This window comes from Geobacillus thermodenitrificans subsp. thermodenitrificans DSM 465 (genome assembly GCF_000496575.1).
Lineage (GTDB): Bacteria > Bacillota > Bacilli > Bacillales > Anoxybacillaceae > Geobacillus > Geobacillus thermodenitrificans.
The window spans coordinates 57,672-114,080 of the sequence record NZ_AYKT01000011.1; the positions used below are offsets into that span (position 1 = coordinate 57,672).

Below are 56,409 nucleotides of genomic sequence, written 5' to 3' on the forward strand. Positions count from 1 at the left end.
CATGCTCGAACAAATACGCCGATGTTGCTTCATTGACGGCTGGAAACCCTCCCCAATAGCCGATGACCGTTACTTTCATTTCCTGTTCTCTCCCTTCATTCATTTTGTCTTCATCATACACAATTGTGTTCATTTTTTCATCTTTGTCGCCTTTTTGTTTTAAAACACATATTGACACATCGTTTTGTGTTATAGTACAATAAAGCTACCAAGACAACGGAGGGGATCGAAATGTTAGTAAAAGTGTTAGAATTTTTCAAAAACCTACCGCCCAAAAAATGCATGCACTGCGGTAAAGAAATGGATGAACAGCATGAATGTTACGGCAACATCTGTTCTGACTGCCTTGGCTCCGCTTACCGCCAATAGGTGAGCGGACGCTGCCCTTGCGTCACGTTTGCCGGCTGCCCCGCCGGCGATAGGCTGTTCCCCGATGCAGCCTGCCTTTTCCGTAATGCCTCCTTCCAAGGGGGCTTTTTTTTGACGCTAAGCCTGACGCACAGCTAACATCTCTCATTCATCTCATAATACCATAGCACCGCTGCGACAAAGAAACAACGGATTGCTGCTTTAAAAGGGAGGGAAATTCCTTTCCGAAACAATGAAAATCAAACAAAAGGGCTGATCTCAAAAGGACGTTTTACAACCTTTTGGGATCAACCCTTTGCTCATGAAATGACGCTCTTCAAGTCAAAACCAATCACGCTTCAACCGTTGTTTCAGTTTCTGTCCATACCGCATAGCGGCGGCGATAAAGAAGGCAGAAATACGCAAGTGTCCCTAAAGCAAAGACTGTCGCCACTATAGCCAATATCGCCGCCTCCTTCCACATTAACACGAAATCACCGCCCGAAATAACGGTCCGCAGCCCATGGATGGCATGGGTCATCGGCAACCACGGATGAAGCGATTGCAGTGCGTCCGGAATGAGCTCAAGTGGGTACGTGCCGGCGCTTCCTATAAGCTGGGCGATGAGCAGCAAAATGGCCAGGAACCGGCCCGGATTGTCAAACAAGGTGACGAGAAATTGGACAATCATCATAAATGCCATACTAATGATCCACGTAAACAGCAGGAAGCGCCAAACGCTTTGTACATGCAAGTCAAGCCCGTACAACACCCATGCATCGGCCAACAGTGTTTGTGCCGCCGACACAATAGCCAATACTCCCCATTTTCCAAAAAACCAAGCCACCCCGGACGACGGCCGTTCGACTGGTTCACGCAACGGAAAGACGATCGTCAATAGCAGAGCCCCAACAAACAAGCCAAGCGATAAAAAGTACGGAGCAAAGCCAGTTCCATAATTCGGCACGTGGTGGAGTGGCCGTTTGTCGTTTTGTACTGGATCTGCGATCATCTCGGATACACGCTCGTTCGCTTGAATACTATCTGCCTTTTCCGCTCCTTCGCTTAAGCGGTCAGCCAACTCACCCGCTCCTTGTTCAAGCCGTACGAGTCCGGTTGACAGCGATCGTCCACCGCGGAGAAGACTATCAAATCCTTGATGGAGCGAAGTCGCACCTTCAGCCACAGCAGAAACGCCGTCGGAAAGTTTGTTCGCCCCGTCCGCCAACTCACTTGTTCCGGAAACAAGCTGGCTGGAACCAGTAGCAAGTTGGTTGACTCCATCAGCCAGCTTGCTGCTGCCGACTGCGACTGTTTGTGCCCCTTGATAAGCGGCTTGAAGCTGGTTTTCAAGCTCCTTCGCACCATCGACCAGTGTTTGTTGGCCGGCCACTAAGCGATCAGCGCCATCGACAAGCTGCTGTTGTCCGTTAACGAGCTTTCCGATGCCTTCTTGCACTGCCTGCTGCCCCGAAGCGAACGCCGCTGCACCGTCAGCAAGCTGAGAAGCACCGTTTTTGATGCGTCCCGCTTGGTCAGCTAGCCCGCGAATGCCAGTTGCTACACTCTCGCTTCCCTTTACAAGCGGTTGAAGCTGCTCATAAAGCGTCTGCAAAGTTGCTTTTTGCTGCGGATCGTCCGTTTGCTCAATCAGCCTTTCAAGTTGAGCCGCATACTGCTGCAGCCCTATGTTCACTTCACTCGCTCCGTCAGCCGCCTCACCCGCCTTTTGTTGCCACGCTTGAATTCCTTCACCCAGCTCAGCCGCCCTGTCACGAAGCTCGTTCGCCCCACTAGTGAGAGATGGCAATTGTGATTGCAGTTCTTTCATACTATGAAGCGAAGTGTGCAATCCATTCGCGAGCGACGATGCCCCATTTTGAGCTTCTACAGCGCCAGAAGCAAGTTTTTGGCTGCCGACAGCCAATTTTCCAAGCCCATCCTGAAGTGCCGTCGCTCCAGTTTGTAGTTGTTTTGCCCCGTCACTCGCCTCTTGTAACCCGTTTTCAAACGTCAATGATTTCTCAGCTAACTCGGTTAAATAATGGGACAAATCAGACGCCCCGTCCTTGACTTTTTCCGCTCCAGCGGCCAAACTAGCGCTTCCTCGCTCCGCCGCTTCCATTCCGTCGGAAAGTGAACGGCTTCCTTGTCCCGCTGTTCGGAGCCCATCGTGCAGCTGATTTGCTCCTTGACTTGCCTTATCGAGCCCGTCGGCTGCTGCCTTCATGTTCGTCAACATTGTTTCTGCATACGTTTTTGTTACATTTTTCGAAATTTCTTCTTTTATTGCCTCAATGGCAGAATCGCCAATCTTTCCAGCTAAATAATTCGCCCCTTCATTTGGGATGTATACGAGTCTCAGCGGCTTTGGGTTGCCGCTTTGCACCGTTGTTGCGTTAGCAGAAAAATCACTGGGAATAATGACGGCCATGTAATACCTTTGGTTCTTCAAACCATCATCCACTTGCTTGCGACTGACGAACTGCCAATCAAACGTTCCATTTTCTTTCAGCCGCTTTACCACATCGTCGCCAAGGTTAATTTTCTTGCCGTCAAGCACCGCTCCCTTATCTTCATTGACGACCGCCACCGGCAGCTGATCTACATGGCCGTACGGATCCCAAAACGCCCATAAAAACGATCCGCTATAAAGAAGAGGAATGAGCAAAATCGCTAGAATCGGAATGAGCACTTTCGGGCGGAAGATAATCGTGCGCAGTTCTTTTATCAACATAGAGTGGCTCCCTCCTTTAAACAAATGACCAATTCGTTCATTTAGTCAAAAAGATCAAAAAAAGATAGGATTATCTACTTGGACAATCCTTGTAAAAAATAAAGCGCAAACAATTCGGCAATTTGTTCTTTTGTCAGCGGTTGATGATCTTTCTCCCAATCGACAATGAGAGCAATGTACATCTTTAGCATTAAAAACGCCGTTATTTCCGCATTGCATGGGCGGATTTCCCCTTTTTCCACCGCCGCCTCAATTTTTTGCCGAATAAACTCAACCATCGCCCGGTCGAACTTAGTCAGCACTTCCTGCACCGCTATCGTGCCAATACTGCGCATTTCTTGGAGCAGCTTCGCTGTCAGCTGGTGGCGCTGGCGGAATTCTAAAATACGGTACAGAGCTCGATGAACGTTTTCGGAAAACGGCAACGACGAATCCATCGCTTGCTCAGCTTCTACTTTGATTTCCGCGATCAAGGACGAAACGATTTCATCAAGCAACTCCTCTTTGCTTTTAAAAAACGTGTAAATCGTCCCTTTGCCGACGTTGGCGAGCTTGGCGATCTGTTCCATCGTCGTTGCCTTGTAGCCGAAAGCAGCAAACGATTGAGCTGCTGCTTCGATAATCTGCCGTTTACGATCGCTTGCCATTAGCCTCATCCTTTAATATGACTGAATGAACGATTTGGTCAATTCATTTTTATCCTATCATAGACCTGCCTCCGGCGTAAAGGGCAAAAATAATACACATCTTAAGACACAGTTGCGGCACCCTCTACCTAAAGAAACGACACCATTCATCCCCAGGCAAAGCATTGCCTGGGGGCTGATGAGTCGATGACTAAACGGCTTATTGAGCGCTGCTGTACACGGCTTCTGCCGATCGGTTTGATTCCCCTTGCCGCAAATAATCAAGCACATCACGGACCGCCTTCTCCCCTTGATCAATGCAATCAGGCAATCCGAGACCTTCATAGGAGCTGCCAGCTAAAAACACCCCTGGCAGCTCCGCCGCCATATGCTGCTTAATCGCCGCCAGCCGCTCTCGATGCCCGACTGTATATTGCGGCATCGCCCGCTTCCAACGGGAGATGACGGCAAATTCCGGATGGCCATCAATTTTCATCACTTTGTTTAAGTCATCAAGCACGATGCGGACGATCTCATCGTCCGGCTGATCAACGATGTCTTCATCCCCCGGTCGTCCGACATAGCCACGCAAAAGCGCTTTGCCAGGCGGTGTCGTATGCGGCCATTTTTTATGCGTCCACGTGCACGCCGTCATTGTGTAATCGCTGCGTCGCGAGACGACAAACCCAGTGCCATCAATATCTTGGCGGATCGCTTTCTCCGGAAAAGCAAGCGCCACCGTCGCCACCGATGTCAGCGGTACCGAACGAAATGGGGCGAAAAACGGATAATCAGCGAGCATGTCCGGTACAATGTGGTGCGGCACAGTGATGATCACGCTGTCCGCCTCCCATGTTTCACCAGTGCTCAATTGAAGACGGTACGCCGAACCAGCCCGGGTGATCCGCTCGACACGCGTCCCTTTGATGACACTGCCCGGTTCAAGCCGCTTTTCCACTTCTTCAACGAGCGACTGCAAGCCGGTTTTTAATGTCTGAAACGCTCCTTTTCGCTCTTTCTGTTCTTTTGGCGTCGTTCGTTTTGCTCCTCGAACGAGGCTGCCGTATTTTTGTTCGAGCTGAAAAAACTGTGGGAACGTCGCCATTAAACTCATTTCGTCAATGTCACCGGCATAAATGCCAGACAGCAGCGGTTCGATCAAATTGTCCACCACTTCGTCGCCTAAACGGCGGCGAAAAAATTGGCCGAGCGGCATGTCACCGTTTGTTTTCACCGGCGGCAACACGAAATCGAGTGCCGCTCGCAGCTTGCCGACTGGAGAAAACAGCCCAGTCGTTAAAAACGGGGCGATGCGCGTCGGAATGCCCATCACCGCTCCGCCTGGGATCGGATATAATTGGCCGTTTACTAAAATGTACGATTTCCCAGTCGCATTGTGGACGATTTCATGTTCAAGGCCAACTTCCTTTACAAGACGGAACGCGCTCGTTTTCCTTGCCAAAAAAGAGTCTGGGCCACGCTCAATGACATAGCCGTCACGGATGACCGTCTGCACTTTTCCACCGAGCCGGTGTGTTGCTTCGACAAGCTTACATGTCAGCGGCAGACGCTGTTCTTTGATCGCTTTTTGCAAGTAGTAGGCAGCAGTGAGACCAGTAATGCCACCGCCGATAATGACAACCGTCCGTTTCTCTTCACTCATGCTCATCGCCTTCTTTTGCAAGCCGTTTTAGCACGACCGTCGCCAACGCATCAATAAACAGTGGATCGGTGTTCGGCATTTCTGGCCGGTAATAGCGGGCGCCAATTTCTTCGGTCACTTGTTTACATTCAATATCATTATCATACAACACTTCTAAATGATCGGCGACAAAGCCGACCGGCGCATAAACAAACGATGTATAACCTTGTTCATCGTGCAACTGGCGCGTCAAATCTTGCACATCCGGGCCTAACCAAGGCTCCGGTGTATTTCCAGCACTTTGCCAACCGACGGCGTAATGAGTGACACCGGCTTGCTCGGCGATGCGCTTTGCCGTGTCTTCAAGTTGCGCCGGATACGGATCACCAGCTTGGATGATTTTTTCCGGCAGGCTGTGGGCTGATACGATGAGCACCGCCTGCTCCCGTTCACGTTCCGGCATGGCGTCGAAAATAGCTTTCACTTTTTCCGACCAATATTGCAAAAACTTTGGTTCGTCATACCATTGATCGATCGTGTAAATGACCGGGCCACCAAGCTTTTCCGCCGCCGCTTTTGCCCGCTCGTTGTACGAGCGGATGCTGAATGTGGAATAATGCGGCGCCAAAACGATTGCCACCGCCTCTTTCACACCGTCAGCATGCATGCGCTCGACCGCATCCTCGATAAATGGCTCGATATGTTTCAGCCCTAAATACATGCAAAACTCGACTTCATCCTGCATTTCGTTCAGCCGCTTCTCGAGCTGTTTCGCCTGCGCTTCCGTGATTTTAGCGAGCGGTGACAGCCCGCCGATCGCTCGGTAGCGCGCTTTTAAGTCGTCAATTTGTTCTTGTGGCGGCTTCCTTCCATGGCGGATATGCGTGTAATACCGTTCGATATCGTCTTCTTTATACGGGGTTCCATACGCCATAACAAGCAGTCCGACCGTTTTTTTCGCCATTGTGTTGCACCTCTTTTAGTTCGTTGAAGTATAGTCATGGATAAAGGCAGTCAGCCGTTTCAATGTCGCCGGTTGGACATCCGGGAAAATGCCATGACCTAAGTTGAAAATATAGCCCGGCTGCTCCATCCCTTCGTCCAAAATACGCTTCACCCGCTCCTCGATCACATCCCACGGCGCAAGCAGCACTGCTGGATCCAAGTTGCCTTGAATGGCTTTTGTAATGCCTCGACGGCGCGCCTCGCGAATCGATAACCGCCAATCAAGACCGATGACATCAAGCGGCAAGTCATTCCATTCGTGTGCCAAGTGGCTCGCACCGACGCCAAACATGATGAGCGGCGCTCCTTCTTCACGCAAGGCAGCAAAAATACGCGCCATCGCCGGCTTAATAAATGTCCGGTAATCGTCTGCATTGACAGCGCCAACCCAAGAGTCAAAAATTTGCACCGCGCTTGCCCCGGCTTGAATTTGTGCTTTCACGTAGCGGATCGTCATCTCAGCGAGCTTGTCCATTAAAGCGAACCACGCTTTCGGTTCGGCATACATAAACGCCTTTGTCTTATGATAGTTTTTGGATGGACCTCCTTCAATCATGTAGCTGGCCAACGTAAACGGCGCGCCGGCAAACCCGATGAGCGGCACATCGAGCTGTTCGTTGACTAGGAGCCGGATCGTCTCAAGCACGTACGGCACATCATGTTCTGGATCGATCTCCCCTAGCCGTTCAACATCATGGAGCGAGCGGATCGGGTTGGCGATCACCGGCCCGACGCCGCCGCGAATTTCTACATCCACACCGATCGCTGGCAGCGGGGTCATAATGTCTTTGTATAAAATAGCAGCATCAACACCATATTGCTCAACCGGAAGCCTCGTGACGTAAGCGCAAAGCTCCGGCTGGTGCGTAATCTCAAATAGTGAATATTTTTCTTTCAGCGCCCGATACTCCGGCTGCGACCGTCCAGCTTGCCTCATGTACCAGACCGGCACATAAGCCGTTTTTTCACCCCGGCAGGCACGCAAAAAGGTATCGTTGATTCGTCTTGTCATCTCCATCCGCCTTTCTTTCATCTATTCCAGACAACCGTTTTCTCATTTTTTGCACATTCACATTGCTTATCTCTTTTTCACTATACAGCTTTCGCTGTCCAATGTATAGAGAAGGAAACAAACTGTCAAAAAATCGCCCGATTTTTCAACACATGCTTATTATAACAAAAAAGCCGCCCCGGCCGCACGGGACAGCGTTTTCTTTAAATGAGAAACATGGCGACAACGGTCGTGACCGCTAAACCGACAGCGACTGGAATTAAGTTGCGGCGCGCCAATTCAAATGGGTCGACTCCGCAAATGGCAGCCGCCGGAATGAGCGCCCATGGAACGAGCGTGCCACCGCCGACCCAAATGGCGGCAATCTGGCCAAGTGCCGTTAACGTAGCCGCTCCGCCACCAATGGCAACTGCGAACAAATGGGCGACCGAACCGGCAAGCGAGATACCAGAAAACCCGGAGCCGTCAAGACCGGTAATGGCCCCGACGATTGTGAGCGTCACCGCTCCGATCTCATTGCTCAACGGCACTGCATGGGCTAAAGCCACCCCTAAATCGTTGACAATGCCCTGTGACGCCTGTGGCAAATAGTCACCGATAATTTTCGCGAACCCGGCATCGCCAAGATAGAAAAAGGCAGCAATGGGAATAACAGGGCCGAACACTTTAAACCCGAACTGGAATCCCTCGATAAAATAATTCGTCACTTCCTCAAAGCTTTCTTGTCGGTGAGCTAAAATAGAAATGAGAATTAAAATAAAAATCGCTGTGCCGCCAACTAGAGCCGTTGCCTCGCCGCCTTGCAAGTGCAAATAAAACATCGCAACAACATCAAGAGCAAACAGCACCGGAATCAAAAACGCCATCCATTTTTTGGTTGGCTCGGCCAGCAGCCCACCCGTTTTCTCGAGCGTCGAATCGGTGGCCGCAGCGATTTCTGCATCCCCACTCGTCAAGCGCCCTCGCTTCATGTCGCGGCGCAACAAATAAAATGCGGTGACAGTCGTGACCACCCCCATAACAAAAACGAGTGGTACACTAGCAGCAATTACCTCGCTAACCGGCAATCCGGCTGCATCAGCCGTCAGTTTCGGCGCCGCTTGAATGATAAAATCACCAGAAAGGGCGATACCGTGTCCGAACAAGTTCATCGCCATCGCCACCCCTAGCGCGGGCAGCCCGACGCGGACCGCCGCTGGCAATAGCACCGCCCCCATCAGGGCAACGGCCGGAGACGGCCAGAAAAACCAAGAAATCACCATCATCAACATCCCGATCGTCCAATACGCCCAAGCCGGCGTGCGAATAAAACGGACAAATGGCGACACCATCACATCGTTAATACCAGTCACCGACAGCACTTTGCTCATCGCGACAATAATCGAGATGACTAAAATCGTCGGCAACAGTTCGGTAATGGCGTAAATAAAGCTGTTAAACACCCCGCTCACTGCCGCGCTCAGTGAATGGGTGGCGACCGCCGCCAACAAAAAAATGCCGGCAATGCAAACGAGCGATGTATCTTTGCGGGCAACCATAAACCCAATAATGAGCACGATAAACAGCAAGTAAATCCAGTGCAGTGCCACAAGCTCTACACCCATAAACCAATCCCCTTTCTCCCCAACTTCCAGCCCGTCCCCCCGGACGTGCACCTAGGCCGGTGTACTACAGCATATGAAACGTGCTCAGAGGTGTGAGAACAAAGTGCAAACAACAGTCTGAAGCACAATCCGGGAACAGAGATGTGAGGAAGAAGCACAAGCAGAAGTGTGAGTGTGGACAAAGGTGTATAGTGCGGAGACATGTTCACCAAAAATAAAAAATGCCGGCGCCAACACAAAAAAGCGTTAGCGCCCGGCTTTTCGCTCGTGTCGCGGGCGTACATATCGTTTGGCCGTCCAAACGCCCCAAACGATTCCACCCACCCATGTGACAAGCCAAAGAAAGTGCGGGGAAACAGCAAACAACACAAGATGAAACACGGTATTTTGTCCGATAAGCAAGATAGAGAACAACCGAATGGCAGCAGCAGCTGGCTGCGTTCGCGGCAGCGGGTACAGTTGTGTCCATAGCAAATACCGATGGCGAGAAGGTAGTACCGATAACTGAATGGCGGTCGCATAAAGAAACAAAAACAAGATGGCTGCCTGTGCATATTCGTGATCGACCACAACGAGCAACACGCTCCCAATCATCGTCAAACGGATGTATAACCCCGCATACCCGCCAGCGCGAAGAAATGTGCGTACGTACAAGTAAAAAAAGGCGTTCCCTTGCCCGTACGGGATCAGACGAAGCAACGGGTCAAGCCAGCGTCGCCGCTTCGCTTCCTCCTTCCATTCGGGGACATCGGTAAACAAGTTCGCCAATCGATAAAACGCTCTTGCTGCGCGCTGCTCTTCGGCAATAAGCCGATCCCATTTCCACATTTTATCTTTCGTTAAACGTGCTAAGTAAATCGAAAGAGCCACCATCAGCGCAACAATCGTCACTAAAAACAGCCATGGCGCGTCTGCCAGCCAAAAATAAACGGCTAATGCGGCTAACCCAAAGCGGGCGAGCGCGCTTTGGCGGTGAAAAGACGGCTCGGCGATGTAACTTCCTTTCCAAGCGGCCCATAAATTCCAAAACTTTAAGCCGACGAGTCCAAGCAAAAAAAGCGGCCACGGCACCGAAGAAAACCGGGAGTGAAGCGGGCCGGCCAACAAAAGCAGCAAGCAGAGGCCGTATACATGCCACATGGCTGAGAAGAGAAATGCCCGGCGAATATACGGGCGCAGCTGCCATTCAGCAGCCAGCAAAAACACTGTATCCGCCTCACGAAACAACGTGCGCACCGTCCCCGCTGCAGCTGCCCAGCCGAACGCCACCGCAGCAATGGCCGCATATGGAAACGAGTCGGGAAGCGTCTCGACCCAACGCTTGTACGTGACCGCTACACCGCTAAGAACGATGATTAAACCAACGAGCAAGTGATCGTTCAACATATAGCGCAAATAGCGCGCCCTCTTTTTCCCCTCGGCTCGGAGACGCTGCCACCAAAGCTTACGGGCATCGATCATGGCGCATCGTCCTTTGTCAATTCGATATATACTTCATCGAGCGTCGCCGCTTTAAGCCCGAACTGGCGGCGAATATCGTCAAGTGTCCCTTTCGCTTTGACGCGTCCTTGATGCAAAATGATGAACGAATCACAATATCGCTCCGCTGTCGCTAAAATGTGTGTCGACAACAAGATGCCTGCCCCCTTCGCCTTTTGTTCATTCATCCGCTCCAGCAACGCATGTATGGCGAGCGGGTCAAGGCCGAGAAACGGCTCATCGATAACATAAAGCGGCGGCTCAAGCAAAAAAGCACAAACAATCATCACTTTTTGTTTCATCCCTTTGGAAAAGTGCGCTGGAAACGAGGAAAGCCGCCGCTCTAAGCGAAACTCACGAAGCAGTGGCGGAAGGCGGCGCTCATATTCCTCTTCACTAAGTCCGTACGCCATCGCCGCTAGCCGCAAGTGCTCTTCAAGCGTCAATTCTTCATACAACACCGGTGTTTCGGGAATAAAAGCAAATTGCTTCCGGTACGTTTCCGGCTTCGCAGCCAACGTATATCCGTTGACCGAAATCGTACCGCGACGCGGTTCCATCAGCCCGATAATATGTTTGATCGTCGTACTTTTGCCAGCACCATTTAAGCCGATTAATGCGACCATTTCTCCACGTTCAACTGTAAACGTCACATCCTCAAGCACGTTTTGCGACGTATATCCCCCGTATAAGTGCTCCACTTGCAAAAGCGTCATCGTTCGCTTCCTTTCCGTATCTTGAATCACGTTTGTCCCCATTTTACCAAAGAACGTCTATCGTTACCAAAAAAGTTCTTTTCGTCGTCCTGTATAAATGCTCTTATCCCGGGCATGATAAATAGCGAAGAGGGGATGGGGAATCACCAAATAAAAACCGATGAACAATCCATCTGAAATGGGGTGTTTGTCAAAGACACCTTTGTGAGCTGCAAGACGTTGTAACTGTTCATAAATAAAGACCATCTATTTGTTGCTCAAAAGCAACGAACCTGTCCAAAAGGGATGGTCACCTTGAACAAAGGAAGCGCTCACGTCTAAACGACTTTGTCGCAAATGGGGTGTTCATCAAACGCACATTTGAATGATCCTCTCCCCTTTTCATCGACCGGGATGTAATCGTTTCACGGGATTACATCCCGGTTTTTTTATGGTAAAATGAAGAAAACGAAAGGAAAGGGTGACCGTTTCCGTGAGCGATTGCATTTTTTGCAAAATTATTAAGGGCGAACTGCCGGCGGCGAAAGTGTACGAAGACGAGCACGTGCTCGCATTTTTAGACATCAGCCAAGTGACAAAAGGGCATACGCTTGTCATCCCGAAAGTACATACAGAAAACGTTTTTACCCTCACTCCTGATATGGCCAGCCGGCTGTTTAGCGTCGTACCGACGATCGCCAACGCATTGAATAAAGCGTTCTCACCAGCCGGGCTCAATTTGCTGAACAACAATGGCGAAGCAGCCGGGCAAACGGTGTTCCATTACCATCTCCACCTTATTCCGCGCTATGGCAAAGGTGACGGGTTCGGAGCTGTTTGGAAGTCACATGCAAGCGACTATACGCCTGCCGACTTGCAAGCGATCGCCGCCACAATCCGCGAACAGCTCAACTAAAAAACCGGAAGCAGGGGTTTCCTGCTCCCGGTTTTTATTGTTGCTCAAGCACATCTTGCAAATCTTTGTCTTTGATCTTGACATTAGCATCTTTCACAAGTTTGTCCACTTTCGACTGCATCGTTGACGGGTCGAGTTTGCTCCGTTTCACTTCAAACGTTATTTCTTCTTTCATTTTGTCAAACGTTTTTTTCTTTTCCTTATCCGTCACTTTAATGATATGGTAACCGTAATCCGTCTTGATCGGGTCGCTCACTTCGCCGACTTTCAGCTTGTAGGCAGCCTCTTCAAACTCTTTGACCATTTTCCCTGCGCCAAACCAGCCTAAGTCACCGCCGTTAGAAGCCGAGCCAGGATCTTGCGAGTATTCTTTCGCCAACTTGGCGAAGTCCTCGCCTTTGTCCAACTTCGCTTTCACTTCTTTCGCCGTTTTTTCATCTTCCACTAAAATATGGCTGGCGCGAACTTTCGGCTTGTAATTGTCATAATACTCTTTCAGCTCTTTATCCGTCACTTTAATGTCTTCAATAGCCGCTTTCGCCCGTAGCAGGTCGAGCTTGATCATCTCGCGGATCACTTTTTCTCCATTTTGCTGTACAGCCAGGTCGTACTGTGTGCCGTACGCTTCCTTAATCCGTTCGATTTCACGGTCAATTTCCTCATCAGTCACCTTGTACTTTTTGCTCAACACTTTTTCATCAATCAAGTCGCGTAGCACTGTCTTGCCGACACGCTCTTTCATCTCATTATAAAATTCATCTTTCGTAATAGCACCGTTTTTCGTTTCCACAACTGCTTCTGAATCGCCGTTATTGCAGGCCGACAAAGCCATAAGCGAAACAACGGCGGTAGCCATCATCCATTTTTTCATTTGTTTCACAACCCCTATATCTTTTTTCGTTTTTCCTTTTCCGCGAGGCCGGCTATTGATGTTCCGGCATCAAGCTTTTAGACCTGTTCAACATGTCAACGGCACGGGGAAACAAAACACCTGTCCGCCTAAACCACGACAATAACTATATCACATTTACAGCCAAAAAAAACCTCTTTCCATTTTAGTCATCTGCCCATCACATGTACGCTTGCCATACATATGATGGGGATGAAGCACTGTGCTGGTGTTCTCCTTGCCGAAAGGGGGTGTTACGATGAGCGCACCTTATAGCGGAGGGTTTTCGTTAATTGTCGTGCTGTTTATTTTGCTAATCATTGTCGGCTGTGCTTGTGTCATCTACTAAATGAAAGAGGGTGCTCCCACGCCGGGAGCACCCTTTTTCTTCATCGTCCCCATCTTCACCTGTGAGCAGGGCGGGCAGCTTTTTATGTAAACAATACTTCGAAATAGGAAGAAATCAATAAAATCGTAATAAGTACATTAATCGTGCGAAAAACGGCCGGCTGTTGCTCCTCCGGAATATCGCGCTGTGCACAGAGCGAGTGGGTGAGCTTGTTCACCAAAAACAAAATCATAACCGCCAGAGGGATAAAATAAAGCGCCAAAGCTGTTCCCCTCCTCCCCATCTTAGCCAAACGCCGCCCATGGCTTTAACTTTACATCGTTCATAGTGAGAAATCAATCTTTTTTTCTCTTCCGAGCATGGCGAACCGATTTTTTCTATTGGTTAATGTGAACAAATTCGGTAAAATATACGTAAAAGCCGTCATAATTTTATGTCAGCCAAAGGAGCACGGTGTATGGAATCGTTGGAAAAGCGAGTGGCCAAGCTCGAATTTCACCAGTCATTGCTGATGGAAATGGTGGATGAAGCAAAAAAACCGTTTTATTCTCTCATCATCCGCGCTGATTTAACAAAAGAAGAAGTCGACGCGTTCCTTTCGTTTTGCCAGGAGCTCGCTGAACAATATGAGCAGCAAAAAGCGGAAGGATTGACAATCTTCACTCCCCTGCTCGTGCAATTTGCCGGGATGCTTCATCCGAACCTTCCGCTTGAACAAACAGTTGATGCCATGTTGGCTCAACAAATGTTCGTGCCGCTCATGACAGAGCTAAAAACACTCATCCGAACTGTCAGTTAGCCTGGCTGGCCAGTTCTTTCTCGTGCTCTTCCGCTTTTGGCGCCCGCTTGACGAGTTTGCCATCTTGCTCAACAAAATCTTCTTTAATGTTTTCGAACGCCCGTTCAAAAATCTCCATAAAGTCGTCCCCATAAATATTGCGGACGATGCACATCATTTCTAAAATTTCAGGAAACTTACCATATAACTCGCGTAACGGCAGCGCCCCGTTAAAGACGGCGTTTCTTGTTGGGTCGTATGTCTCCATCAATTTCATCAGCACTTCTTCGCCTTTTTCCGTCAGCTCAATGTACGTATTGCGCTTATCATCTTGTTTTTTAGAAAACGAAAGCAACCCTTTTTCTTCCAACTTCTTCGAGAAATTAAATGCTGTCGAGACGTGCATCACACCAAACTTGGCGATTTCCGAAATGGAGGCGCCTTTAAAATGGTACGCAATCCATAAAATATGGTGTTCGTTAATGTTCAAGTTAAACGGTTTAATCCATTGTTGCCAATCTTTTTCAATCGATTTCCACAGCGCCTTGCTCAGCTGGGCGATCCGTTGGCTAAATAACATGGCCTCTTTGATGGAATAATGTTGTTCCGTCGATTTCATCGTTCCACCCACTCTTCCCTCACCGTATTTTTTACTTTCTATTATATCAATAAAACAAAAAGGAATAAAGACAAAAATATTTATTTTTATAATTTTTTCTGCATATTCATATTAGTAAGTATAAAAGCGCTTGCTGCATACAGGGGGAGAACATAATGATGTATATACAATGGCTGTTTGCTGCTGTTGGATTCTTATTTTTCTGTTTTTTTATAAACGCGTTTGTTTCCTTATGGAAAGCGCGGGCGTATCCGCCGAAAGCGCTGTTGAAAGAGCAGGCAGTGCGCTATATTGGAATAGCGTCCATTTGTCTGCTCGTTGCCTGGCTTCTCGGCTACGCCTAGCACTTATTTGAATTTTCACATAACAGAAGGTAGTAACCAGGCTAGCAATGGGCTTTTTTTGCCTACCCACTTTGATAGCAAAAAACCCGACCAACAATGATCGGGTTTTTTGCCGTTTACACGTGCGCTGTGACGTTCATCCGTCGGAAAATCGATGCCACGATCGGATAGACGATGACCATCGCCACCGTGTTCAACGCCGCAGCTGGCAGCACAACGGTGACAAACAGCGTCGAAAACGCCGCTTCACCTGGCAACCCGACGATCAAAAGCACCGCCGTCAAAAACACCACACCGGAGATGACGGTGCCGACAGCCGTCAGCACCGCGGCTCCGATAACCGTTTGGCTATATTTTTTCAGCAATGTCACTAGGGCAAACACAACAAAGGCGGTGATGATTTTATCGATCACATTTGGCAGCTGCCCGCCCGGGAACGTCGTCGTCATTGCCGAGATCAAGCCGGTGGCGACACCGACAATACCAGCCGCTTTAGCACTTGGAAACAACAAAATTGCCAAAAACATCATCGCCAGCATCATGTCCGGCTTCATGCCGGCAAACAACCCGGGAATGACCGCGTGCAGCACAGCTCCGATTCCGACTAACAGCGCCATCGATACTAATGTTCTCACATTCATGCTCATCTCTCCTCTTCTCTCCTCACCTATTCTCTTGCTTGAGAATTTTTCTATCATTATATCACTTTGCAGTATAAAAGTGAAGAAAAAATTTTCAGGCAAAACGGCGACGGAAGTCGTTCATAAATGCCGCGAGTGCCTCGCACGCCTCAAGCGGTACAGCGTTGTAAATCGACGCTCGGCAGCCCCCAACCGATCGGTGTCCACCAAGTCCGACAAAGTTTCGCTCCTTCGCTTCTGCGAGGAATGCCTTCGTCAGTTCTTCACTCGGCAGTGTGAACGTGACGTTCATGAGCGAGCGACTTCCTTTTTCCGCATGCGGTTTGTAAAAGCCTCCGCTTTCGTCAATGGCCTCATACAGCACAGCTGCTTTTTGCTGGTTGCGCGCTTCGATTGCCGCCACTCCGCCCTGTTCTTCAACCCATTCGAGCACGAGCGACAGCATATAAATCGCAAACGTCGGTGGTGTGTTGTATAACGAATTGCTTTTTTGGTGCGTCCGGTAGTCGAGCATCGTCGGCAGCCCATCCGGAATGCGTTCAAGCAAATCGTTGCGGATGATGACGACCGTGACTCCCGACGGGCCAAGATTTTTTTGCGCTCCAGCGTAAATCAAGGCAAACTTGCTGACATCAAACGGCCGGCTCAAAATATCACTTGACATATCAGCAACAAGATCAACCGGCACGTCTGGAAACTCATTCCATTGTGTACCAAAAATAGTGTTGTTGGACGTAATATGGACGTAGGAAGCATCTTTCGGCCATTTCACGTCGTCCAACGATGGAATATACGTGTAGTTCGCCTCCTTACTTGAAGCGACGACCGTCGTCAAACCGATTTTTTGCGCTTCTTTCAGCGCTTTTTCCGACCATGAACCGGTTAAAACATAGCAGCCGATTTTCCCTTCGGTGAGGAAATTCATCGGCACCATCGAAAACTGCAGACTCGCCCCACCTTGCAAAAATAAAATGTCATAGCCATCCGGTACGTTGAGGAGTCGCTTGAGCCGCTCTTTCGCCGCATTGTGGACGGCGTCATATTCCTTGCTGCGATGGCTTAATTCCATCACCGACATGCCAGTATTCTGGAAGTTGAGTAGCTCCTTTTGCGCCCGCTCGAGTACCGGCAACGGCAGCGCCGACGGGCCGGCGTTAAAATTGTACACGCGTTCCACTGTCATCCCTCACTTTATTCTCCAGGTAGTCCCTTTGATATTATTATCCTAACACGAATTTTTAAAAAAGAAAGGGAATTTTTTGAAAAAGCGCTTTCAAATGATGACCCCAAAAAAAAAGCCCTTGATTACAAGGACTTTGCCTGCTTTCGCCGCTCGCGCTCCTGACGGATGCGCTCCATATAAATCTCCCCTTCTTTTTCAATGAACGCCTCATCGATTTCCCGCTCGCGCGCTGCTGTTTTCACGGTCATATAACCGCTGAAAATAATACCGGCAACAACTAAGTAGATCCACCACGGCAAGCTAAGCATCTCCATCCCCCTTTTACTGTGCTTGTCTTACTAAACTATACGCACAAGCAGGCAACCGTATGCATAAAGAAAGAGGCGGATATACCGCCTCTTTCTTCGGGACAACGCTTATGCTCGTCTCGTTTTTTCTTTCCCCTTTGCTTTCCTCCTCTGTCATCGCCGCTCGTTCGAGCCTTCTTTCAACTATGTTGGAGAATTGGGATGATTTCCATGATCGGTTCGATCCCGTCTCATCCCTCCTATCCCTGTAGCTATTTCTCATTACCCGCTGTCTTTGGCGCTGAAACAGCCAAAAACGCCGGCTTGTAAAATGAACGGTTGTCAAGGGCAAAAATGCGCTCGGTAAACTCGCCTGGCTTCACTTTTTCCAGTGCACGGTCGATCATATTCATCTTCGCATCCAAATTATCAATATAATGAAGCACTTCCGCCTCTTTGACAAGCGGCGGCTTCGGGCTGCCCCACTCCGCTTTTCCGTGGTGCGACAACACGAGATGTTGCAAAATGACGACCTCTTCGCCTTGAATGCCGAGCTGTTCAGCCGCCTTGCTAATTTCGCTGACCATGATTGAAATATGACCGAGCAAATTGCCTTCAAGCGTATACACCGCCGATACTGGGCCGGACAGTTCGATCACTTTGCCAAGGTCATGCAAAATAATGCCGGCATAAAGCAAGTCTTTATTGAGCGACGGATACAAGCGAACGAGCGCCTCAGCGAGTTCGAGCATAGAGACGACGTGATACGCCAGTCCGGAAATAAATTCATGATGGTTTTTCGTCGCTGCCGGATACTCAAAAAACGGCGTTTCATATTTTTTTAGCAAATAACGCGTAATGCGCTGAATATTTGGATTTTCCATGGAAAATATGTAATCCATCACTTTCGCCTTCATTTCCTCACGAGTAAGCGGAGCAGTCTCTAAAAAATCATCAACACGCACCGCTTCGCTCGGATGGGCGGGGCGGATCGAGCGGATGCGAAGCTGCAGTTTGCCGCGGTAATTATGAATATCACCGACCACTTTGACAATGCATTCCGGCGCGTACCGTTCCTCATCGTCAGGAGACACATCCCACAACTTTGCTTCAATGTCGCCGCTTTTATCTTGTAAAATTAATGTTAAAAACGGCTTGCCGTTGCTGGCAATGCCTTTGGTTGCTGATTTAATGAGCAAAAACAAATCGACTTGTTCCCCGACTTCATAATGAATAATGCCTTTCGCCACGTTTGTTCTCCTCCGTTTCTCTTTACGTACCCTTTAGTATATCATAACGGTCGAACCGCAAAAAGAAAGCCTTGCCGACTAGGCAAGGAAACCGGGCTCCATCGTCTCTTTACACCGCTTATTTTTTTGTCAGCTGAACGGCTTGTTTCATATCTTTGAAAATATTCATCCGCCCATACATGAGCACACCGCCGCGATACACTTTCGCGCCGATATAAATGAGCACAGCAATCGTCGTTAATAACAAGGCAAAACTGAGCGCTACTTCCCACATCGGTACTGAAACGAGACCGACGCGCAAAAACATGAGCATCGGGGTGAAAAAAGGAATGAACGAGGCACCAATGATAAACGCTGATTCCGGCATATTCAATCCAGACATGGCGATCATAAATGCGACGATAACCAATATCATTGCCGGGGTAATCGCTGACTGCACATCCTCCACACGGCTGACGAGCGAACCGAGCACAGCAAATAACACCGCATACAAGAGATAACCAAGCAGGAAGAAAATGAGCGCATACACCCATATCGACATCGACACATTGTCAAACCCTAGAAAGCGCCACAATTCCTGACCGTTCATTTTGAGAGCGGTGAACCCAACAGCAAAGAAAACGAAAAACTGTGTCAAGCTGACAAGCGCCACGCCGATAATTTTGCCAAACAGATGTTGAACGGGAGAAACACTCGACACTAAAATCTCCATCACACGCGACGATTTTTCTGTCGCGACTTCGGTAGCCATCATACCTCCGTACATGAGGACAAACATATACATTGCGAACAGAAGGACGTAAACAAGTGAACGCGCTTGGTTCAACTCCTCTTCGGTTTTCGCGTTTTCTTCTAGCGCCACCTTTTGAAACGGAACTGGTTGGTAAAGCACGGCCATTTGTTCCTCTGTGAGGCCGATTTTAGCAGCAGAAAGTGCTGTTTTCAGCTCATTTAACACTCGCTCCAGTTCTTCAGGCGTTCGATTATCTGCAATCGTATTCGCATAATAAGCTGCCTCCGGTAATCCTTCCGCATCCATAGACAATATGAGCAATCCATCCCATTCTCCTTCTTTGACAGCCCTTTTTGCTTCGTCTTCCATATCGGTAATTTTAGTTAACGTGATTTCTTCACGATTCACCTGCTTTTCGAGCGCTTTGTACAAAGATTCCGTACGGTCAATGACCGCGACATGCTCCTGTTCATCGCTGGTGAAAAACTCGATGATCGTCTTAATATTGGCCAATCCGATGATCAAGAGACAGGTAATAGCGGTTGTGATCAGGAACGCCTTCGCCTTGAGCTTTGTCACATACGTATGTCCTAATACAAGCCAAAATTTATTCATACGCAGCACCTACTTTTTCGATAAAAATATCATGCAAAGACGGCTCTTCCAAAGCAAATAGACGCACCGTCACCCGATCTGCGATATGGCGGAAGATAGCTTGCGCTGTCTCTTCATTGGCGATTTGCAATCGCACCCCTTCAGCCGTTTGATTGTATCGAAGGACGCCAGGAAAATCTTTCAATTCTTCAAATGCTCCTTCGCCGCGAATGAGAAGATTTTTCCTGCCAAATGACCGTTTCAACTCGCGCAGCGCCCCAGATACAATTGCTTGCCCACTTCGCAAAATGCATACATGCTCGCACAACTCTTCGACGTGTTCCATTCGATGACTTGAAAAAACAATGGTTGTTCCGTTTCGTTTTAAATCAAGCACCGCCTCTTTCAACAGCTCGACGTTTACCGGATCAAGTCCACTGAAAGGCTCATCTAAGATTAATAGATTCGGTCGATGAAGCACAGCGGCAATAAACTGGATTTTTTGTTGGTTGCCTTTCGACAACTCCTCAACCCGCTTGTTGGCGTAATCACGGATATGAAAACGCTCGAGCCAGCGATTGATTTCTGGGACAATATCGGCCTTTTTCATTCCGCGCAACCGTCCTAAATACAAAAGCTGCTCTTGCACTTTCAACTTCGGATACAATCCGCGCTCTTCCGGCAAATAACCGATCAGATGACTTTTAGAGTAATCAATCGATTCTCCTTGCCACCGAATCGTGCCTTCTGTCGGCAATAGGAGCCCTAAAATCATCCGAAAGGTCGTCGTTTTTCCCGCTCCATTTGCCCCAAGCAATCCAAACATTTTCCCTTCTGGAACCGTCAACGTCAAATGATCAACAGCCGTCGTCTGACCAAATCGCTTCGTCACATCAATGATCTCTAAACTCATCCACATTCCCCCAAAATAAAATGAAATTTCCACCCCTATATATAACGTCTACCACCTAAAAAAAGTTTCAACCACAAGCAGGAATTTTCCTTATGATTCGCTAATGAAAAAGAAGTGAATCATGATTCAGCGAAGGGAGATGTTCACATGCCGACGTATACGTTGACCGCTTTTGAACGTAACGGAGAAAAGTTGCTTGATGAGACATTTGAAGCTGCCAATGATGAGGAAGCAAAAAAAATCGGCGAACAAAAGCTTCGCGAGCGCGGCTGTTTTGATAAAACCCACCGCTGCGTCAACGCGAGCGGCAAGTTGATTTTGTTTCACCGCTAAGCAAAACACCCCGGAACGCCCGGGGTGTTTTCATTTAACCAAAAATGGCTTCCATGATTTTTAGTTTTTCTTCTGTGTATTCCATAAAATGTTCGTTGTACACTTTTGGCTCTTTTGGATTCGCTTGGCGGGTGATTTTCCTTGTTTTCGGGTCGACAAATTTGCTTGATGCCCCGCAGCCGAGTCCGATGATCGACTGCTGCTCTTCCATGATCATAATATTGTAAATGCTCTCATGTTCTGGCAAGGCGTAACCGACATTTTCGAGATTGCCGAGAATATTTTTTTGTCGATACAAATAATACGGCACATAACCATGCTTGCTCGTCCACTCTTCGGCCGCTTTCATCATCGCTTGTATTTCTTCACGGTCGGCGACTTTATACTTTTGTTTGTTTTTCGTCATTTCTGAGGCCCGCTTGAACGATAGCGTATGAACGGTGAGCGACTCCGGCATGAGCTGTTCTGTCTCGGCAAGCGTATGCGTAAACTCCGGCAGCCCTTCGCCAGGCAGACCGATAATTAAATCCATATTAATGTTGTTCATCCCCATTTTTCGTGCCAAGTGAAACTTGTTGATCGTTTCTTCAACGGTATGATGGCGGCCGATCGCTTTTAACGTCTCTTGAATGTATGACTGCGGGTTGATGCTAATGCGATCGATCTGCCATTTTTTCAAGACGTCGAGCTTTTCAGGGGTAATGGTGTCTGGTCGTCCGGCTTCGACTGTAATTTCGCGGACGCGGTCGACATCCGGAAACACCTTATACATATGAGCGTATAGTTGGTCCATCTCCTCAGCTGTAATGCTCGTCGGCGTCCCGCCGCCGTAATAAATCGTTGTAATCCGGATACCGCGTTCACGCAAAAAGCGGCCGACCGCTTCCATTTCGTAATGAAGCCCGGCTAAAAAGGCGTCAACCGACCCTTGGCGGCCGTTGATCGCGTACGCCGGAAACGTGCAATAAGCGCATTTCGTCGGACAAAATGGAATGCCGATATAAATGCTCACTTCATGGGACAAATCGTACAAATCCGGCACAACCGTGAGCTGGCGGTCAACGATCGCTTGCATTAGCTCAATTTTTTCTTTTGTTACTAAATATTCTTCCGCTAGCTTCTGATGCGCCTCTTCTTTCGTCATCCCGGAACGCAGCAGCTGATGAAGCAGTTTCACCGGACGGACCCCGGTTAAAATGCCCCATGGCTGAATGATGTTGGTATAGCGTTCAAGAAGCGTTACATACACATGGAAGATGGCGTTTTTCAACCGTTTTTCACGCGCTTTCCCGTCCGCTCCTATTGGTGCATCATACTCATACGTAGCTTCCTCGACGCGCCCGGTCGCCTTGTCGACAAGCGTTCCGGAAACGGTGATGCGACCGTTTTCGTTAACGGTAAACGAAACGGAGGCATCCGCTTCAAGAAGCGACGCAAACGAAAGCACAGGCGATTCGAAAAACAGCTCGGTTATCACTTCAAGCGGACGCTGAAACCGTTCAGGATTCGGCAGTCCTTGAATTTCGATACGCACGTTCATCACCTTTTCTGTCAAACTTCTTTCAGTGTACAGAACTGCTGTTTCCCTCGTCAAGCGGAAGAATACACCTCCTTCGCTGCCCTTTGTGGAAAGGTGCCGCTTCAAACGAGCGATATAAATTCTGAACAGCTCATTTTTCTTTGAGAAGTAAAATATATTGTTTCATGCGCATAGACAAGAAAAAAGGTGTCCCTCTTCTTTTGGAACACCCTCCCTTGCCCTTTACTGTTTCGTTTTGAGCTTTTGCAAAAACTCTATTCGTTGTTGTTTGCGGAAATGTTCCTTCACCATGTAAGCGACGCCGAGCTGTTCGTTTGAGCGCGTCACCCAATCGGCTGCCCTCTTCACCTCGACCGGTGCATTGCCCATGGCGACGCCAAGCCCAGCTGCCTCAATTGCCGGCAAATCGTCAACACCATCGCCAATCACTACCGTTTCTTTCAGCGATACACCGATATGTTGAGCAAGCCGACGCAGTCCAGTGAGCTTAGATACCCCTTGCGGGACAATTTCCATTTTTCCGTTCGGATGCATAATCATATCAATGGATGGAACAGATTTTGCCAGCACAGCTGCGGCCTCATCCCGCTCCTCATCCTCGGCAAAATAAACATCGATTTTCGGCACGGCCACCGGTTCATCGATCAGCACATCGCCGAGTGAATCGACAAACTGGGTCGGGTAGAAAAATGGGTCGCTTGACGAGAGCACCGTCTGTACGACGAGATTTTTTTTCACTTTTTTCCGGTTACCGAGCGAATACCGCTCATGCATCAGACGAATATTGCAGTTAAAGTTTTCTAAAATTTGCACGATGTTAAACGTCCGCTCTTCAGGAATCACCGCTTCAAACAGTTTGTCATCAAGCGTTTTGCCGATCATCGCCCCTTGAAAGGTGATGAGCATCCCATCAAGTCGCAGTGCTTTTGCCACCTTGCGGGCGGAGAGCAAATTGCGACTTGTCATTAACGTGACGTAAACTCCTTTTCGCTTCACATAGGCGACCGCCTCTTTCGTTTCACGTGGCAGGCGGCCGTTATTTTTCAAAATCGTTCCATCAATGTTGAGTGCTAACAGCTTATAATACACGGCTGTCTCCCCCTTTTGTCTGTGCCTCGTTTTCCGTCAACTAAAGCCGCCTCTTCATCTGCTAGCGGCAGCTTTGCATTTCTTATCATTCTCATGACTATGACAAAACGGACAAAAAAAGAACACCCGACCGGGTGTTCTTCCCTATTTTTCTTCCATCAACGAACGATGCAACTCTTCGAGCGGTTTCATCGCGATTTGTTGGACTTCGGCAATCGTCATGCTCATTTGTTGTTCAAGCGCCATCAGGCGGGCTAGTTTCGCATTTTGTTGAGCGAGTGCCATCGCCTTTTGCGCCTGTTCGATTTCATCGGGCAAAATGGCTGCTCCGCGCATTTGTTTTTCGTGAAGCCGAAGCTGAATGTCGCGGAAATTGGCAAACATCTGATAGGCCGTTTCATCACGACGGACATCTTCGTACGCCTGTTTCAATTGCTGAAATGGCTCGCTCGCCCGAATTGCCTGCTCAAGCTGTCTGGCAAGTGCGTGAAGAGATTCAGACATGAAAAGGATCCTCCTACATCAATATTGTTCACGTTCTAACGTATGCGCCGGCGGTCGGCGATATGCCTCCAGCTACAGCCATAAGCCGATGATTCCTTGAACGGCGCCGATCATTGCGCCAAGCAAAGCGCCCAAATACGTAATCATTTTCAGCTCGCGGCGGGCGATCGATAAAATAATCACCTCTAATCGCCTCAGTGAAAACGACTCAACTTGATTGCGGACAATGTCCGCCAATCCGAGCTTCCCCACGATTCCCTCGATCTTATCACTGAGCGCATGGATCGCTGCGTTCGCTGCTTGCGGAACGAAGCGGTCGAACAGTTCTCGTTCATACGGAGCGATCAGCTCGGCGAGCGGACGGTCGAGCCAGTCATTGTTTCGCACAAGACCACGGGCGGCGGCGCTCACCGTCTCCTTGATGCGCTGGCGGCCGATCATCTCTTCGACCGCAGCTAATGGATAGCTGATCCATTTGTTCCATTCCGTCCAAAGAAGACGGGCTAACATCGCCCTTGTACCGGCATGGCGTAAAAATTTGCCAAGCTCTGACTGCACTTTATCGACGAAATTAACATTGCCGAGCAACATTTGCATCATACCTCCGACCATCCCTCTCTCTTGAAAAAAACGGTCGATCATGCCAGCAATCTGCCGCTTCCCTTCTTCGCTGCTGAAATAGTCGATCACCCGGTCGGCCAAGTAGTCGGCCAAGCTTTCAATGCGTGATTCCATCGTTTCTTTCAGTTCCGGCGACAATAGATCGCGAATGGGCCGCAGACGCCATGTTTCACTCCATTGTTCATACGCCCGCCCTGCTTGCTTAGCTGCCAGTTCACTAAGCCATTCATCCGGCGCATGGACGCCAAAGCGTTCAAGCAGCTGTGCCGGCGTTTCCCGACGTGAAAGCCATCGTTTCAACCATTCGCGCCCCCAATCGGCCACCTCTGCGACGAAGACGGGATCCGTAAGCTTACGCCGCAGCCCTTCCGGCGTCACTAAATGCTCAACGACTGTTTTCCCGAGTTGCTCGGCAAGTTCTCGCCTCCGTTTTGGGATCAAACCGGGAGTTAGCGGCAGTCGCTTTCCAAATATGTATATCGGCTCATACGGGCGAAACAACATGACGATAGCGATAAAATTCGTCATCCCGCCAATGAGCGCCCCGACTGCCATCATAAACAACAAATAAACGAACGTGTTCATCGCCTTCCCCTTTCGTCTGTGCCGCTGTCACCAAACGGCAGCCCTCATCATACGATACGATATAAACGTTTGCCTAATTTTTCATTATAGAGCTTGCCTGATGAATGCGCAAATGAGGGACTGCGATGAGCGAACAACGAACCGTTGCAGTGTTAACGGAAATAACGGAAACAACTGAACAACCATCGTTTGGCTCTATTCATTGTTTTTGTGAGGAATTAGCGCAGTGCGCAAAAGAGCGCGGCCTCTTTTTTTACGTCACATCGCCGTCGCTTTATTTGCAACGCATCGGCTACCAGTGGATTGGCGGCGAATGGATGAAACGGGACGTGCCTCCAGCTGACGTCATCTACAACCGGCTCCACTCGCGACAATCGGAACATTCCCCTTTGTTTGCTGAATTGCTCACCCGGCTTGCTGTAGAAGGCGGATCGATGTTCAATCATCGTTTTTTGCACAAATGGGAAGTGTACCGCTACTTCGAGCAACATGAGTACTTGCATCCGTATTTGCCAAAAACGGCGTTATGGAGCAATGAAGATACGCTTGAAGCTTTTCTCACCGCCTTCCCATCTGTCTTTCTTAAACCGATCCACGGCAGCCAAGGGCGGGGAATTTTCCGTCTTGAACGTTCGGACGGCACCATTCGCCTCCGTCATTCCACTTCCGCTTCGACAACCACATACAGCTCGATAGATACTTTAGTTTCCGCTTTGCGACGTCGAACGAAGGCTCCAATGATCATTCAGCAAGGACTGGAGATCCACACGATTGACGGCCGACCGGTCGATTTCCGACTCCTTTGCCATCGCGTCCGCAACAATCATTGGCGCGTCACCTCAGCGGTTGCCCGTGTGGCGCCGCCCGACCAGTTTGTCGCCAACCTCGCTCGCGGCGGGGAACTGATGGCGATCAATACGGTATTGAGGGAATGGTATACGGCGTCAGACGCTTTCCAACAAAAACAACTTCTCAAAGAAATTGCGATGGAAGCAGCAACCGTGCTGGCGCTTGAGGCGGAAGGGTTATACGGGGAGTTGGGCATTGATCTCGCCATCGATGTTCATGATCAGCCATGGATCATTGAAGTGAATACAAAGCCGTCGAAACAAACGGATATGACGTCCGCTCCACAAACTGTTCGCCCATCGGCGAAAGCGATCATCGAGTATTGTTTGACATTGATGGAGGAAAAGGAGTGAACGATGTTGATTTCACTCGGTTTTGTCACTCTTGACGAACAACAAGAGCTCACATATTTTACCGAGGTGGCCAAACGCGCCAATCACTATGGCATTTCGGTTTATCGTTTTTCGCCACTAAATATCGACCCACAGACAGAACATGTTCACGGCTTTGTCTTTCAGCCGGAGACGAACGAATGGATGGATGCCGTTTTTACTATTCCGCCGTTTTTATACGACCGCTGCTTTTACGGTCATGACGACCGTTCAAAAAAAGCAAAACCGATTATGCATTGGCTGAAACAGCGACCTGATTTAGTCTTTTTAGGCTACGGATTGCCGGGCAAATGGGATGTGTTTGAATCGCTTTCTACCCATCCGCTTTTGTCAGCGTATGTACCGCCTACTGTTCGCCTTGAACACACCGATGACATACTCGAGCTTCTCCGCCATGAACAAGCCGTCGTCGCCAAACCGATGCACGGTTCCAGCGGGCGCGGCATTTACGTTATTCAAAAACAAGGAAAAACGTTATCCGTCCAAGACGGGCTCGGTCAAGAACGGGCGGTCATTGCACGCCGGAGAGAGCTTGAGAAGCTCGTTACCTCTTTGAACCGCCGCGATAGTTATATGCTGCAGCCTCTTCTTTCGCTGTCCACCCCGGCACACGAACCGTTTGATCTCCGCTTTTTATTGCAAAAAGATGAAGGCGGCCATTGGGTCGAACGGGTACGGGCTGTGCGAGTCGGACGTCCGGGAACATGGGTAGCGAACATCCGATCTGGCGCCGATATTCGACCGTTTGCCGATTGGCTCGATTACCTGCCTTCTCCAAAGCGCGTCTTAGTCCTTGATGGCATCGAAACGATCATCCGCACACTGCCAACTTATATCGACAACGAATTCGGCTCGCTGTTTGAGATTGGCTTAGACCTTGGCGTGGCTGACAACGGGGCGGTCTGGATTTTGGATGTGAATTCGAAACCGGGAAGAAAAGTGATCAACATTCTCCCACCCGAGCAGCAAAACGCGATCTATGAAGCACCGCTCCGCTACTGTTTGTTTTTAGCAAGCGGGGTGAATAGCCGATGACTTATACGTTAATGATTGACGAAACAGGAGAAAACACGGTCACCTTGCCGGCTTCAGTTCAAGCGTCTGGACAAACGGCAGCTGCGTTTGGCAGCCTGCTTGTCCCATGTCGAATTGTATCCTCTTCCACACTCACTGACTGTGTGATCATAACAAGTGACGTCGCCCGGCGCCTATCCATTCCATTTGCCGCTAACGTTCATGTCTTTTTGACTGCAGAAGCCGTCCATTTCGGCCCGCTTGTCGGCATTTTGACCGCTGGGTTCACCAAGTCGCTCCATCGCCCTGTTGGAAGCCGGAGCTTCTTTTTCGCCAAGTTGTTGGCGCAAGAGAAGCAAGTCGGTGGATTTGCCTTTTTGTTCGGCACCCCCCATATCGATTGGGAAAACGGAACGGTCAACGGCTATTTTTATACAGAACGAGGCTGGGAACGCCATACGGTTCCATTGCCAACGGTCATTTACAACCGCCTGCCAAACCGGCGCATCGAAAATAGCGAAATGTTTCAAACGGTCACCGAGACACTGCAAACCGCCTATGGCATTCCGGTCTTTAACGGCCATTTTTTTAACAAATGGGATATTTACCGCCGGCTTGCCGCCCATCCTGAAGCACAACCATATTTGCCAGCGACATCCGCACACATCACAAAGCAGACGATCGAACAGTTTCTCACCCGCTACACGGAAGCATACGTGAAACCGGCTGATGGCAGCCTCGGCCGCGGCATCTATCATTTGACGAAAAAAAACAATGTCTACGAATGCCGCTCTCGCGACGAACAAGGAGAAACGAAAACCGCCGTGTTTCCAACTGCCATGGCGCTATGGCATCATTTACTCACCGACGCGCCGCTTCATCGCTATGTCATTCAGCAGGCTGTGCCGCTCATGACCGTCAATGGTCGACCGACGGATTTTCGCGTCCACACCAATAAAAACGAATACGGCCAATGGCAAGTGAGCGCTATCGCGGCCAAAATCGCCGGAAGACAAAGCATCACCACTCATATGAACAGCGGTGGAATCGTCAAAACGCTCGAAGAAATTTTTCCGGACACTGCTCAGCGAAACAACATGCTAACCCGCCTGAAGCATGTCGCTCTCACGCTTAGCCGTTGCCTTGATGAAACATCAGAAACATTGATCGGTGAAATTGGCTTTGATCTTGGTGTAGATAAACAAGGGGAAATTTGGATGTTCGAAGCCAACTCCAAACCAGGACGTTCGATTTTTCAGCACCCAGGGCTCAAAGAAGCCGATGAGCGCACGGTATTGCTGCCGCTCGCTTATGCTGTCCACCTAAGCAAAACAGCCATCACCGAACCAGAGGCGCTTTGGTCATGATCACAATCGGCTTCCGACGTGACACCGGTGAGTGGGTTTGCAAGGAAAGGAAGGGACTTTACCGATTTGGCAACGGTCAGCTCGCCTTCGCCGCTTCTCTTCCTGATCTCACGTTTGCTGTCCGAACGAAAGGCAGACGGGTCGGGCCGCTTGTCGGTATTTTAGTGAGCGAATCATCTATCCCTGCCTTGCTTAGCAGGAAAAAGCGATGGCTTGAGACAGTCATTCGCTCGATCCATGCCGACGGTGGCATCGCCATCGTCAGTGCGGCCACCAGCATCGGTGAAAAAACAGTTTCCGGCTATGTATTCGTCCCGTCGCTTGAGCGTTTTGTTGAAGCGCTCACTCCATTGCCAGATGTCGTCTACAATCGAATAAAAAGCTGGAAAGAAGAACAAACCGAGCCGTTTCAAACCGCAGTCGCCCGGCTTGCCGCCCATAACATCCCGCTCGTCAACCGCTCCTTTTTCCGCAAATCGGACGTTTACGACGCATTGCGGACTGATCGTCGGCTTTGGCCGTATTTGTTGCCGACTGCACTTGTTGACAAGGTGGACGATGTACGCGCCTGGCTTGATCAATACGGTTGCATCTATGTAAAACAAGATAATGGGTCAAGAGGAAGTGGATTGTTCCGCCTCACCGCTTTGCCTGGGGCGGCGGTTGTCTGCGAATCCCCCCGCAGCCAAAAACGGCTGGAGTCGCTCGATGAACTGGCACCGCTTGTCCAATCGTGCCGTTACATTGTTCAAGCAGCAGCGGACGCCGACACATGGAATGGTTGCCGCTACGATTTGCGCGTGCTTGCTCATTGGCAACACGACCGCTACACAATTACCGGCATCGGTGTCCGTCTTGCTAGGACACAGTCAGTGACAACCCATGTCTTTCATGGTGGAACGGTGTTGCCATACACAGAAGTCAAAGAACGTATCGATGAACAGGAGCTCGAGCAGCTGATTGCGCTGAGCGGAAAGCGGCTCAGCGAGCGATTCGGCTTTGTCGGAGAGTTTTCCGCTGACATCGGCGTCAGTCGTGAGCGGCAGCTGTACATTTATGAAATCAATGCCAAACCGATGGTGTTTGATGAGCCGGAAATTGAAATGCATCGGCTCAGGAGGCTCAATCAGCTGTTTGCCGAATTAGCTCATCTTGCGCCATAGCCAAAAACTCACTGCTGTATCGAAGAGCTTGGCGAAACACTTGGCTGACTGCCTGTTTGGCCGCGCCATCCAGTCGTCCACTAATGTCCTGGCATAACTTTGCCTTTTCCCATTCTGCCTCAGCAAGAGATTGCAGCAAGTCAAAACGGCTGGTCTCCACTTCTTTTCTCTCTCTTCCTTCACCGCATTGTACATCAACGCCAGCCACTAAATAGTGCACATATTGCCAGAGTTGCCGTTGCCGCCGCGCCTCATCTAAGTAGCTAGTCCATGTTGGCTCGTCCTTTCTGATCTCGGCAAGCTGCCTCGCCTTTTTCTCAGCTACGATGGTCGTTTTGATCAACTTTTGAATGGGAACGATCATGCCATATCACTCCTCCTCGCTTGTTCTGCTCTATCCATATGAAGCCAGCGGATAATGTATGCCGATTCCGCACAAACTAGAAAAAACAATGAGGAAGGAGCAAGACGATGGAACGGAAAGAAGCCGGACGCCAAGACGCTTTATACGAAGGCCGCGATGAGTATTATATGGATATCGACCGCATGATTAATGAAGGGATGGCCGGCGGTAATGTGTACGGCCACGATGATGAGGTGAATATCGAAGAAGCGCGCGACCTTGTAAAAGAGGAACCGCCTTATGAAGCAGGCGATTGACCGATGAGCCGATTTTCCCTCCGCCGGGAAAGTCGGCTTTTTGTTATAATGAATGAAAAACGATAGAAAGGGTTGCGCCGCGATGTTAAAGGAGCTCGAGTCACTTTATGAAGGGGATATCGTCATTAACGGCCAGCCGGAACACCCAGAGGCATATGAATGGTTTTACACCGCCGATGGCGATGAAATCGGCATCGCCAAACAGCGGTTAACGAAACGAGAACAGCGATTGTTAGCGCTGTTTTTGACTCCAACCGAACATCGTCGGGAACGTGAAAGTGAAGAGGAGCGAGTGTGGAAACGGTGGATGGAAAACGGTGACCCGTCAGCGCCTGCCATGCTGACCACCCCGTACTGCCGTCTGATTCACTTTACCGTCAATCAGCCGATCACAAATAAAACCGAGTTTGCCGAAACGATCCACAACTTGTTTGAGTCCCCGATAACGATCGTTTGGGACAAAGACAAGAACGGACTAATCATCGAAGCCAAGCAAAAACGGACGGCTGAACTGCCCTTGCTGGCGGAAATGGCTGACGCGCTCGCCGCCGATTTTTACACTACGATCCATCTATTCATCGGCCCGGTTCGCCCTGTCGATGATCGATTACACGAGTCGTTTCTCCTCGAAAAAGAATGTTTTTCCGCCGCTCGTCGCTTTTGGCCGAAGCAAACGGTGTATGAGTGGGAAGATGCCATTCCGCTTCCTCTCCTTAGCGCTGAGAGCGATGATAAGACCGACCGAATCTTATCGTTCCTTGATCAATTTGATGAAGATGAAATACGAGCGATGGAGACATTTTTACAATGCAATTTAAACGTCTCCATGGCAGCGAAAAAACTATACATGCACCGAAACAGTTTGCAATACCGGATCGATAAGTGGACGGAGCAAACCGGTATTGACATCAAGCGATTTAAGGGAGCAGTGGCGATCTACTTAGCTATTTTGCATCGCCGCCTTACTTAACCGCCGATATACCATCTCGTCATGTCGCCGAAAACAGGCGGCATTTTTTGTGCACCTTGTCCATTTACGAATGTTCGTATTTTTCTATACACTATTGCTATAGGAAAACGATTTCAATAACAGGGGGATTCACGATGGCAGAACTCATTCTTGACCATATTTACAAAATTTACGACAACAATGTCACCGCCGTTAAAGACTTTAATTTACATATTCAAGATAAGGAATTTATCGTCTTCGTCGGTCCGTCCGGCTGCGGCAAATCGACAACATTGCGGATGGTCGCCGGTCTTGAGGAAATTTCAAAAGGTGATCTCTATATCGATGGCAAGCGGATGAACGATGTGCCGCCAAAAGACCGTGACATCGCCATGGTGTTCCAAAACTATGCCCTTTATCCACATATGAGCGTTTATGACAACATGGCATTCGGCTTAAAGTTGCGCAAGTTCCCGAAAGCAGAAATCGACAAACGCGTCCGCGAGGCAGCTCGCATCCTCGGACTCGAACAATACTTAGACCGGAAACCGAAAGCGCTCTCCGGTGGACAGCGTCAACGCGTAGCGTTGGGACGTGCGATTGTCCGCGACGCGAAAGTATTTTTAATGGATGAACCGCTTTCGAACTTGGATGCGAAACTGCGCGTGCAAATGCGTTCGGAAATCGCCAAGCTCCACCAACGTTTGGAAACGACGACGATTTACGTTACCCACGACCAAACGGAAGCGATGACGATGGCAACTCGCCTTGTTGTCATGAAAGACGGCGTCATCCAGCAAGTTGGGACGCCGCGCGAAGTGTATGAAAGACCGGAAAATGTTTTTGTCGGCGGCTTTATCGGTTCCCCTGCCATGAACTTTATTAAAGGGACGCTGCAAGACGGCAAGTTTGTTGTCGGTAACACATCGTTTGGCATTCCGGAAGGAAAAATGAAAGTATTGCGCGACCAAGGGTACATTGGCAAGGAAGTCATTTTAGGGATTCGTCCGGAAGATATTCACGACGAGCCGCTCTTCTTAGAGGCTTCACCGGCAACAAAAATTACGGCTCACGTCGAAGTCGCTGAGCTGCTTGGTGCTGAATCGATGATTTACTCGAACATCGATGGCCAAGAGTTTGTCGCTCGCATTGATGCTCGCACCGAAATTAAGCCGGGTCACCGTCTCGATCTTGCACTCGATATGAACAAAGCGCATTTCTTTGACATCGAAACGGAACGGCGTATTCGCTCTGCAGATGAAAAGTAAGCCCCCATTTGTTTCTATATAGATTTAGTAGGCTCTAGCATTGTGCTAGAGCCTACTCTTTAATAAAACGCACTTCCTCTTCTTGACAATGCGGACAATAAAACAAATGAACACACTCATGATTCGTATATGTGTACGGGTAACCATCAACAAGCTTCATAAGGTCCCCATCCATATACGGACTGTAATCATCAAAATAGTCCGTAATTTTTCCTTGGTCTTCCATTGGCTGCCGGCAGTAGCTGCAATATACCGTTATCTGGCGCAGCCCGTTGCAAAGCGGGCATACATTCATGCTGTTTCCTCCTATAAGATGCTCCTTATTTTACATATTCCCTAATGATAGCAGCGATAAAACGTAAAAAATTACCATATAATCAAGATGAATAACGGACTAAAAACAACTCAAACTATGAGTACCACCAGCAAAAGAGGCACTCGCCACAACACCTATGCTGGCGAAGGCAAAAGCGGGTGGACGTTGGGTTCAGCCAAGCTTGGCAGCACGCCTTACGGCGTGTAGTGCTGGTGCAAATCCAGCCAACCCAGCCATTAAAATTTACAAGAGGAGATGATCAGTTATGGCACGCAACAATAACAATAACCAACTGTTAGTCGCTGGCGCCCAACAAGCCATCGACCAAATGAAATTCGAGATCGCTCAAGAGTTTGGTGTCAACCTTGGCGCTGATACGACTTCCCGTGCAAACGGTTCGGTCGGCGGCGAAATTACGAAACGCCTTGTAGCAATGGCTCAACAACAACTCGGTGGCCAATTCGGTAACGTTCAATAATCATTTCACAGACAACTTCATAATAGATGGCAAAAGCCCCAGGCAGTTAGCCTGGGGCTCTTTCATCTCACTGTCACATGCCTCCCGCCTGCCCGGCGAGTGGTTGATTCAAAGAGACAAGCACTTTGCGAATGCGTCGATTATCAACTTGGCGAACGGTCAGCGTCAACGGACCGTACTGCAACGTTTCGCCGACTGCCGGAATGCGTTCAAACATTTCAAAAATCCAGCCACCCAACGTACGCGATTCGCTTTCTGGCACATCGATCTTCATCACTTCACAAAATTCGTCAAGCGGTAGTTCGGCGCTGAATTCAAAGCTATGTTCATCGATTTGGCGCACCGTTTTCACCGCTTCGTCATGTTCATCCCATATTTCGCCGACGATTTGCTCGATAATATCCTCGAGCGTAATCAAGCCGGCTGTGCCGCCGAACTCATCGACGACGATCGCCATGTGTACTTTGCTTTTTTGCAGTTCTGGCAGCAAGTCGGACACTTTCATCGACTCGACGACAAACAGCGGCTGGCGCAACAATTCACGGATGCGCACATCGTGGTTTTGTACAAGTTCGCTGAAAAAGTCACTCTCCGATAAAATACCAATGACGTTATCAATATCCCCTTCATACACTGGAATGCGGGAGTACCTTTCTTCCAAAAATACGTCACGAATCTCTTCAATCGGCTGATTCACCTCAACCGCCACCATATCGGCACGCGGTGTGAAAATTTCTTCGACTAAAATCTCATCAAAATCGAGCGAACGTTGAATCAGTTCTTTTTCCTTGTTGTCAATGACCCCTTCTTCTTCACTTAACTCGACCATCACTTTGATATCTTCCTCCGTGACGGCCGGCGCCGCAGCTCCGTTGGTGAACCGTCGAGAAATTCGTTCCTTCATCGCTTGAAACAATGCCGTTACGGGCGCCATGAGTTTCATCAGCCCATAGGCGAGGCTGACATACCGAATCGCAAGCGTTTCTGCCTGCTCTTTCGCCATCGATTTTGGCAAAATGTCACTGAAGACGATGGACAAAATGGTCATCACCGCAATCGAGACAAATAAACCAGTCTGTTCCCCAAGTAGTGAAGCAGCGATATAAATAAACAGCGCAACCGCTGTAATGCTCGTCAGACGGTTGGCAATGGCAAGCGCCAACAATGCACGATCAAGCTGTTCGATCACTGCCTGGAGACGCTGGTTGTGTGGGTGCTCTTCCGCATAATGCTTTAACCGGGCTTTGCTTGCTGATGAAAAAGCCGCCTCGGCTGAAGCAAACAATGCGTTGACGAGCAGGAAAAGAAAAAACCAACCGAACAACCTTAACGGCCACTCTTCCAAAGAATCTTCACACTCCTATAGGAACATGACTATGTTATTCATATCCATTTTTTCACCGAAACATGCCTGTGAAAGCAAAGTTTGCTTCACCGGGCGGAAATGGCTGCACATGTCGTTCGCAGTCGGTTTCCATTCCTTACTTTAAATATAACAAATTTTTCGCCAACTGGCTATAGTTGAAGCGTTTCATTTCCATATACATCCAAATAAAAACGCGCCGGGACGCGCCGACGCGTTTTAGGATTCAAGCCAACAAGCTCCAATAAAATACATAAGCACCAACAATGAAGCGATATTCAGCGTAATTGACCACTCAACCATTCATCTTTCCCTCCCGTTCTCATCGTACCATATGAACAAGCGGGAGAAGCGGGCAAAGAAAGAACGTTTTTTGACAGTTTCGTGACAGCTAAAAGAGAGGGACGCCCCTTGACACGGACGCCCCCATTCCGTATGTTCGAGAGATGCTCCCTTCATGCTCAACGGTTTTACCCTAAATACCGGTAATAAATCGTTTTCGCCTCTTGCACGTCTTTTGTACCGTGCACAAGTGCACGGCCGTCACCAAATACGACGAGCCTCTTGTCGCCGATCGAAACAGAGACGAGATATGGGTTTGCTTCAGCTTGAAGCCCTTGACGTCGAAATAACGCTGCCAGTTCATTTAAATCGTATTGCCGACGGGCAGACGGGCGAATTTGCACGGAATCACGCCCACACAACACGGCCGTCTTCGTCTGCTGTTCATAAGAAAGAAACGGATAGGACGGATCATGACCGCACGTCGGACAATTATCTCTTTTCACTGCATCAATGCGAATGGCCGCATATTCGTTCGTCCAAAGATCAAACGAGACGAGCTTGCCGCGTAACGCCTCCCTGTCTTCGACTAAAATTTTCAACGCTTCTGCCGTCTGGTAACTAACAACCATTTGCACCGTCGGGCTAATAATACCGGCCGTGTCGCACGTCAAGCCCCCTTGCGGCACCGTTTCTAGCAGGCAGTATAGGCACGGTGTGCGCCCGGGGATAAAGGCGTAGCTTAAGCCGTAGCTGCCGACACAGGCACCGTAGATCCACGGAATGCTGTATTTATAGGCGACATCATTGATGACCATGCGCGCGTCAAAATTGTCGGTTGCATCAATCAGTAAATGGGGGCGCTGCTCAGCCACAAGCGCCTCCAACTCCTCTGGACCGGCATCCCCGACAATGGCCTCAATCTGGACATCACTGTTTACTTGTTCGAGACGTCGCTTGGCAGCGATCGCCTTTGGCAGCCGCTCTTTCGCATCCGCTTCGCTGTATAACTGCTGGCGCTGTAAATTGCTCCATTCGACGTAGTCGCGGTCAATGATCGTCAATTTGCCAATCCCAGCGCGTACGAGCGCTTCAGCATTGCCCGTGCCAAGCGCTCCAGCGCCGATTAAGACAACATGCTTTTCCCGTATTTTCTTTTGTCCTGCCTCACCGATTGGGGCAAACAATTGCTGTCGGGAATATCGTTCGTTCAAACAACACTCATTCCTTCCATCGGGCTGCTCGCTGACGCATAGCGCTTTTTCGGGATACGCCCGGCTTCATAGCCAAGTCGGCCCGCTTCAATCGCCAGCTTCATCGCTTTTGCCATTTTCACTGGATCAGCTGCACCAGAAACAGCGGTGTTTAGCAACACCCCGTCCGCACCAAGCTCCATCGCCAGCACTGCATCCGCCGGGCCGCCGATGCCAGCGTCAACAATAACCGGCACAGTCGCTTGCTCGATGATGAAGCTCAAATTGAGCGGATTGATGATGCCTTGCCCTGACCCGATTGGCGACGCCCCTGGCATGACCGCATGACAGCCAAGCTCCTGCAGCCGTCTTGCCAGCACAACGTCATCAGACGTATACGGCAACACGATAAACCCTTCTTCAAGGAGCATTTCTGCTGCCTTTAACGTTTCAACCGGATCCGGGAGCAACGTTTTGTCACAGCCAATCACTTCTACTTTAATCATATCACATAACCCCGATGCTTTCGCTAGCCGCGCGATGCGCACCGCTTCTTCGGCTGTTTTCGCCCCGGCAGTGTTTGGCAGCAGCTTATATTTGCTTAAGTCGAGCTGCTCTAAAAAGTTCGGCTGCTCTGGAGAAAAAATGTTCATCCGCCGAACCGCAAATGTCAAAATTTCCGCCCCCGATGCTTCCACCGCTTCTTTTTGCACATCTAGGCTCGGATATTTGCCCGTTCCAAGCAACAACCGTGAAGAAAATTCATATGGACCGATTTTCAACATCTCAACCGCCTCCCACAAAATGAACGATTTCGACGCGATCGCCATTCGCGAGCGTCGTTATTCCGTACTCATGCTTTTGAATAATGCGAACGTTGACTTCCACAATCGCCAGTTTATTATCAAGACGGAAATGCGAAAGCAAATCACTAACCGTTTTCACCTCATCGGGCACGGTGATCGTCTCCCCGTTAACGATCAATGTCATTCAATCCCCACCTTTTCTTCTGAATGGCGTGTCAAAGAAAACGGTGACAAATCAACCTCAGGCTCTTTCCGTTCGATTAAGTCGGCCATTAGCTGCCCGGTAATCGCGCTGAGCAAAATCCCGTTTCGATAATGGCCGGCAGCGACAAACACGCCGTGTCGCTCCGGATGTTCGCCGATATATGGCAAACCGTCTTTCGTCTGCGGACGGATGCCGCTCCACGCCCTCACCCATTCTGCCTGTTTGACATCCGGAAGCAGGCGGGCAGCGCGATGAAGCAAATTCATGACCCCGCCGGCGCACACATGCCGGTCGTATGTGCCCGGAGTGGACGTCGCACCAATCAACAGTTGGTTGCCTCGCTTCGGCACAATATAGCAACCGTTTTTGGCAAACACGGTCGCCTGCAACAACGGAACCGGTGTACGCACCATGACGCACTCCCCTTTGACTGGGGACACAGAAAGAGGAAGCCCAAGCAGGTTGCCAAGCTGCGACGCCCAGGCGCCCGAGGCGATGACGACCGCCTCAGCCGAAAATGTTCCATCCGTTGTGTCAAGGTGATGCCCACCGGCGTCTGAACGGATGTTCAATACTTCTGTATACTCATATAAGCGAGCGCCGGCTGATACAGCAGCATGGACGAGAGCAGCAGCCAAATCCGGGGCGCTCACTTGTCCGTCGCCTTCAATGTACATGGCCCCAACAATCGCTTCCATTGCGAGGCGGGGCTCAATCTCAAGCACTTCCTCTTTCGTCAGCCAGCGCACCGGCTGGTCCGTCGCGCTCCAAAATGTATAATGCCGGCGGAGATCTTCCGCCTCTTCCTCCGTTGTCGCTATTTTGATCATCCCTTTTTCGACGAGGCCGATGTCAATCCCCGTTCGTTCCTTCAACTCTTCCGCCAAGGACGGCATAAGGGTCCTGCTTTTTAAGGCGAGCGGCACGAGCGGACTTGGCGTAGAAAATTCTGCTTGTGCTCCGAGCATGCCGGCGGCCGCTCTCGACGACTCACCAGCCATCGTTCCTTTTTCTAAAATCGCGACGCGATACTTCCGTTTGGCAAGCTCGAAGGCCACCGCCGCCCCGATCACCCCACCGCCAACAATGGCAACGTCATAATAATGTATAGTCACTTGATCCTCTCCCCCTTGACAATTTCAGCTAGCCGTTTCGCTTCACTGACCGGATCAGCTGCGAAAAAAATCGCCGACAACACCGCCACTCCCGCTGCCCCCGCTTCTAGCACTCGGCGGGCATTGCCGGCATGGATGCCGCCGATGGCAATGACGGGAATATGTACAGCAGCGGCTATTTCCTTCAGCAAGTCTACGCCGCGCGGAAGCAACCCCGGTTTGCTGGCGGTCGGAAAAATATGGCCGAATAAACAAAAGTGGGCACCGTCCTCTTCCGCCTGCTTCGCCTCCGCCAGCCCATGCACCGAGCATCCGACTGTCAAACTCGGAAATGAGCGGCGGACAGCCCGCACCGGTAGGCTATGGTAGGCGAGTTGCACTCCATGGACGCCATACACTGCAGCCACATCGACGCGGTCATTGACGATGATTTTTTGGGGTGGCACCCCGACACGAAGCAGCGCAGTGACAAACGCGGCAACCTCGCGCGCTGTTTTCTCTTTTTCACGAATATGAATGCAATCGGCGTACGGATGGATGTGCTGACAAATGGCGGCGAACTCATCGGCCGTCTGCCGACTGGTCGAAACGAAATGAAGCGTTCCCATCTAGATCCCTTTCTTTCTACCGTACATCGTTTATAGAAATGTACGGATAATGAATGCCAACATGATAGGAAACAAATAACAAAACGACAAACAAAATAACAAACAGAACGTCATATTTGCCAAACCCGATTTCATAGTAAAACGTGCGCGGGCCGCTGCCTGAAAACTGTTTCGCCTCCATCGCCACCGCGATGCGCTGAGCGCGTCGAATGCTTTGCGACAAAAGCGGAATGGCGTAGCGTTTCACTTTGCTAAACCCTCCACGATTCGGCACGCCGCGTACTTTCAAAGCATAATGCACGTTTTGAAACTCCTCAATCATCATCGGCAGCAAACGGACAGCTGCTAGAAAGCTGTACGCATATTTCGGCTTGAGCTTCAGCTGCTGCATCAGCGAGTAAAATAGATGCACCGGCCGGGTCGTCAAGGAAAAAATTAAACCCAATAGCCCGAGTGCCAAGGCGCGAAACCCAAGATGCACACCGCGCCAAAAGCTCTCTTCCGTAACATGGATGAGCCCCCAGCGAAACCATGTCGTCTTTCCTTCACCAAACATCATCATTGATGAAGCGGTAGAAACAAAGATGAGAAAGAACGGCAAAAACATCCAAACAAGTGCGTTCGCCGAATAACCCGTCCCAAAGCAAAACAAAACAAAAAGGGCGAGCGAGAAATTGATCAGTACGTTCGGATTATGAATGAATAAAACAGCAAAAAAGAGAATAACGAGCACGATCAACTTCAAGCTCGGATTCGTCTCATGAAGCCATGTCTCACGGCGGTGAATCTCCCATTTCATTGCCCGGCTCCTCCTTCGGCGAACGCCAACTCCCGGATACCTAACCGCTCGTCCTGGACAAGTGCTCCGCCTTCAATCACCCAACGTCTCGTCGCAAAGCGGCGGACGATTTGTTCGTCGTGAGTGACCATCACAATCGCTGCCCCTTGTTCACGGTACGATTCAAGCATCTCGAGCAAAGCGAACGTATTTTTCGCATCCTGTCCAAATGTCGGCTCGTCAAGCAAAAAGAGTCGTTGGCCGGCAACAACGGAGGCAGCCACACTCAATCGACGCTTTTGGCCGACTGACAGCTGGTACGGATGCGTATCTTGTTGGCCGACAAGGTCAAATTCGCGCAAAAGACGGGCGACTGTTTCTTCTGTTTCCTCGCTCGAACGCCCCTCGAGCCGGAGCGAATAAGCGAGCTCATCCCGTACGGAATGGGTGACAAATTGGAACTCCGGATTTTGAAACACAAAAGCGATATGACGATGCAATGGCTGCCGCTGCTTGACATCATCTCCTAACAACCGATAATCTCCTTGTGTACGGATGAGCTGCATGAGTGCGTGCAAGAGTGTACTCTTACCGGCACCATTTCGGCCAGTGACAGCAATCCATTCACCTGCCCGCACCACCGCTTCGGAAACGCTAATTTTCACTTCCCGCTTGCGAAAACCACGAAAATCGCGAAGACAAAGGAGTTCTTCTCCTTCCCGCCACTTCCGCCGCTGTACCCTCCGGTCGTATTCGTCCCAAACGCCCGGATGCCAAATGCCTTCAGCGCTGATGACATCTTTATATTGGGAAAATACTGTTCTTGCCTTGCCATCAGCCATGACTCTTCCATCACGGCCGAGCAGCACAATCCGATCAACAAAGTCAAGGACATGATCGATTTTATGTTCGACGATGATGACCGTTTTATCGCGGCTCACCTTCTTGACAGTTTGCCATACTGCTTTTGTCCCTTCCTCATCAAGCAGTGCGGTCGGCTCATCCAAAAACAGGACCTCCGGCTCAAGCGCAAGCACGGAAGCGAGCGCCAGCCGCTGTTTCATCCCGCCGGAGAGTGTATGAATATCCGTATGCGGTTCGATTGTCAACCCAACTTGATCCAAAAGAGCGCGAATGCGGGCGGGCATCTCCTCGCGCGGTACCCCTCTATTTTCAAGAGCGAATGCGATTTCCTCATCCGCGTACGGCATGCAAAATTGTGCATCCGGGTCTTGAAACACATAGCCCCACCGTTTTGGCAGCTCGAGATGTTCCGCCTTCATCGGCACATCGACTGAGTTGGGAATGATGCCAGCCATCACTTGCAACAACGTTGACTTGCCACATCCAGATGGGCCAAGAAAGAGCACTTTCTCCCCTGCGGTAATCGACAGTGATAAATCGTGAAACAACAGCTCACGATGTCCGGGAAATTTGAGGCGCAGCCGATCGATTGTAATTCCATGTCCCATCGTTTATCAGCCGCCTTATCGGTTCAGCGCATCATAATCTTCTTTTGAAGCTGGCCGCCACATCTGTGTCACCCCGGTTTTCTCAAGCGCCTTGGCCAACGAGACAGCGAACACGCCGGAAATGAGGATGGCACCAACAAAACGTGCCAGCAAAAAGAGCGCCATATTCCATGGGGCTAGCGCCTCGATATATCCTTTGTAAAAGTCCATGATGAGCGAACCGACCGTGGCGCTGACTGCGCTTAACGATACGACGAACACGTCAAAGCGCCGATAGCGGAACGCCGCAAACACAAGCTCAGCAAACAATCCTTGAACAACTCCATAAATGAGCACCTCAAGCCCCCATTGCGACCCCATGATCAATTCGCCGGACGAAGCCGCAATTTCGGCAAGCAGCGCCACTCCTGGCTTACGGATGAGCAAATAGGTAAGCGATGAAGCGATAAACCACATGCCGTAAACCAATTGATCGGCATGAACCCCGAACACTTTCACGACTTCATATACTGGGGACCATACTTTGTAAATGACACCAAACACGATTGCAATCACAATCGTTGTCAAAATGTCAGCCAACTTCAATCCTCTTGCTGTCTTCACCATCGCATGCCTCTCCTTCCACAATCGTCCCCCGCTCCATCAATGTCAGTCTAACGGACTGTCATCATTCGAACGGGTACGCCATCTTCAAAAACTTATATTCGCCGCCGCTCGGCGGCTTCACAAATTTGCTTGGCAATTGACATTCTTTCTCCCCCTTTTCCAAAAAATAAAAACGCCGCTTCCTTTACTAACTAGCGTAAAGAAAGCGGCTTGGGCATACCATTTCGCAAGGCAAGGCAAAACCATCCTTACCCCATGTGTAGCTCCTCTCCACTTCCCTACGCTGGTATTACCCAGATCAGGTGCTAAGGGTCTCAAAGGCACACTTTGATCTCAGCCTTTCTAAAGGCCCCCCTAGTGGATGTCCCATCATGATGACATTTTCCTATTCAAATTTATCATATCACGGCAGCGGTGATTGTCAACTCTTTTTTCCGTCCGGCGTTGCGCCGCCCACCATGATTCGCTATGATTAAAACGCAACGACTGACTATCGAATGGGAGTGGAATTGATGGCAAAAGTCATTTTAAAACGCCAACGAAAAAAGCGGCTTGAACAAGGTCATCCATGGATTTTCCAAAGTGAAGTCGACCGCATTGAAGGGGACATTACGCCAGGTGATTTCGTCGATGTCTATAACCACCAAGGTTATTGGCTGGCGAAAGGATACATTAACCCGGCCTCACAAATCATTGTGCGCATACTGACGCAAAACCCCGATGACGAACTGAATGAGGAGTTTTTTATCGAGCGCATCCGCCAGGCATGGGCGTACCGTGAACGGATGATTCCCGGCATCCGCTCTTGCCGCGCCATCTATGGAGAGGCCGATTTTCTGCCTGGGCTCATCGTCGATAAATACGAGGATGTGCTCTCTGTACAAATTTTGGCGCTTGGAATGGAAAAACGTAAAGATTGGATTTTGCGCGGCTTGCTTGATGTGTTCGCACCAAGAGCCATTTATTTGCGCAACGATGTGTACGTTCGGGAACTTGAGGGACTTAAACAAGAAAAAGGCTTTTGGTATGGAGAAGCAGAAACAGAAATCGAAATCGAGGAAAACGGCGTCAAATATATTGTCGATATTGAAGGTGGTCAAAAAACCGGCTTTTTCTTCGACCAGCGGCAAAACCGCGCCGCCCTCCGCCCGCTCATCGGCCCGGAGACAACCGTGCTTGACTGCTTCACTCATACCGGTTCATTTATGCTAAACGCCTGTCTGTACGGAGCAAAACACGTCACCGCTGTCGACATTTCCGAACATGCGATTGAAACGGCGAAGCGAAACGCAGCCTTAAACGGCTTTACAAACGTTGATTTTGTCGTCGCCAACGCCTTTGATTATTTGCGCGAGTCAGTGCGCGCCGGCAAACAGTGGGATGTCGTCATCATCGACCCACCGGCGTTCGCCAAATCCGCCCATGCGGTTCCGAAAGCGTTGCGCGGCTATAAAGATATCAACTTAAATGGGCTGAAGCTTGTCAAAGACGGCGGCTTTTTCGTCACTTCGAGCTGCTCTTACCATGTCCGTCCGCACATGTTTCAAGAGATGGTTGCCGACGCGGCGTTTGACGCCAAAAAAGTGCTGCGCCAAGTATACTGGAGCGGCGCCGGCTATGACCACCCGAAGCTACTCGCTGCTGATGAAGGCGACTATTTAAAATTCGCCATTTATGAAGTGCATTCGCGACGTTAAAGAAAAACGCTTAAGGGCTGACCTTAAGCGTTTCTTTTTTGTCCTGAGCGGAGCGGCTGTTCTTTGCGCAGCACACTCAAATAAACGAGCATCGAAATAAGCACCGAACCGGCGGCAGCTAAATAAATGCTCGGGTAGCCAAACCAATGGCTGATTTGACCGAAGACGATCGCTCCGATGCCAACGCCTAAATCAAAAAACGAGAAAAATGTTGCATTCGCCATCCCTTTTCGGTGAACAGGCGCCCGCTCAACCGACCATGCCTGCAGCCCCGGCTGCACCATGCCAAATCCAAACCCATACAGCACCGCTGCGGTCAATAACGCCCATTCCCCTGGCAGCCAAGCAAGCATAAGCATCGCCAGCAAAACGAGCCCCGCACCAGGAAGAAAGACGGCCCGATGTCCTTTCCGGTCATACAGCTGGCCGGCGAACGTCCGGGTTACCATTAAAGCGAGGGCGTAAAGCAAAAAGTAAAGCTGTAAGCCTCCGATCTGTTTTTGCGCTGTATATAAGGGCAAAAACGAGGCAATGCCGCCAAATGTCACCGTTAAAAAGAACAGCAGCACCGACGGAATCAAGGCCGTCTTTTCGTAAAGATCCCATTTTTTTTCACCTTTATCATGTCCCGCTTCTGCTTTTTTATATGTAATGGCCGCGGCAAACAACAAAGACGCCACGCCAAGCGCCGCACAAATCATGAATAAATGGCTGAACGGAATGGCAGCCGCCAGCACGAGTCCGAGAGACGGCCCAAAGGCGAGGGCAATATTCCCTGACAACCCGTAATAACCCATCCCTTCCCCACGGCGGTTCGCTGGGATGATATCTGTCGCCACCGTGCCGGATGCCGTTGTCGAAAACCCCCAGCCAATCCCTTGAACAACCCGCATTAAGAAGAGAAGGAAAATGCTAGAGATGAAGCTGTACGAGCCAACCGAAATGACGAAGATCAACAATCCGAACAAAAACACAAATCGGCGCCCTCGTGTCTCAAGCGCATGGCCAGCGAACGGACGGACAATAAGCGCCGAAAACGTAAATACTCCGACAACAAGGCCAATTAACTGATCGTTGCCTCCTAAATATTCGACAAACAGCGGCAATGTCGGCAACGTCATTTGAAACCCAAGAAAGATGAAAAAGTTAGCTAAGCAAATTAAAACGAAATTGCGCGTCCAAATTTTTTCTTTCTGCTCCGCAACAACATGTTTTTGTTGCGCATTCATGCCGATCCCCCTTAATAAAATATGTATTTCGTGTCCCTTAATATTTGTCAGTATAACATAACTGTATGCTTCTGTTTAAACAAAATGTTTTCGAGCCATATTTTTTCATACAAATGAAAAAGCCGCCAATTCGGCAGCTTTTACCATCCTTTCCGTTTGCGCAATGACATAATTTGCGCAGTATGGTGCTTCCCATGCCATGTATACAGCGCGGTCAGCACGTACAGCGGCATCGCTTGTTTCGCCCCTTCAGGGCAAATAAGACGTTGAAAGTCCGCTTCCGTCATGGACTCAAGCAGCGTCGCCCACCGCACGTGCAGCCCTTCAAGCAACATGAGTGACGGCTCGATCGGCAACGAACGGGCGTCGGCCGTTTTCGCCCATTCACTCTCTTCAAACGGCTTAATGGCTGGCTTATCCTCTGTCAAGCCCCATTTCGTACGCAAAAATGCGTTCATGCTCGCATCAGCTAAATGGTGAACAACTTGAGCCACGGTCCAACCGCCATCGCGATACGGCGTGTTCAACTGTTCATCATTCAAACCCGCAACAGCGGCCCGCAATGCATCTGGAAGCTCGCGGATGGCCGCAATCCATTCTTTTACGTCCTCAGCACGAAACTGTGCCGGCGCTTGAAACGTTCCGATTGGATAACGAATCGGATCGATCGTTGACATTGTTGCTCATCTCCCTTCCACCTTTATTTATTCAACGCGGATAGGAAGACTCCTCCTTATTCTTTCCAGACGTAGACCCTGGTTTCATACGGTTTGAGCTTAAAGCGGGTCGCGTTTTTATGTGGCCGAACCGGATAGTTGCCAAGCGCTAAATCGTCCGACTGAAGGCGGATGCCGTCATAGCGGTAAAGCGAAGGACGGTTAGATAAATTGACAATGATAAGCGCCCGTTCATGGCCGAGCGTTCTTGTATACGCGTAAATGGACGGATGATTTTCTAAAAGTAAATCATACGTTCCGTAAACAAACAGTTCGTTTGTTTTCCGCAGCTGAATCATTCGTTTATAAAACGACCATATTGAATTCGGATCACGCTGCTCGGCCTCTACGTTAATGGTGCGATAATTTTCGTTCACTTTGATCCACGGCGTTCCGCTAGTAAATCCCGCATTCGGAGCGTCTGACCATTGCATCGGCGTGCGCGAATTATCTCGACCTGTTTGCCAAATGATGCGCATAATGTCATCATGATTTCGTCCTTTCGCCCGTTCGAGCTCATACAGCCGTAAAATAGCGACATCACGGTAATCGTTAATATCTGAAAACTGCACATTGGTCATACCAATCTCTTGGCCTTGGTAAATGAACGGCGTCCCTTGCATGAAAAAGTAGAGCGCGCCGAGCGCCTTCGCGCTCTCCAACCAATAATCACGGTCATCCCCCCATGTTGAAACAGAACGGGGCAAGTCATGGTTTTCTAAAAAAAGCGCGTTCCATCCACGGTTTTCTAACCCTTTTTGCCATTTCGTCAACGTCCGCTTCAGCCGCCGAACATCGATCGAGCCATCAGTCCGCCGCTGCCATAGCCCTAAATGCTCAAATTGAAAAATCATATTAAAGATGCCGTCTTCTTCGCCCACCCATTGTTCAGCATCGTCAACGGTCACCCCGTTCGCCTCGCCGACCGTCATAATATCATAACGTGCAAACGTTTGCTCTTTCAATTCTTTTAAATAATCCATAATCCCCGGCTGATTCATATGGCCAGCAAACGAAGGTACATATTTCAACCCTTTCGGATTCGGCAAGTCGGGAAGACCCGGCTTTTTCTTAATATGGGAAATGGCATCAACACGGAACCCGTCAATTCCTTTGTCGAGCCACCAATTAATCATCTCATACAGCGCCTGGCGAACTTCGTCATTTTCCCAGTTCAAGTCAGGCTGCTTCACGTCGAAAATATGCAAATAATATTGTCCTGTCTGCTCGTCGTATTGCCACGCCGAACCTCCGAAAATGCTTTCCCAGTTGTTCGGCTCACGCCCATCTTTGCCGTCGCGCCAAATATACCAATCACGCTTCGGATTGTCCCGCGATGAACGCGATTCAATAAACCACGGATGTTCGTCGCTCGTATGGTTGATAACCAAATCTAAAATGACTTTCAGCCCGCGCCGGTGGGCTTCAGCGAGCAGTTCATCAAAATCGTCCATCGTTCCGAACTCATCCATAATCGCATGATAGTCGCTAATATCATATCCGTTATCGGCGTTCGGCGACCGGTAAATCGGACAAATCCAGATGATGTCAACTCCAAGCTCCACTAAGTAATCCAGTTTTTCCATAATCCCGCGAAGATCACCGATGCCGTCGCCGTTTGCATCCATAAAGCTGCGCGGATAAATTTGATAGGCGATGCCCTCTTTCCACCATGTTTTCTTCAAGGCTGCCTCCCCCTTTTTGTGCACACGTTTTCACTACTAACTGTACACTACATTACTGTGAGAAACAACTCTCTTTTACAAAAAAAGTGGCCATTTGGCAAAGAACTTACAAGCTCCCGCCAAACAGCCAGCATCGGTTATTCACCAGCCGCACGACTCGCTTCATAAATTTTCAAATTATGGTACACCGTTTCAAGCAGCGGCGCTTGAATGCCATATCGCTTAGCAAGCAGCAGCAAATACCCTTGCAAATGGTCGGCTTCAATCAGCTGCCCTTTTTCCATGTCGCGTTGCATCGATGATTTCATCGTCGGGGCGATTTGTTCGAGCTGAATGCGCTGCCGCTCGGCCATCTCATCAGTTAGCGGTGCACCGTGTGCCTGCATAATCTCCTTAATTTCCCCAAGCAGCCGATCGATGATGGCTCCCCCGTATTCACCGGAACGAATTGGCCCAATCGGAGCACGAAACAGCGTTGTCACGCCCGACATCGTCGCGATGAACAAGTATTTATTCCACATATCAGCGGCAATTCGTTCGCTCAAACGAAAGCGGGCATTGGCTCCCGCAAACAGCGATTCAAGCGCTTCGGTCCGCTCCGTTCGTTCCCCTGACCACTCGCCAAAACGGACATCATGCGCTGAACTTGTCTGCACGATTTCCCCCTTCTCATTCAGTGTCGTTTCAATAAAACAAAGGCCGCCGAGGACATTCCTGCGTCCAAACGTCTCCCATAGAGTATCCATATGAGCCATGCCGTTTAGCAGCGGCAAAATCATCGTCTCTTGGCCAATATATGGCTTAGCATCGGCGATAGCGCCCGCCAGGTGATACGCTTTGCTAGAAAATATGACAACGTCAAACGGCTCGGACGGTTCCCCGGCAACCATCAGTTTCGGCTTCAGCACCGCATCACCATGTACACTGTGAATCACGAGTCCATGTTCCTCAAGTTCCCGTTTTCTCCGCTCACGGACGAGAAATGTCACATCCACCCCTTTTTCAAGCAATCGACCGCCGAAATACCCTCCAACAGCGCCAGCACCAACGACAAGAATTCGCATATAATAACCCCTTTCTTCTTGTTTTATTGGCCGGCATGGCCAATCTCTTTTTACCGAAGCACTAGTCCCACATCTTATAGATGAGTCAAGCTGTTTTGTGAAGGTGGTCTTTCTTTTCTCAAATTGGAAAGTTAAGGCGTTCTCTCACTTTCACAAAGACAAAAAAGAAGAAGGGAGATCAACCCCTTCTTCCCTCCCACCTCTAGCAACAGCGCGACACTTTACCGCCTTTGGCGTTATAACGTGCCTCTTGCGCCTCACAAAAAAATTCTTTTCGTGATTTAATCGGCTCACCTGGGTGATGAGTTTTCATATGCTCGACATATTTTTCATAGTTCGGCACACCGACAAGCAAGTCAAGAAACTGCCGACGGTAAGACAAAATGGTTTGCAACCATTTAGGCATAGTTCTTCGCTCCTTCTTCACTGTCGCGCGGCACGTACGGCGCTTCTTTGAGCGGCACATGTTTGTTTTGCAACACTTTGATCCATATATTTAGCGCCGAGATGAGCATTGCGATCACAACAAGCATGAAAATCGCACATAGCACAGCATCAATATAGTCGTTCATAATAATTTGCCGCATTTGCGCCTCATTCGCTGCCGGCGCCAGCACTTTTCCTTGACTCAAATGTTCTTTAAACAGTTTGGCATGCGACAAAAATCCGATTTTCACATCTTCGTGGAATAACTTTTGGTACCCGGCCGTCAATGTGACAACGAGCAGCCATGTCGTCGGCACAAGCGTGACCCAGACATACGCTTTTTTGCCCATTTTAAACAGAACTGTCGTTGCGAATAATAAAGCGATGCCAGCGAGCATTTGGTTGGCGATGCCAAACAGCGGCCATAGTGTGTTAATGCCGCCAAGCGGATCAACAACACCTTGATACAAGAAATAGCCCCACGCCAATACACAAAGAGTTGTCGCGATTAAGTTTGAAACGAGCGAATCCGTTTTGCCAAGCGGTTTATAAAATGTCCCCATAATATCTTGGATCATAAAGCGGCCAACGCGCGTGCCGGCATCAATCGTCGTTAAAATGAAGAGCGCCTCAAATAAGATGGCGAAGTGGTACCAAAATGCCATGAGCGCCTTACCGCCAATGATGTCTGATAAAATGACCGCCATACCAATCGCCAGCGTTGGAGCCCCGCCCGTGCGCGACAACACGGTTTGCTCGCCAACGTCTTTCGCCAGCTCCGCCAACATGTCAGGGGTGATCGTAAATCCCCACGATGACACAACTTTTGCCGCCTGCGCCACATCCGTACCGATCACCGCCGCCGGGCTGTTAATCGCGAAGTATGCTCCTGGTGTCAAAATGCAAGCGGCGATCATCGCCATGACAGCGACGAACGATTCCATCAACATCGCGCCGTAACCAATCGGCCGCGAATGGCTTTCAAGCTCGATCATCTTCGGTGTGGTGCCGGACGAAACGAGCGCATGGAATCCGGACACCGCACCGCAAGCAATCGTAATAAACAAGAACGGGAACAAGTTACCGGCGAAGACCGGTCCTGTACCATCGATAAATTTTGTCACCGCCGGCATTTGCAAATCTGGCATGACGACTAAAATACCAAGCGCAAGACCGACGATCGTTCCGATTTTCAAAAACGTGCTCAAATAATCCCGCGGCGCCAAAAGCAACCATACCGGCAGCGCCGAAGCGACAAAACCGTAAATAATCATTAAGATGGCAATTGTTTCACCTTTCAACGTAAACATTGCAGAAAGCGTCGGGTGTTCCGATACATATTGTCCAGCCACGATGGACAAGATCAGAAGAATAACCCCTCCAAGCGATGCCTCTGCGACACGTCCCGGACGGATAAAGCGCATGTAAATCCCCATTAAAATCGCAATCGGAATCGTTGCCGCAATCGTAAACATTCCCCACGGGCTTCCAACAAGCGCTTTCACAACAACGAGCGCCAACACAGCCAATAAAATAATCATAATACCTAAAATACCAAGCGCTGCGATAAAGCCCGTCACCGGCCCCATTTCTTCTTTAATCATCTCGCCAAGCGATTTTCCGTTGCGGCGCATGGAAGCGAATAAAATGATGAAATCTTGCACCGCTCCACCGAGGACGACACCGATGATAATCCAAAGCGTTCCCGGCAAATACCCCATTTGTGCGGCCAAAATCGGTCCGACAAGCGGTCCCGCACCGGCAATAGCAGCGAAATGATGGCCAAACAGCACCCATTTGTTCGTCGGAACATAGTCTTTCCCGTCATTGAACACTTCCGCCGGCGTTTTTCGGTTATCGTCAAGTCCAAACACTTTACGAGCGATAAACCGGCTGTAAAAGCGATAAGCAACCGCATATGTACAGACAGCGGCAACGATGAGCCAAATCGCATTGATTGACTCGCCGCGGCTTAACGCCAAAATGGCAAACCCTGCAGCCCCGAGAACAGAAATCAATCCCCATAACAAAATCGATTTTAGTCCTTTCATATGCTTCCTCCTTGCTACGTCTCTTACCAAAATTATTTATATTACAATTATATTTATTATTCTGAAAAAATCAAATATATTTTTTCCTCTACTTTTGTACTGTTTAAATCATCAGGTAGAATTTCCCTGATTTACTATTACCAAAAAGTATAAAATAGGTCTTAATTGCAAAAAATGTAAATGTGCACCGCATTTTGTCCATTAAATCCTCCTCTGCTGCTCTTCGCTCCGCTTCATGGTGCACCAGTTGAAGCAATGATCATTATTTCAGTAAAGGGTCGAGAAAGTGAAAGCGATGGAAACATTGTTGTGGAGCATTGCTTTGCCCGGTTTCGGACAATTGTTAAACAGGAAGTATATAAAAGGAATCGTGTTTATTTTTTTGGAACTGCTTATTAACACACAATCACAGTTTAATGAAGCGATCTGGCTCAGCTTTTTAGGCCGTACATATGAAGCAGCGAACATCGTGAAAATTAATTGGCTGATGTTTTACCCTTGTTTATATTTTTTCACCTTGTGGGATGCATTCAAAGATGCTGGTGGCGGACAAACACCATACTCATTTTTGCCGTTTGTTTGTTCCGCCTACTCTGTGACGGTCGGCTTAATATACTCGTTCGATGTCACGATTGCCGGCATATTTTTCGGGCCCATTTGGCTGCCAATATTATCGGTCATCCCTGGGGTAGCCATCGGTCGGCTGTTACAAATCCTTTTGTTGAAATGGAAGTAGCTGTTTGTCCCGTCACCGCCTATTATAAAAGCCGCCAATTATTCATTGGCGACTTTCAAATGCGGTTTTTTGGCGGCCTTTCTTTTTTTCTGCGTTCCAATCGCAATGACAGCAGCGACAAGAAGCAGCTCAAATCCGTATTTAATCACAGGGTTGGCAAAGTATCCTTTCAAAAACGGCTCGTCGACGATCATTTTTGATGCCGTCCAAGCGAGAATGCCAGCACCAATCGTAATAATGATCGGGAAGCGTTCGATCCATTTTAAAATGAGCGTGCTGCCCCACACCATAATCGGAACGGAAATCAACAGCCCTAGGATAACGAGGAGGAAATGCCCATGCGCGGCACCAGCCACCGCCAACACGTTATCAAGTCCCATCAATGCATCAGCAATAATAATCGTGCGGACTGCTTCCCATAAACTCCCCCCCGCTTCTATATCATCATGCCCCTTTTCCTCAACGAGCAACTTATAAGCGATCCAGATAAGTAAAAGACCACCGACAAGCAAGAGACCTGGAATTTTAAGGAGCCATACAACGAAAATCGTTGCCATCGCTCGGATAACGACAGCACCGACAGTCCCCCAAATCACCGCCTTTTTTTGCTGATGTTTTGGCAAATTGCGGGCTGCCAATCCGATGACAATCGCATTATCCCCCGCCAACACAAGGTCAATAATAACAATCGACAGCAACGCCGTCCAAAATTCTGGAGAAAATAAATCCACAGACATCCCCCTTTACAAGTTATATTTTTCCTTTAATGAAGCCGGAGCCATCTTAATGATTTGCTGCAAAATAAACATGAAAACGGTAAAATCATCGATAAAGCCAAATAGCGCAAACCAATCAGGAATGAGATCAAACGGCGACGCAATATACAACAGCAACAATCCAACGAAGAACGTCTTTTTCCACACTGATACCTCGCGCGAAGCAAAAAATTCAAATAAAAACGGAAGAAAACGCCGAACGTTAACAACAAAACGAAGCCACCTCAACCACTTGCGCATGACATTTCCCTCCATTTTTCTCACAATTCCCCACGAAGTCGAGTCCACTTTCCTTTACGGTTATCCTCCCCCTTTCGTTTCATGAAATGAAAAAGACCTTTACCACGCTTGGTAAAGGTCTTTAAATAAAATAGACCTTTACCACAACAGGTAAAGGTCTCGCTAACAACATTACCGTTGCCAACAAAGCCGAGGGCGTACACCCTGAACTGACGACTTTGCTGTTAAAGCTACTCCCCTTTAACAAAAGGATATTTACCTTTCAATTACATAATATTCAATGTTTATACGTCCTGTCAACTCAATTTTTCCCAATGACAACAAAAAATCAATCTTTTCCACGCCAAACGGAAAGTGGAAATGGATTCTTGTTTTCGAAACCGGCTGATCATCTCTTGATCCTTCCACCTTTTTACTGACCAGCTGTAAACTTTAAACCGATGATTCCGACGAGAATGAATAATAAAAAGACGATCCGCGGCGCATTAACCGGCTCATTTAAAAATAGCATGCCAATGACAACCGCCCCAAACGCCCCGATTCCTGTCCATACCGCGTAGGCGGTGCCGATCGGCAATGTTTTTATCGCCATCGATAAAAAATAAAAGCTGGCTGCCATCCCGGCAACGGTCATGACAGACGGCCACAGGCGGGTGAACCCAGCCGTATATTTCAGCGAAATGGCCCAGACGACTTCGAATATCCCGGCGACAACTAGGTATACCCACGCCACGTTTCATTCCTCCTTTTGAAAAATAAAAAAAGCCGTGAGAAATATCAACATGATATTCCTCCCGGGCTTTTGTCCCTCCGTGTACGCGAGAATGCCGCGCGTTTTCTCTCGGTCACAGGCCGGCCGCAAAGCAGCCGCGGAACCCTAGAAAACCTTTCTCTTCCTTTATCCGCTGTTATTGTACCATGTTTGTTACCAATCGTCTACTGATTTGACCTACCGCATTACCGTCATAGAAGAAAGCAGATGGGACATCCCCACCTGCCTTACACCGGATCGTTATCAACATCGCTGTACGATTCAATCGCTTGATCGAGCGCACGGTAGGCCTCAGCGAAAGCGTTCGTTGCCGATTCATCGCCAGCCTCGGCAAGCTCTATTCGTGCATTTCGCGCGTGAGTCACCGCACGGATCACATCTTCGATCATTTTCTGTTTGTCTCCAGCGTTCGCTTTTAACTGCTCCAGTTCATGAATCGCCCCGTCAAGGCTCGTCGAGTGTGGTTCGTTAAACGATTGTTCCAACTGCTCTTTCACACGCTGCAATGTTTCTTTCATGATCGCCCACCCTTTCTTGATTCGTTATCATCCGCTAGTGTGGGCGATTGACGGCAAACTATGCATCATCAAACATTGAAAGTGTTTACTCATTCACGTGCACATCTTTCAAGCCAACCCAAAACGCAGCAACGACCGACAGTACGACGACAACCATCGGTGCATACATGATCAAAAATGTTTGCATCACCCTTTTCCTCCTTCCCATTTTCCTTTGACGTACGCCTTGTTAAACAAAAAGAGACGCATAAGTAAATAAAGCGACGGAATTAACAACAGTAATCCTGCAATAAACGCGACGATCAACGCCATGGCCATCGTTTCATTCGTAAACCCGTCATAAATCGTCAAATAGGGATATAGCAAATACGGATAATGCGAAATGCCATAGGCGTAAAAGGCGAACGCATATTGAAACAAAAGCGCAATAAACGCCCATCCGAATCGCCGCTGCCGCCCAAGCAGCCAAACTGTGATGACGAAAAACAAAAAGGAAATAACCAACATCCATGCTACATTCCATAGATTGTCATAATGCTCAGGATTATGGTAGCGGAGCTGGTATATAATGAGCAGCGCTGACAACATCGTTGGCCCGCTCCAAAGAAGGGCGTAGCGGCGTAACAGCGCCCGCGCTTGTTCATCCCCAGCCGCGTCCGCATAATACGTCAAAAAAACAGCAGAAATATAAAGAACGCTCGTCACACTTAACAACACAACACTCCATGACAACGGGCTCGCAAACAGCTTCCCATAGTCAAGCGCAACACCCGCCGCGCTTTCTTCTACAAATCCGCCTTCGGAAATCGTCAACACGATTGACAGCGAGGCGGGAATAAACAAACCCGTCAATCCATAAGCGAGCAAATACCAATTCCGCTCTGTCTCCCCGTACGTATGAAACGCATAGTACGAGCCGCGGATGGCTAACAAAACAATGGCAATGCTTGCAGGAACAAGCAAAATCGATCCGTAATAATACGCTGTTTTTGGAAAAAAGCCGACAATGCCAACAAAGAAAAAGACGAGAAAGACGTTCGTCACTTCCCATACAGGGGAAAGATAACGCTGAATGATGCGATGCAAAATATGCTGTTGGTTTGCCCAATGGCTATAAACGCTAAAAAACCCGGCTCCGAAATCAATCGAGGCAACAATAATGTAGCCGAACAAAAACAGCCATAGTACCGAGATGCCGATGACTTCGAGCGTCATGGCGCCACCTCCCCCCTATTCGCGCGTTCTTCCAGCTCCCGTTCGACCGGGTTGCGGCGGAACATGCGAATGAGCACTGTTGCACTTGCAATGACCAACACTATATACAAAAGGCAAAACAAAACAAGCATCGTATCAACATGCGCGGACGTTGTCGCCCCTTCTGCGGTTTTCATATAGCCGCGCAAAATCCACGGTTGCCGCCCGACTTCCGCTAAGTACCATCCAGCCTCAATCGCGATCATCGCCAACGGCCCTCCTGCCACTAACAACCCAAAAAACCAATTTTTCGCCGTCCATTTCCATCGGAAAATTGATCCAAGCCAATATACGGCTGCGACAACCATTAAAAACACACCGATCGTAACCATCATATCAAATAAGTAATGAATGTACAGCGGCGGACGCTCATCTTCCGGAATATCATTCAGTCCAGTCACAACTGCAGCGGGATGGTTATGGGCCAAAATACTAAGAGCATATGGGATTTCCAAAGCATATTTCACTTCGTTGTCTTCTTCAAGCGTGCCGAACAAGATAAGCGGCGCGTGGGAACTCGTTTCAAAATGCCATTCAGCGGCTGCCAGCTTTTCTGGCTGGTATTCGGCTAAAAATTTTCCGGATAAGTCACCGACCAACGCACTAGCTACGGAAAAAATAAAAGCTGTTTTCATCGTTAAATGAAGTGCTTTACGATGGTAAATGTGGCGGTTGCCTTTCCATAAATGCCAAGCAGCGATCGAGGCGAGCACGAATGCCGACGTCATATATGACGTTGCCAACACATGAGCGACCTTTGTCGGCATCGCTGGGTTGAACATAGCCACGATAGGATCAATGTTGACAAGCTCTCCGTTTTTCAACTCAAACCCTTGCGGCGTATTCATAAACGCGTTCACCATCGTAATAAACATGGCTGATGCCGAAGAGCCGATGGCCACCGGAATGAGCAAAAGCAAATGTTTTTTTTGATTTTTGAACCGATCCCATGTGTACAAATAAATGCCCAAGAAAATGGCTTCAAAAAAGAAAGCAAATGTTTCCATGAATAGCGGCAAGCTGATCACCTGACCAGCCAGCTGCA

At 49.3% G+C, this 56,409-nt stretch carries 62 protein-coding genes and 2 riboswitches (2 of these 64 running past the window's edge); of the genes, 16 read left to right on the top strand and 46 right to left on the bottom strand.

Features of this window, described 5'->3' with window-relative positions; genetic code table 11:
• Positions 1 to 79 carry the 5' portion of an MBL fold metallo-hydrolase gene (locus tag DSM465_RS0111800; protein ID WP_011886876.1) on the bottom strand. 656 nt of this gene lie to the left of the window's left edge, so only the first 79 of its 735 coding nucleotides appear in the window; it begins with the start codon at positions 77 to 79; the stop codon falls past the left edge of the window.
• A gap of 152 nt (positions 80 to 231) precedes the next feature.
• On the opposite strand from DSM465_RS0111800, the gene yhfH reads away from it, so the two are divergent.
• Positions 232 to 369 (top strand): protein YhfH, encoded by a 138-nt coding sequence (gene yhfH / locus DSM465_RS20120; protein ID WP_008879108.1) that lies wholly within the window; start codon positions 232 to 234, stop codon positions 367 to 369.
• 331 nt (positions 370 to 700) lie between these two features.
• Here the strand turns inward: yhfH and DSM465_RS0111805 are convergent, their stop codons facing one another.
• The 8 genes from DSM465_RS0111805 to DSM465_RS0111840 form a co-directional block, all read right to left on the bottom strand.
• A complete protein-coding gene (locus DSM465_RS0111805) occupies positions 701 to 3,085 on the bottom strand; it encodes a YhgE/Pip domain-containing protein (RefSeq protein ID WP_029761437.1) in 2,385 nt (794 codons plus the stop codon).
• A gap of 74 nt (positions 3,086 to 3,159) precedes the next feature.
• Positions 3,160 to 3,732: a TetR/AcrR family transcriptional regulator gene (locus tag DSM465_RS0111810; RefSeq protein ID WP_008879110.1), complete on the bottom strand. Its 573-nt coding sequence runs from the start codon at positions 3,730 to 3,732 to the stop codon at positions 3,160 to 3,162.
• 199 nt (positions 3,733 to 3,931) lie between these two features.
• Complete coding sequence (hemY, locus tag DSM465_RS0111815; protein WP_029761438.1) at positions 3,932 to 5,374, bottom strand: protoporphyrinogen oxidase; 1,443 nt, start codon at positions 5,372 to 5,374, stop codon at positions 3,932 to 3,934.
• Positions 5,367 to 6,317 carry a ferrochelatase gene (gene hemH / locus DSM465_RS0111820; protein ID WP_029761439.1) on the bottom strand — a complete coding sequence of 317 codons (951 nt, stop codon included), beginning with the start codon at positions 6,315 to 6,317 and terminating at the stop codon, positions 5,367 to 5,369. The genes hemY and hemH overlap by 8 nt, the downstream gene beginning before the upstream one ends.
• Positions 6,318 to 6,332: 15 nt before the next feature.
• Positions 6,333 to 7,370, bottom strand: a complete 1,038-nt coding sequence (gene hemE / locus DSM465_RS0111825) for a uroporphyrinogen decarboxylase (protein ID WP_029761440.1) — start codon at positions 7,368 to 7,370, stop codon at positions 6,333 to 6,335.
• A gap of 203 nt (positions 7,371 to 7,573) precedes the next feature.
• Complete coding sequence (locus DSM465_RS0111830) at positions 7,574 to 8,974, bottom strand: hypothetical protein (RefSeq protein ID WP_029761441.1); 1,401 nt, start codon at positions 8,972 to 8,974, stop codon at positions 7,574 to 7,576.
• A gap of 246 nt (positions 8,975 to 9,220) precedes the next feature.
• Complete coding sequence (locus DSM465_RS0111835; RefSeq protein WP_029761442.1) at positions 9,221 to 10,435, bottom strand: ABC transporter permease; 1,215 nt, start codon at positions 10,433 to 10,435, stop codon at positions 9,221 to 9,223.
• Positions 10,432 to 11,169, bottom strand: coding sequence for an ABC transporter ATP-binding protein (locus DSM465_RS0111840; protein WP_011886869.1), 738 nt, complete (start codon positions 11,167 to 11,169; stop codon positions 10,432 to 10,434). The genes DSM465_RS0111835 and DSM465_RS0111840 overlap by 4 nt, the downstream gene beginning before the upstream one ends.
• Before the next feature lie 472 nt (positions 11,170 to 11,641).
• On the opposite strand from DSM465_RS0111840, the gene DSM465_RS0111845 reads away from it, so the two are divergent.
• Entirely contained in the window at positions 11,642 to 12,064 is a 423-nt protein-coding gene (locus DSM465_RS0111845) for an HIT family protein (protein ID WP_029761443.1), read from the top strand.
• Positions 12,065 to 12,098: 34 nt separating this feature from the next.
• On the opposite strand, the gene DSM465_RS0111850 is transcribed toward DSM465_RS0111845, so the two are convergent.
• On the bottom strand, positions 12,099 to 12,935 hold the full coding sequence (locus tag DSM465_RS0111850) for a peptidylprolyl isomerase (RefSeq protein WP_008882059.1): 837 nt from the start codon (positions 12,933 to 12,935) through the stop codon (positions 12,099 to 12,101).
• 277 nt (positions 12,936 to 13,212) lie between these two features.
• Here DSM465_RS0111850 and DSM465_RS19010 point away from each other — a divergent pair, with 277 nt between their 5' ends.
• Positions 13,213 to 13,302, top strand: coding sequence for a YjcZ family sporulation protein (locus DSM465_RS19010; protein WP_078172610.1), 90 nt, complete (start codon positions 13,213 to 13,215; stop codon positions 13,300 to 13,302).
• Positions 13,303 to 13,384: 82 nt separating this feature from the next.
• On the opposite strand, the gene DSM465_RS0111860 is transcribed toward DSM465_RS19010, so the two are convergent.
• Positions 13,385 to 13,564: a hypothetical protein gene (locus DSM465_RS0111860; protein WP_008882060.1), complete on the bottom strand. Its 180-nt coding sequence runs from the start codon at positions 13,562 to 13,564 to the stop codon at positions 13,385 to 13,387.
• A 195-nt stretch (positions 13,565 to 13,759) separates the two neighbouring features.
• Between DSM465_RS0111860 and DSM465_RS0111865 the strand changes: the two genes are divergently transcribed.
• The gene (locus DSM465_RS0111865) at positions 13,760 to 14,101 is read left to right on the top strand and encodes a YhaI family protein (RefSeq protein WP_008882061.1); all 342 of its coding nucleotides are present in this window, start codon (positions 13,760 to 13,762) and stop codon (positions 14,099 to 14,101) included.
• On the opposite strand, the gene DSM465_RS0111870 is transcribed toward DSM465_RS0111865, so the two are convergent.
• Entirely contained in the window at positions 14,094 to 14,699 is a 606-nt protein-coding gene (locus DSM465_RS0111870) for an HTH-type transcriptional regulator Hpr (protein ID WP_029761444.1), read from the bottom strand. The genes DSM465_RS0111865 and DSM465_RS0111870 overlap by 8 nt on opposite strands.
• A gap of 155 nt (positions 14,700 to 14,854) precedes the next feature.
• Between DSM465_RS0111870 and DSM465_RS0111875 the strand changes: the two genes are divergently transcribed.
• Complete coding sequence (locus tag DSM465_RS0111875; protein WP_029761445.1) at positions 14,855 to 15,043, top strand: hypothetical protein; 189 nt, start codon at positions 14,855 to 14,857, stop codon at positions 15,041 to 15,043.
• Positions 15,044 to 15,159: 116 nt separating this feature from the next.
• On the opposite strand, the gene DSM465_RS0111880 is transcribed toward DSM465_RS0111875, so the two are convergent.
• The 6 genes from DSM465_RS0111880 to DSM465_RS0111905 all read right to left on the bottom strand — a co-directional run bounded on the left by DSM465_RS0111880 (position 15,160) and on the right by DSM465_RS0111905 (position 20,644).
• The gene (locus DSM465_RS0111880; protein WP_011886865.1) at positions 15,160 to 15,684 is read right to left on the bottom strand and encodes a tryptophan transporter; all 525 of its coding nucleotides are present in this window, start codon (positions 15,682 to 15,684) and stop codon (positions 15,160 to 15,162) included.
• Between the two features lie 94 nt (positions 15,685 to 15,778).
• Positions 15,779 to 16,861, bottom strand: a complete 1,083-nt coding sequence (serC, locus tag DSM465_RS0111885; protein ID WP_171355418.1) for a 3-phosphoserine/phosphohydroxythreonine transaminase — start codon at positions 16,859 to 16,861, stop codon at positions 15,779 to 15,781.
• Positions 16,862 to 16,989: 128 nt separating this feature from the next.
• Positions 16,990 to 17,175: a sporulation YhaL family protein gene (locus DSM465_RS0111890; protein ID WP_008882066.1), complete on the bottom strand. Its 186-nt coding sequence runs from the start codon at positions 17,173 to 17,175 to the stop codon at positions 16,990 to 16,992.
• Positions 17,176 to 17,426: 251 nt separating this feature from the next.
• The gene (yhaM, locus tag DSM465_RS0111895) at positions 17,427 to 18,404 is read right to left on the bottom strand and encodes a 3'-5' exoribonuclease YhaM (RefSeq protein WP_008882068.1); all 978 of its coding nucleotides are present in this window, start codon (positions 18,402 to 18,404) and stop codon (positions 17,427 to 17,429) included.
• 118 nt (positions 18,405 to 18,522) lie between these two features.
• Positions 18,523 to 19,752, bottom strand: coding sequence for an ABC transporter permease (locus DSM465_RS0111900; protein ID WP_029761447.1), 1,230 nt, complete (start codon positions 19,750 to 19,752; stop codon positions 18,523 to 18,525).
• Positions 19,745 to 20,644 carry an ABC transporter ATP-binding protein gene (locus tag DSM465_RS0111905; RefSeq protein ID WP_011886860.1) on the bottom strand — a complete coding sequence of 300 codons (900 nt, stop codon included), beginning with the start codon at positions 20,642 to 20,644 and terminating at the stop codon, positions 19,745 to 19,747. Before DSM465_RS0111905 ends, DSM465_RS0111900 begins: the two co-directional genes overlap by 8 nt.
• 147 nt (positions 20,645 to 20,791) lie before the next feature.
• Between DSM465_RS0111905 and DSM465_RS0111910 the strand changes: the two genes are divergently transcribed.
• Positions 20,792 to 20,977: a YhzD family protein gene (locus DSM465_RS0111910; protein WP_008881599.1), complete on the top strand. Its 186-nt coding sequence runs from the start codon at positions 20,792 to 20,794 to the stop codon at positions 20,975 to 20,977.
• Positions 20,978 to 21,011: 34 nt separating this feature from the next.
• Here DSM465_RS0111910 and DSM465_RS0111915 read toward each other — a convergent pair whose 3' ends face one another.
• The 4 genes from DSM465_RS0111915 to DSM465_RS0111930 form a co-directional block, all read right to left on the bottom strand.
• Positions 21,012 to 22,517 carry a coproporphyrinogen III oxidase gene (locus DSM465_RS0111915; protein ID WP_029761448.1) on the bottom strand — a complete coding sequence of 502 codons (1,506 nt, stop codon included), beginning with the start codon at positions 22,515 to 22,517 and terminating at the stop codon, positions 21,012 to 21,014.
• Between the two features lie 222 nt (positions 22,518 to 22,739).
• A complete protein-coding gene (locus DSM465_RS0111920; RefSeq protein ID WP_008881601.1) occupies positions 22,740 to 23,606 on the bottom strand; it encodes a Cof-type HAD-IIB family hydrolase in 867 nt (288 codons plus the stop codon).
• A gap of 144 nt (positions 23,607 to 23,750) precedes the next feature.
• Complete coding sequence (locus DSM465_RS0111925; RefSeq protein ID WP_029761449.1) at positions 23,751 to 24,110, bottom strand: YlbF family regulator; 360 nt, start codon at positions 24,108 to 24,110, stop codon at positions 23,751 to 23,753.
• A 72-nt stretch (positions 24,111 to 24,182) separates the two neighbouring features.
• Entirely contained in the window at positions 24,183 to 25,316 is a 1,134-nt protein-coding gene (locus DSM465_RS0111930; protein WP_029761450.1) for a DUF445 domain-containing protein, read from the bottom strand.
• A 125-nt stretch (positions 25,317 to 25,441) separates the two neighbouring features.
• Between DSM465_RS0111930 and DSM465_RS0111935 the strand changes: the two genes are divergently transcribed.
• Genes DSM465_RS0111935 through DSM465_RS0111950 form a run of 4 tightly spaced genes read left to right on the top strand, consistent with a single transcriptional unit; the run spans position 25,442 to position 30,101 of the window.
• A complete protein-coding gene (locus DSM465_RS0111935) occupies positions 25,442 to 26,518 on the top strand; it encodes a YheC/YheD family endospore coat-associated protein (protein WP_008881604.1) in 1,077 nt (358 codons plus the stop codon).
• A gap of 6 nt (positions 26,519 to 26,524) precedes the next feature.
• Positions 26,525 to 27,592 carry a YheC/YheD family endospore coat-associated protein gene (locus DSM465_RS0111940; RefSeq protein ID WP_029761451.1) on the top strand — a complete coding sequence of 356 codons (1,068 nt, stop codon included), beginning with the start codon at positions 26,525 to 26,527 and terminating at the stop codon, positions 27,590 to 27,592.
• On the top strand, positions 27,589 to 28,938 hold the full coding sequence (locus DSM465_RS0111945) for a YheC/YheD family endospore coat-associated protein (RefSeq protein WP_029761452.1): 1,350 nt from the start codon (positions 27,589 to 27,591) through the stop codon (positions 28,936 to 28,938). The genes DSM465_RS0111940 and DSM465_RS0111945 overlap by 4 nt, the downstream gene beginning before the upstream one ends.
• Positions 28,935 to 30,101, top strand: a complete 1,167-nt coding sequence (locus tag DSM465_RS0111950; protein WP_011886854.1) for a YheC/YheD family endospore coat-associated protein — start codon at positions 28,935 to 28,937, stop codon at positions 30,099 to 30,101. Before DSM465_RS0111945 ends, DSM465_RS0111950 begins: the two co-directional genes overlap by 4 nt.
• Here DSM465_RS0111950 and DSM465_RS0111955 read toward each other — a convergent pair.
• Positions 30,061 to 30,465 (bottom strand): hypothetical protein, encoded by a 405-nt coding sequence (locus DSM465_RS0111955; RefSeq protein ID WP_029761453.1) that lies wholly within the window; start codon positions 30,463 to 30,465, stop codon positions 30,061 to 30,063. The genes DSM465_RS0111950 and DSM465_RS0111955 overlap by 41 nt on opposite strands.
• Before the next feature lie 107 nt (positions 30,466 to 30,572).
• On the opposite strand from DSM465_RS0111955, the gene DSM465_RS0111960 reads away from it, so the two are divergent.
• From DSM465_RS0111960 to DSM465_RS0111970, 3 genes are all read left to right on the top strand, one after another.
• Positions 30,573 to 30,761: a hypothetical protein gene (locus DSM465_RS0111960; protein ID WP_008881609.1), complete on the top strand. Its 189-nt coding sequence runs from the start codon at positions 30,573 to 30,575 to the stop codon at positions 30,759 to 30,761.
• An 82-nt stretch (positions 30,762 to 30,843) separates the two neighbouring features.
• The gene (locus DSM465_RS0111965) at positions 30,844 to 31,731 is read left to right on the top strand and encodes a PucR family transcriptional regulator (protein ID WP_011886852.1); all 888 of its coding nucleotides are present in this window, start codon (positions 30,844 to 30,846) and stop codon (positions 31,729 to 31,731) included.
• Positions 31,732 to 31,865: 134 nt separating this feature from the next.
• A complete protein-coding gene (locus tag DSM465_RS0111970) occupies positions 31,866 to 32,978 on the top strand; it encodes an ABC transporter ATP-binding protein (protein WP_008881611.1) in 1,113 nt (370 codons plus the stop codon).
• 52 nt (positions 32,979 to 33,030) lie between these two features.
• On the opposite strand, the gene DSM465_RS0111975 is transcribed toward DSM465_RS0111970, so the two are convergent.
• The gene (locus tag DSM465_RS0111975) at positions 33,031 to 33,273 is read right to left on the bottom strand and encodes a hypothetical protein (RefSeq protein ID WP_008881612.1); all 243 of its coding nucleotides are present in this window, start codon (positions 33,271 to 33,273) and stop codon (positions 33,031 to 33,033) included.
• A gap of 286 nt (positions 33,274 to 33,559) precedes the next feature.
• Between DSM465_RS0111975 and DSM465_RS0111980 the strand changes: the two genes are divergently transcribed.
• On the top strand, positions 33,560 to 33,772 hold the full coding sequence (locus DSM465_RS0111980; RefSeq protein WP_008881613.1) for an alpha/beta-type small acid-soluble spore protein: 213 nt from the start codon (positions 33,560 to 33,562) through the stop codon (positions 33,770 to 33,772).
• A 73-nt stretch (positions 33,773 to 33,845) separates the two neighbouring features.
• Here the strand turns inward: DSM465_RS0111980 and DSM465_RS0111985 are convergent, their stop codons facing one another.
• The 9 genes from DSM465_RS0111985 to DSM465_RS0112030 form a co-directional block, all read right to left on the bottom strand.
• Complete coding sequence (locus tag DSM465_RS0111985) at positions 33,846 to 35,117, bottom strand: hemolysin family protein (protein WP_029761454.1); 1,272 nt, start codon at positions 35,115 to 35,117, stop codon at positions 33,846 to 33,848.
• A 488-nt stretch (positions 35,118 to 35,605) separates the two neighbouring features.
• Entirely contained in the window at positions 35,606 to 36,631 is a 1,026-nt protein-coding gene (locus DSM465_RS0111995; protein ID WP_029761455.1) for a thiazole biosynthesis adenylyltransferase ThiF, read from the bottom strand.
• A complete protein-coding gene (locus DSM465_RS0112000; protein ID WP_011886848.1) occupies positions 36,628 to 37,395 on the bottom strand; it encodes a thiazole synthase in 768 nt (255 codons plus the stop codon). The genes DSM465_RS0111995 and DSM465_RS0112000 overlap by 4 nt, the downstream gene beginning before the upstream one ends.
• Position 37,396: 1 nt before the next feature.
• Positions 37,397 to 37,600 (bottom strand): sulfur carrier protein ThiS, encoded by a 204-nt coding sequence (gene thiS, locus DSM465_RS0112005; protein ID WP_008881617.1) that lies wholly within the window; start codon positions 37,598 to 37,600, stop codon positions 37,397 to 37,399.
• Entirely contained in the window at positions 37,597 to 38,736 is a 1,140-nt protein-coding gene (gene thiO / locus DSM465_RS0112010; protein ID WP_029761456.1) for a glycine oxidase ThiO, read from the bottom strand. The genes thiS and thiO overlap by 4 nt, the downstream gene beginning before the upstream one ends.
• A complete protein-coding gene (gene tenI / locus DSM465_RS0112015; protein ID WP_029761457.1) occupies positions 38,733 to 39,344 on the bottom strand; it encodes a thiazole tautomerase TenI in 612 nt (203 codons plus the stop codon). Before tenI ends, thiO begins: the two co-directional genes overlap by 4 nt.
• A gap of 16 nt (positions 39,345 to 39,360) precedes the next feature.
• Entirely contained in the window at positions 39,361 to 40,143 is a 783-nt protein-coding gene (locus tag DSM465_RS0112020; RefSeq protein WP_008881620.1) for an energy-coupling factor transporter transmembrane component T family protein, read from the bottom strand.
• Positions 40,140 to 41,594 (bottom strand): ABC transporter ATP-binding protein, encoded by a 1,455-nt coding sequence (locus tag DSM465_RS0112025; RefSeq protein WP_008881621.1) that lies wholly within the window; start codon positions 41,592 to 41,594, stop codon positions 40,140 to 40,142. Before DSM465_RS0112025 ends, DSM465_RS0112020 begins: the two co-directional genes overlap by 4 nt.
• Before the next feature lie 15 nt (positions 41,595 to 41,609).
• On the bottom strand, positions 41,610 to 42,200 hold the full coding sequence (locus DSM465_RS0112030) for an ECF transporter S component (RefSeq protein ID WP_008881622.1): 591 nt from the start codon (positions 42,198 to 42,200) through the stop codon (positions 41,610 to 41,612).
• Between the two features lie 258 nt (positions 42,201 to 42,458).
• Positions 42,459 to 42,566, bottom strand: a riboswitch (TPP riboswitch).
• 146 nt (positions 42,567 to 42,712) lie between these two features.
• Here DSM465_RS0112030 and DSM465_RS0112040 point away from each other — a divergent pair.
• On the top strand, positions 42,713 to 43,897 hold the full coding sequence (locus DSM465_RS0112040) for a class I SAM-dependent rRNA methyltransferase (protein WP_008881623.1): 1,185 nt from the start codon (positions 42,713 to 42,715) through the stop codon (positions 43,895 to 43,897).
• 23 nt (positions 43,898 to 43,920) lie between these two features.
• Here the strand turns inward: DSM465_RS0112040 and DSM465_RS0112045 are convergent, their stop codons facing one another.
• From DSM465_RS0112045 to DSM465_RS0112070, 6 genes are all read right to left on the bottom strand, one after another.
• Positions 43,921 to 45,126 carry an MFS transporter gene (locus tag DSM465_RS0112045; RefSeq protein ID WP_008881624.1) on the bottom strand — a complete coding sequence of 402 codons (1,206 nt, stop codon included), beginning with the start codon at positions 45,124 to 45,126 and terminating at the stop codon, positions 43,921 to 43,923.
• A gap of 140 nt (positions 45,127 to 45,266) precedes the next feature.
• Positions 45,267 to 45,803, bottom strand: coding sequence for a YfiT family bacillithiol transferase (locus tag DSM465_RS0112050; protein ID WP_011886844.1), 537 nt, complete (start codon positions 45,801 to 45,803; stop codon positions 45,267 to 45,269).
• Between the two features lie 56 nt (positions 45,804 to 45,859).
• The gene (locus DSM465_RS0112055; protein WP_029761458.1) at positions 45,860 to 47,527 is read right to left on the bottom strand and encodes a glycoside hydrolase family 13 protein; all 1,668 of its coding nucleotides are present in this window, start codon (positions 47,525 to 47,527) and stop codon (positions 45,860 to 45,862) included.
• 137 nt (positions 47,528 to 47,664) lie between these two features.
• On the bottom strand, positions 47,665 to 48,591 hold the full coding sequence (locus tag DSM465_RS0112060) for a ketopantoate reductase family protein (protein WP_029761459.1): 927 nt from the start codon (positions 48,589 to 48,591) through the stop codon (positions 47,665 to 47,667).
• A gap of 202 nt (positions 48,592 to 48,793) precedes the next feature.
• The gene (locus DSM465_RS0112065) at positions 48,794 to 48,997 is read right to left on the bottom strand and encodes a YbdD/YjiX family protein (protein WP_011886841.1); all 204 of its coding nucleotides are present in this window, start codon (positions 48,995 to 48,997) and stop codon (positions 48,794 to 48,796) included.
• Positions 48,990 to 51,068: a carbon starvation CstA family protein gene (locus DSM465_RS0112070; protein WP_029761460.1), complete on the bottom strand. Its 2,079-nt coding sequence runs from the start codon at positions 51,066 to 51,068 to the stop codon at positions 48,990 to 48,992. Before DSM465_RS0112070 ends, DSM465_RS0112065 begins: the two co-directional genes overlap by 8 nt.
• A 286-nt stretch (positions 51,069 to 51,354) precedes the next feature.
• Here DSM465_RS0112070 and DSM465_RS0112080 point away from each other — a divergent pair, with 286 nt between their 5' ends.
• Positions 51,355 to 51,804 carry a hypothetical protein gene (locus DSM465_RS0112080; protein WP_011886839.1) on the top strand — a complete coding sequence of 150 codons (450 nt, stop codon included), beginning with the start codon at positions 51,355 to 51,357 and terminating at the stop codon, positions 51,802 to 51,804.
• A 38-nt stretch (positions 51,805 to 51,842) separates the two neighbouring features.
• Here DSM465_RS0112080 and DSM465_RS0112085 read toward each other — a convergent pair whose 3' ends face one another.
• From DSM465_RS0112085 to DSM465_RS0112115, 7 genes are all read right to left on the bottom strand, one after another.
• Positions 51,843 to 52,535 (bottom strand): TerC family protein, encoded by a 693-nt coding sequence (locus DSM465_RS0112085; RefSeq protein WP_029761461.1) that lies wholly within the window; start codon positions 52,533 to 52,535, stop codon positions 51,843 to 51,845.
• 12 nt (positions 52,536 to 52,547) lie between these two features.
• Positions 52,548 to 52,820, bottom strand: coding sequence for a YkvA family protein (locus DSM465_RS0112090; protein WP_029761462.1), 273 nt, complete (start codon positions 52,818 to 52,820; stop codon positions 52,548 to 52,550).
• A 412-nt stretch (positions 52,821 to 53,232) separates the two neighbouring features.
• Entirely contained in the window at positions 53,233 to 53,553 is a 321-nt protein-coding gene (sugE, locus tag DSM465_RS0112095; RefSeq protein ID WP_029761463.1) for a quaternary ammonium compound efflux SMR transporter SugE, read from the bottom strand.
• A gap of 56 nt (positions 53,554 to 53,609) precedes the next feature.
• A riboswitch (guanidine-I (ykkC/yxkD leader) is annotated at positions 53,610 to 53,712 on the bottom strand.
• Between the two features lie 107 nt (positions 53,713 to 53,819).
• Positions 53,820 to 54,110: a hypothetical protein gene (locus DSM465_RS0112100; protein WP_008881634.1), complete on the bottom strand. Its 291-nt coding sequence runs from the start codon at positions 54,108 to 54,110 to the stop codon at positions 53,820 to 53,822.
• Between the two features lie 85 nt (positions 54,111 to 54,195).
• Positions 54,196 to 54,297: a cytochrome bd oxidase small subunit CydS gene (gene cydS / locus DSM465_RS20285; RefSeq protein ID WP_374717298.1), complete on the bottom strand. Its 102-nt coding sequence runs from the start codon at positions 54,295 to 54,297 to the stop codon at positions 54,196 to 54,198.
• Positions 54,297 to 55,325: a cytochrome d ubiquinol oxidase subunit II gene (locus tag DSM465_RS0112110; protein ID WP_011886837.1), complete on the bottom strand. Its 1,029-nt coding sequence runs from the start codon at positions 55,323 to 55,325 to the stop codon at positions 54,297 to 54,299. The genes cydS and DSM465_RS0112110 overlap by 1 nt, the downstream gene beginning before the upstream one ends.
• Positions 55,322 to 56,409: the 3' portion of a cytochrome ubiquinol oxidase subunit I gene (locus DSM465_RS0112115; protein WP_029761464.1), read on the bottom strand. The gene runs 259 nt beyond the window's last position; only the last 1,088 of its 1,347 coding nucleotides appear in the window; its start codon lies beyond the right edge, outside the window; its stop codon occupies positions 55,322 to 55,324. The genes DSM465_RS0112110 and DSM465_RS0112115 overlap by 4 nt, the downstream gene beginning before the upstream one ends.

Coding starts and splice junctions, on each gene's coding strand:
- DSM465_RS0111870 (WP_029761444.1), bottom strand. CDS start 14,699: ATGAAATCGACGGAACAACATTATTCCATCAAAGAGGCCATGTTATTT.
- DSM465_RS0112030 (WP_008881622.1), bottom strand. CDS start 42,200: ATGGTGAAGACAGCAAGAGGATTGAAGTTGGCTGACATTTTGACAACG.
- DSM465_RS0111965 (WP_011886852.1), top strand. CDS start 30,844: ATGTTAAAGGAGCTCGAGTCACTTTATGAAGGGGATATCGTCATTAAC.
- DSM465_RS0111915 (WP_029761448.1), bottom strand. CDS start 22,517: ATGAACGTGCGTATCGAAATTCAAGGACTGCCGAATCCTGAACGGTTT.
- DSM465_RS0111930 (WP_029761450.1), bottom strand. CDS start 25,316: ATGAACACGTTCGTTTATTTGTTGTTTATGATGGCAGTCGGGGCGCTC.
- DSM465_RS0112045 (WP_008881624.1), bottom strand. CDS start 45,126: ATGAATGCGCAACAAAAACATGTTGTTGCGGAGCAGAAAGAAAAAATT.
- DSM465_RS0112100 (WP_008881634.1), bottom strand. CDS start 54,110: ATGAAAGAAACATTGCAGCGTGTGAAAGAGCAGTTGGAACAATCGTTT.
- DSM465_RS0111840 (WP_011886869.1), bottom strand. CDS start 11,169: ATGACGCTTTTGCAAGTGGAGCACTTATACGGGGGATATACGTCGCAA.
- DSM465_RS19010 (WP_078172610.1), top strand. CDS start 13,213: ATGAGCGCACCTTATAGCGGAGGGTTTTCGTTAATTGTCGTGCTGTTT.
- DSM465_RS0111955 (WP_029761453.1), bottom strand. CDS start 30,465: ATGATCGTTCCCATTCAAAAGTTGATCAAAACGACCATCGTAGCTGAG.
- DSM465_RS0111805 (WP_029761437.1), bottom strand. CDS start 3,085: ATGTTGATAAAAGAACTGCGCACGATTATCTTCCGCCCGAAAGTGCTC.
- DSM465_RS0111890 (WP_008882066.1), bottom strand. CDS start 17,175: ATGCTTAGCTTGCCGTGGTGGATCTACTTAGTTGTTGCCGGTATTATT.
- cydS (WP_374717298.1), bottom strand. CDS start 54,297: ATGCAAACATTTTTGATCATGTATGCACCGATGGTTGTCGTCGTACTG.
- thiS (WP_008881617.1), bottom strand. CDS start 37,600: ATGACATTGATCGTTAACGGGGAGACGATCACCGTGCCCGATGAGGTG.
- DSM465_RS0112040 (WP_008881623.1), top strand. CDS start 42,713: ATGGCAAAAGTCATTTTAAAACGCCAACGAAAAAAGCGGCTTGAACAA.
- DSM465_RS0111945 (WP_029761452.1), top strand. CDS start 27,589: ATGACTTATACGTTAATGATTGACGAAACAGGAGAAAACACGGTCACC.
- tenI (WP_029761457.1), bottom strand. CDS start 39,344: ATGGGAACGCTTCATTTCGTTTCGACCAGTCGGCAGACGGCCGATGAG.
- DSM465_RS0111835 (WP_029761442.1), bottom strand. CDS start 10,435: ATGATCGATGCCCGTAAGCTTTGGTGGCAGCGTCTCCGAGCCGAGGGG.
- yhfH (WP_008879108.1), top strand. CDS start 232: ATGTTAGTAAAAGTGTTAGAATTTTTCAAAAACCTACCGCCCAAAAAA.
- DSM465_RS0112070 (WP_029761460.1), bottom strand. CDS start 51,068: ATGAAAGGACTAAAATCGATTTTGTTATGGGGATTGATTTCTGTTCTC.
- DSM465_RS0111910 (WP_008881599.1), top strand. CDS start 20,792: ATGCCGACGTATACGTTGACCGCTTTTGAACGTAACGGAGAAAAGTTG.
- DSM465_RS0111810 (WP_008879110.1), bottom strand. CDS start 3,732: ATGGCAAGCGATCGTAAACGGCAGATTATCGAAGCAGCAGCTCAATCG.
- DSM465_RS0112020 (WP_008881620.1), bottom strand. CDS start 40,143: ATGAAATGGGAGATTCACCGCCGTGAGACATGGCTTCATGAGACGAAT.
- DSM465_RS0111925 (WP_029761449.1), bottom strand. CDS start 24,110: ATGTCTGAATCTCTTCACGCACTTGCCAGACAGCTTGAGCAGGCAATT.
- DSM465_RS0112000 (WP_011886848.1), bottom strand. CDS start 37,395: ATGTTGAAAATCGGTCCATATGAATTTTCTTCACGGTTGTTGCTTGGA.
- DSM465_RS0112090 (WP_029761462.1), bottom strand. CDS start 52,820: ATGCGCAAGTGGTTGAGGTGGCTTCGTTTTGTTGTTAACGTTCGGCGT.
- DSM465_RS0111880 (WP_011886865.1), bottom strand. CDS start 15,684: ATGAATGTGAGAACATTAGTATCGATGGCGCTGTTAGTCGGAATCGGA.
- DSM465_RS0111900 (WP_029761447.1), bottom strand. CDS start 19,752: ATGAATAAATTTTGGCTTGTATTAGGACATACGTATGTGACAAAGCTC.
- DSM465_RS0111875 (WP_029761445.1), top strand. CDS start 14,855: ATGATGTATATACAATGGCTGTTTGCTGCTGTTGGATTCTTATTTTTC.
- DSM465_RS0111830 (WP_029761441.1), bottom strand. CDS start 8,974: ATGGGTGTAGAGCTTGTGGCACTGCACTGGATTTACTTGCTGTTTATC.
- hemE (WP_029761440.1), bottom strand. CDS start 7,370: ATGACAAGACGAATCAACGATACCTTTTTGCGTGCCTGCCGGGGTGAA.
- DSM465_RS0112065 (WP_011886841.1), bottom strand. CDS start 48,997: ATGCCTAAATGGTTGCAAACCATTTTGTCTTACCGTCGGCAGTTTCTT.
- DSM465_RS0111850 (WP_008882059.1), bottom strand. CDS start 12,935: ATGAAAAAATGGATGATGGCTACCGCCGTTGTTTCGCTTATGGCTTTG.
- DSM465_RS0111975 (WP_008881612.1), bottom strand. CDS start 33,273: ATGAATGTATGCCCGCTTTGCAACGGGCTGCGCCAGATAACGGTATAT.
- DSM465_RS0112025 (WP_008881621.1), bottom strand. CDS start 41,594: ATGGGACATGGAATTACAATCGATCGGCTGCGCCTCAAATTTCCCGGA.
- DSM465_RS0111935 (WP_008881604.1), top strand. CDS start 25,442: ATGAGCGAACAACGAACCGTTGCAGTGTTAACGGAAATAACGGAAACA.
- DSM465_RS0111905 (WP_011886860.1), bottom strand. CDS start 20,644: ATGAGTTTAGAGATCATTGATGTGACGAAGCGATTTGGTCAGACGACG.
- DSM465_RS0111980 (WP_008881613.1), top strand. CDS start 33,560: ATGGCACGCAACAATAACAATAACCAACTGTTAGTCGCTGGCGCCCAA.
- DSM465_RS0111960 (WP_008881609.1), top strand. CDS start 30,573: ATGGAACGGAAAGAAGCCGGACGCCAAGACGCTTTATACGAAGGCCGC.
- hemY (WP_029761438.1), bottom strand. CDS start 5,374: ATGAGTGAAGAGAAACGGACGGTTGTCATTATCGGCGGTGGCATTACT.
- DSM465_RS0112060 (WP_029761459.1), bottom strand. CDS start 48,591: ATGCGAATTCTTGTCGTTGGTGCTGGCGCTGTTGGAGGGTATTTCGGC.
- DSM465_RS0111950 (WP_011886854.1), top strand. CDS start 28,935: ATGATCACAATCGGCTTCCGACGTGACACCGGTGAGTGGGTTTGCAAG.
- hemH (WP_029761439.1), bottom strand. CDS start 6,317: ATGGCGAAAAAAACGGTCGGACTGCTTGTTATGGCGTATGGAACCCCG.
- DSM465_RS0112050 (WP_011886844.1), bottom strand. CDS start 45,803: ATGTCAACGATCGATCCGATTCGTTATCCAATCGGAACGTTTCAAGCG.
- DSM465_RS0112110 (WP_011886837.1), bottom strand. CDS start 55,325: ATGACGCTCGAAGTCATCGGCATCTCGGTACTATGGCTGTTTTTGTTC.
- DSM465_RS0111970 (WP_008881611.1), top strand. CDS start 31,866: ATGGCAGAACTCATTCTTGACCATATTTACAAAATTTACGACAACAAT.
- DSM465_RS0111865 (WP_008882061.1), top strand. CDS start 13,760: ATGGAATCGTTGGAAAAGCGAGTGGCCAAGCTCGAATTTCACCAGTCA.